Raw genomic sequence first — 57671 nt, 5'->3', positions numbered from 1 at the left:
CCGAAACGACGGCCGACGCCATAAACAACACCGCCACGACAACCGCCGGAGCGAAGCCCATCACGGCGAAGGTCGGCGCGTCCTCGATTCCCGAATCCGACCTGTCCCTGGCGGACATCGGCCGCCGCAGCTCGCATCCCGCGCGCTGGGCGGCCTACATTCTGACGGTGCTGGTCGCCATCATCGGCCCCTACTGGCTGGGCCGCACGCTCGCCGTGAACAACACCGCCTGGCTGGTGGCGCATCTGAGCGGCATCGACCCGCGCGGCATCGCCCTGGTGAGCTGGGCCGTCACCGTGGTGACCTTCGTGGGATTGGCGATGGCGGTGGTCGTCTCGCCCTCCTGGCCATGGCTGATCGTGTTCGTGGTGGGACTCGCATGCGAGCAGTTCGTGGCAGGCCTATGCATTCTCAAAACCAACTTCTGGTATTCCACCTACGTGGTCTACGGCGAGCACGCGAATATCGCGAACGCCGCCAATCTGGGCATCCTCGCCGCCGGAGTGGGGGTGGCCGTATTCGCGGTCCTATGGGTGGGCCTGCTGGTGGTGATCAAGAAGGATTCGCCGTTCAACGTGCTCACGCGCAGCTGGTCGTCGTTCATCCTCTTCTTCGTGCTGGAATTCGCGGCGTTGCTGATCGTGCTGTTCGGCGGCCTGCTCAACACGGTGTGATTGCGGTGTGAGCGCGATGCAGGCCGCGCCGCACCATCCACTCCAAGTCCCGCCCCCCGCGTATAGTCTCCCTTTGGCGTAATTTCGCCCGCGGACAGAGAGCGCTGCGAGCACCGTGCTCGGAGCACCGCGCAACGACCATAAGGAGGATGCCGTGGCACTGACGGCTGAGGAAAAGAACGAAATCATCACCAAGTACGCGACGCACGAAGGCGACACCGGCTCCCCGGAGGTCCAGGTCGCGCTGCTGTCCAAGCGAATCTCCGACCTGACCGAGCACCTGAAGGAGCACAAGCACGACCACCACTCCCGTCGTGGCATGCAGCTCATGATCGGTTCCCGCCGTCGTCTGCTCGACTACCTCAAGAAGAACGACATCGAGCGTTACCGTGCGCTCATCGAGAAGCTGGGTCTGCGCCGCTAGTAATCTTCCGCCCGAGTGCCGCGTTTGGCGCTCGGGCGTTTTACATAACTGAATCCACAACTGAAGATGACGGGACTGTGCCGGCTGTGCCGGGCGTCCCGTGAACGCACGTCAGGTGCGTGTCGCATGTGATCCGAATGAAGACAGGACGATGGCTCTGCGAGCATGAGGCGAGGGGCCGATGCCACTCGCGAGAGGAACGGCCAGAACGACGGCCGGCAGGGATCAGACAGAGGGTTTGACAGAGGAACAACGGCCAAGGGGCCGCGCAAGACATGTGACGTCCGCTGAAGAGGACATCGATAGCAAGGAATAAGAAAACAGAAGGAGGAACCCTATGGAGGGTCCCGAAATCAAGGCCGTTGAGGCCGTAATCGACAATGGATCGTTCGGCAAGCGCACGCTGCGCTTCGAAACCGGCCGTCTCGCCCAGCAGGCCGACGGCGCCGTCGCCGCCTATCTCGACGATGATTCCATGGTGCTGAGCACCACCACCGCCGGCTCCAGCCCGAAGGAGAACTACGACTTCTTCCCGCTGACCGTCGACGTGGAAGAGAAGATGTACGCCGCCGGCAAGATCCCCGGCTCGTTCTTCCGTCGCGAGGGCCGCCCCTCGTCCGAGGCCATCCTGGCCTGCCGTATCATCGACCGCCCGTTGCGCCCGCTGTTCCCGCACACGCTGCGCAACGAGGTGCAGGTCGTGGAGACCATCCTCGCCGTGAATCCCGAGGATGCCTATGATGTGATCGCCCTGAACGCCGCCTCCGCCTCCACTATGATCTCCGGTCTGCCGTTCGCGGGCCCGGTCTCCGGTGTGCGACTGGCGCTGATCGACGGCCAGTGGGTCGCCTTCCCGCGTTGGAGCGAGCGCGATCGCGCCGTGTTCGAGATCGTGGTCGCCGGCCGCGTGATCGAGAACGGTGACGTCGCCATCGCCATGATCGAAGCCGGCGCTGGCAAGAACGCCTGGCAGCTCATCTACGAAGAGGGCCAGATCAAGCCGGACGAGGAAGTCGTCGCCGGTGGTCTGGAAGCCGCCAAGCCGTTCATCAAGGTGATCTGCGAGGCTCAGGCCGAACTCAAGGCCATCGCCGCCAAGGAAACCAAGGAGTTCCCGCTCTTCCCGGAGTACACCGACGCGCTGTACGCCCGCATCGACGAGATCGCCCACGCCGACCTCGACTCCGCCCTGACCATCGCCGAGAAGCTGCCGCGTCAGGACCGCATCGCCGAGATCAAGGCGACCGTGAAGGAAACCCTCGCCGCCGAGTTCGAAGATATGGACGAGGCCGAGAAGGACAAGCAGATCGGCAACGCGTTCAAGGAACTGCAGCGTCAGATCGTCCGCCGCCGCATCCTCACCGAGGACTACCGCATCGACGGCCGTGGCCTGCGCGACATCCGCACCCTGTCGGCCGAGGTCGACATCGTGCCGCGCGTGCACGGCTCCGCTCTGTTCCAGCGCGGCGAAACCCAGATCCTGGGCGTCTCCACGCTGAACATGCTCAAGATGGAGCAGCAGATCGACGCGCTCTCCGGCCCGCAGTCCAAGCGCTACATGCACAACTACGAGATGCCGCCGTACTCCACCGGTGAGACCGGCCGCGTCGGTTCCCCGAAGCGTCGCGAGATCGGCCACGGCGCTCTCGCCGAGAAGGCCATCCTGCCGGTGCTGCCGGGCCGCGAGGAATTCCCCTACGCGATCCGCCAGGTCTCCGAGGCCCTCGGCTCCAACGGCTCCACCTCGATGGGCTCCGTGTGCGCCTCCACCCTGTCCCTTCTCGCCGCCGGCGTGCCTCTGAAGGCTCCGGTCGCGGGCATCGCCATGGGCCTGGTGTCCGGCGATGTGGACGGCCAGCACATCTTCAAGACCCTGACCGACATCCTGGGTGCCGAAGACGCGTTCGGCGATATGGACTTCAAGGTGGCCGGCACCTCCGAGTTCATCACCGCTCTGCAGCTCGACACCAAGCTCGACGGCATCCCCGCCGACATCCTGGCCGCCGCCCTGCAGCAGGCCAAGGAAGCGCGCACCACGATCCTCGAGGTCATCAACGAGTGCATCGACGGCCCGTCCGAGATGAGCGAGTACGCTCCGCGCATCATCACCACCACCGTCCCGGTGGATAAGATCGGTGAGATCATCGGCCCCAAGGGCAAGATGATCAACCAGATCCAGGAAGACACCGGCGCTGAAATCGCAATCGAGGACGACGGCACCGTCTACATCTCCTCCGAAGGTGGCGAGGCCGCCGAGAAGGCCAAGGAGATCATCGACCAGATCGCCAACCCGCACGTGCCGGAAGCCGGCGAAACCTACAACGGCAAGGTCGTCAAGACCACGTCGTTCGGCGCGTTCGTGAACCTCACCCCGGGCACTGACGGTCTGCTGCACATCTCGCAGATCCGAAACCTCGCCAACGGTGAGCGCATTGACGCCGTCGAGGACGTGCTCAAGGAAGGCGATACCGTTGAAGTGATCGTGCAGGGCGTCGACGAGCGCGGCAAGATCTCGCTCGCCATCCCCGGCTTCGAGGATCAGGAATCCGGTGCCGGCCGTGGCGGCCGCGACCGCGGTGACCGTGGTGGCCGTGATGACCGCCGTGGTGGCCGTCGCGAGCGTTCCGACCGCGACTACGACGATCGTCCGCGTCGCCGTCGTTCCGATGACCGCGATGACGACTTCGAGGATCGTCCGCGCCGCCGCCGCGCCGAGCGCGACTACGATGAGGCCGACCGCGATTTCGACGATCGTCCGCGTCGCCGTCGTTCCGACGATCGTGAGGATGATTTTGAGGATCGTCCGCGCCGCCGTCGCTCCGCCGACCGTGACGATCACGCCGATCGCCGCTCCTCCGGCCGTGGCCGTGGTTCCGACCGCAACCCGCGCTACGCCACCGACGACAACTACGACGACTACCGTTCTGAGCGCGAAGAGCGTTCCGAGCGTCCGCGTCGCCGCGTCCGTCGCGACTTCGACCCCTTCGAGGACTGATTGATCGCCGATTGATGTGATGAGAACCCGCCCCTGTGGCGGGTTTTCTCGTATATAGGGGCCTCTCGTATATAACGCCCTATGCTGTAACGACGTACGTCATAACGATCTATGCCTACAGCGCTTTAACCACTCGGCTTCCTAATGACTATTGGTCAATGAATGCCCAATAGTCAATGCCCCAATGCTGTGATGGCTGCTCATCGTGGACGTTTCGCCAGCAAGTGGCATATCATCCACGCTGGCAAGAGTAACCATCGGAAAGGAACAACGGATTTAGTGCTCCGCTCTCCATGTGTCGCCTCCCGCCCCTGCCCTCTATACCCATCTTCCGTCTTCCAGCGCTTTGATATCCGATGCATTCCCATATCCCCGTGTCCCCGTAATCCCGTAACCCCTTCAAGGTTATCCACAGTGCCAGCCCAGTCATAGCAACGAATACTGTTATCGACACGCCGTACGAAGACGGCCGGCGTGCACGCGATATTTCGATTCCGATTCAACGAAGTGCTGAACAAGTCGGCGTTTCTGGCCAAAGCGTTCGAGCATGGAGTGCCGCGCGCCGGCAACGCTCTCACCGCTGCCGGATGATTGGGCGCTGCTGTTGTGGCAAGACGATTACGGCTGAACATGATGGAATGTGCGCCGACTCGTACCTACGTGCTGGGAGAATGGGCACGAGGATCGAACTAACGAAGGAGTGTTCATGAACGCAGGAATTATTGTGGTAGTCGTTGTGGTGGCCGTCGTCTTGATTGTGCTGATTTGGGCCATGTCGGCCTATAACAATCTGGTTTCGCTGAAAAACCGCGTGAAGAACGGCTGGGCGCAGATCGACGTGCAGCTCAAGCAGCGCGCCGACCTGATTCCGAATCTTGTGGAGGCGGTGAAGGGCTATGCCGCCCACGAGTCGAGTGTGTTCACCGAAGTCACGCAGGCCCGTGCCAACGCAGTGGCCGCAGCGAACAATCCGAACGCCAGCACCGCTGAGCGCGCGCAGGCCGAGAACCAGCTCTCCCGCGCTTTGGTCAACCTGCAAGCCACGGCCGAAGCGTATCCGGCGCTGCAGGCCAACCAGAACTTCCTCGACCTGCAGGCGCAGTTGAAGGCGCTCGAAGAGAAGATCGCCTATGCCCGTCAGTTCTACAACGACGTGGTGCTCAAGCTGAACACCGCCATCGAGACGGTGCCGAGCAACATCATCGCTGGGATGTTCCACTTCGAGCAGGCGCAGTATTTCGAGGCCGACGAGGCCGCGCGTCAGGTGCCGCAGGTCAAATTCTGACGGTTGGTGACGGCAGTATGCGCGTCGGTTGTCGAAGCGGACGAACAGAGATGTTTCGACTGCGCTGCGCTCCGCTCAACATGACGGGTTGTTCGTTGCTCGATGGATGTGACATGGCGTCGCCCGACGGGTGGTGCTATGCGTCACCCAACCGAGTAGGACCTGGCCCAATCGGGTGGGGCTGACCCAGTCGATTAACCCAGCCGAGTGGGCTAGTCCAGTCGATTAGGCCTAACCCAATCGGTGCAGCCTGAGTGCGGAATCGGACCACCCAAGATAGAGGGAATGAGGGGACATGAGGAAAAAGCAGATATGGGCAGGAATCGGCGCGGCTGTGGTCGCGGTGATCGTCGCGATGCTGTCCGTGCTGTTCGTCATCGCGGATACGGACGGCGCGGACCTGAGCTACCGCACGCTCGATCTGGAGGCCGCCGTGCAGGCCAATGGCGACCTGACCGTCACACAGCATATCGATGTGAAACTGCGCGACCGGTCGGATGACGGCGACGACCGCCCCTGGAAGCAGCTCTACCAGCAGTACACGCTGAATTCCAGCAAGCTCACCGACATCTCCGATATTTCGGTCACCAACGTCACCACGGGGGAGACCTACACGCAGATCGCGCCGCAGACGCCGAGCGCCATCAGCGACGCTGACTGGAACAGGGAATACGCGAACCACTGGTATATCGCGGACGTATCCCACGGCGCAAGCAATCCGCAAGTCTACGAGCCGGGCACGGACGGACTGGTCGTGTCCGGCGGCGATTCCACCGCCTCGGTCAGCGCCAAAATCATCGAAATCGGCTGGAATATCCCCGCCACCGTCGAAGCGAACAGTCTGCGATTCGACGTGACCATGACCCTCCACGACGTCTCCACCGCGTGGGATGACATCGTCAACCTGCAATGGGAGCCGTTCGGCAAAAAGAATCAAGTGCCGATCGGCACCGTCACCGGCGTGGTGCATTTCCCCGAGGGTGTCGGCACGGACACGTCATGGGCGTGGCTGCACACGGAACGCACCAGCGAAACCAGCCGAGCCGCCAACGGCGACCTGCAATTCACCGCCTACGACGTGAAGGCCGGCGACTATCTCGATGTGGTCATCGCCTACGACCGGGATGCGGCCGATTCCTCCGCCGTCGCGCGCACGGGGAAGGGCGAGCGTCTGGACGCGCTCCAAGCCGACGAAACCCGGCAGGAACAGCAGTGGCGCGAACAGCAGCGAGCCCACGCCATCTGGATGGTCGTTTTCTGGACGGCAAGCATCGTCATCGGAGTGCTGTTGTGCGTGATCGGCCTGTTCGGCGTGCGCAAATCCGTCAAAGTCGCGCAATACCGCGGCGGAATCGAATACTGGCGCGACCCGCCCGGCATGAGCCCCGCCAGCGCGGCCACGCTGATCGATGTGGTCGATTCCTCCGCCGGCGATCGCGACTCGCGCGTGATGACCTCCACTGTGCTCGCCCTCGCCGTGAAGAAGGCCATCGCCATCTATCCGGGGCCTGCGAATATATACGCGGGCATCGATATGAGCCAGGCGAATCCGGTTGGCTTGGCAGGTCTGATCGGCTCCGATGCGAATCGCCTCGCCGCCGTGAAGCAGACCAGCACCATGGTGATTCTGCCGGCCGCATTGAACGATGAAACGCGGGATGCGATGGAGCTGAGCCAGTCCGAAAGCGCCTGCCTCGATCTGTTCATCACAATCTCGAAGCGCGTGGGCAGTCCGGTGTTCGACCTGCAGCAGATGACGAAAGCCTGCAAGAAGTGGAAGAAGGGCTACGAATCGTTAGGGGCGTTCACCACGGCCTGTGGCAACGAATACGCGCTGCTGGGCGCCACGCGCAACACCGGCGGACAGGCGGCGGTGTGCGGAATCCTGGGGGCGATTCTCGGATTCGTCATGTTGGGGTTCAATATCAGCAACGGCAACCTTGCCATGGCGCTGACCTCCGGAATTCCGGTGTTGGCAGTGTCGCTGTTCTGTCTATTCGGTGCCTCTTATACGGGCCTGACCGATTCCGGTCAGGAGCATGCCGGCCGATGCCTCGGACTGAAACGCTATATGCAGGATTTCTCCGACTTCTCCGACCGCGGTGCCGCCGACATCGCCCTGTGGGATTGGTATATGGTGTACGCCGCCGCGTTCGGCATCTCCGAGCGGGTGGGCAAGGAACTCGCCAAGGCCTATCCGCAGGTGACTGATCCCGCATGGTTGGACTCCAACGCTTCCGGCTCGCTGCTGTACTGGTCGTATCGTCCCTACGGATGGTATGGCCATAGCGTCGGCGCGGCCGCCGGGGCGGCGATGAACGGTGGTCTGGATGGCCCCGCCTTCGCGTTCGGCGGCGATTCCTTCGCGGCTGGATTCGGCGACATCGGCGCGCAGCTTAACGCCGGATTCGCCGAAGTGAGGTCCACCATCCAAGCCGCGGCGCCCTCGTCTTCCGGCGGTTCCGGCGGATCGTTCTCCGGCGGCGGCTTCGGCGGCTCCTCCGGAGGCTCGGGCGGAGGTTCCTTCGGAGGCCGATAGCGAGTTTGGTGTGCGCGAATGAGCGAATCGCGCGGAGTGTGATGTTAAGAATGGCGGAATTCCGCCATTCTTAAAACTAGCTTTCGTGTCTCTGCCATATCCGGACACACCAAACTCGAAAAGCGGTCCTCTACGCGTATCGTGGAGGGCGGAAACACCTGTTCATAGCGAGAAAAGTTGCGAAGAAATAAGGAGCGCACATGCTGTTTCGTGATCTCGGGCCATTCCACACCACCGCCATCGGCCATGGCGAAATGCCGTTGACCATCGAGAACAATCGCGGACACGCGGTCGGTCTGGAAACGCTGCACGCCTCGCTTGACGCGGGCTGCCGCCATATCGACACCGCTTGGGCCTATTACACGCCCGGCGAGGAGGAGCAGACCGGCGAGAAGCTCACCCGCGAGGCGCTGGAATCCTGGAACGGCCCGCGCGATGAGGTCACGGTGGCCACCAAGGTGGGCCTGCGCCGCGCTTGGGAAGGCGACAAGCCGGTGTGGCCGCGCGACGGCAAGCCCGAACATCTTATCGAATACGGCAAGCAGTCCGCGATGGCGCTCGGCGTTGACGCCATCGACCTGCTGTATCTGCATCGTCATGACCCCGAAGTGCCGTACAACGAATCCGTCGAAGGCATCAAGGCCCTGCTCGACCAAGGCGTGGCCAAGTGGGCGGGCGTCTCCAACGTCACCATCGAGCAGCTCGACATCGCGCGCGGGATTCTGGGCGACAAGCTCGTGGCCGTGCAGAACCAGTATTCGCCGATCCATCTGGAGACGCAGGACACGCTCGACTACTGCGCCGAACTCGGTCTGGCGTTCGTGTGCTGGAGCCCGCTCGGCGGCTACCGCCACCCGTACGACGAAAGCACATTCGACCCGTTCCGCGAGGTCGCGGCCGTGCGTGGCGTGAGCTACCAGCAGGTCGTGCTCGCATGGGAGCTCGCCAAGGGCGATCATATGTTCGTGATTCCCGGCGCGCACCGCCCCGAAACGATCCTCGACTCCCTTAAAGCCTCCGATCTGGAACTGACCGCCGAGGAGCTCGCCAAACTCGGCTGATTGCGGTTTCTCCGTCGCTCGGATGGCGGGGGAGGCGTGCTAAGGTGGCGGCATGTTCACCAGTGCAGCGTCGGCGCAGATGTTCCGCATCAATCGGGAGCTTGACTACAACGCGGTTATCGACTGCGACCACCATGAGTCATGGGGCTCGTCGTCCCTGTATCCCGCCATCGTGAGAATCCATACCGAGATGCCTGCGCAGGATGTGCCGCTGCATTGGCATCTGGGCGCCGAGCTCGTGTATGTGAGGCACGGCAGGGTGCGGTTGTTCATCGATGGAGCCGAAACCACCATCGTCGACGGGCAGGCGTGTCTGGTCAGTCCGCGCGCGTTGCATGCGATTTATCCCGAACCGGACGAGGACGGGCAGTTCGTGTTGTCGATCTCCTTTGATGGTGAATTTCTTTCGAGACTCAGTCCCGGTCTATCGAACCGTCGGCTGCTGCAGGCAGTGCCCTTCGCCGCTGAGGAGGTCCGTAATCATGAGGCGGGGGAGAAAGGTCTCGAGCGACCTTCTGTGGTGGGGAATCCCACTTTGATATCCCTTTGCGAGAATGTCATCGCATGCGTCGATGATGCCGATCCGGAGTTGAAGTTAATCAAGCTGAACGAATTGCTGTATGCCATGATGTTGCATATCTCCACCGAATGTCGGGAATGCGACTGCGGTGATGCGGAGTCGATGGCGAAAGCCCGGTCAGCAGCTGAGATCCGTGCGGTGGTCGAATATATGGAACGTCACTTCCACAGTGGCGTGACCATCGGTCAGCTGGCGGAACGGTTCGGCTATTCGCGCGAATACTTCTCCCGATTGTTCAAAAAGCACGCCGGCGTGACTCCGGAACAATATCTGATGGAGATTCGCCTGCAATCGGCGGTGGATGATCTGTTGAACGGAACCGATACCAATACGGATATCGCCAGCAATAACGGATTCGCCAACGCCAAGGCCTTCTCCCGGGCGTTCGCCAACAGATTTTCGGTGACGCCTTCGGCATTCAGAAAAATGCATCGCGAAGGATGAGTCACAAAATCGACCTTCATGGTCACATTTGAGGAAAACGGCGCTTTTGTGAGCTCTTAAACTGAGAGCAGATGTTGGAAACCACCGAAAGACGGGTGGGGCGGTGAGAATAACGCCGCCGTGAGCGTCAACATCGAGAAAGCAAAGGAGCTGATTATGAGCGAAACCATGACCACAAACGTTGGTTCGGCCATGGCGCATGACGACCCCATGGCGAAGCTTCCCCAATCTGGTGGCAAGCGTGTGATGCTGAAGGCCGCCATCCTCTCGCTGGCGCTGCTGCTGCAAAGCATCTCCGTCACCGCGGCGGTGGTCTCGAGCCTCAAGCAGGACTTTCCCAACGCGTCGGTGATGGAACTGCAGGGATTCGTGACGGTGCCGGTGCTGGGTAACATCATCGCCACGCTGGTCGGCGGCCGCATCGCCCCGATCGTCGGCAAGAAGAACCTGTGCATCATCGGTACGCTGCTGTGCTTCGTCGGCGGATTCCTGCCGATGTTCGTGCCGATTCTGAACGGACAAACCGGTCTTCGCGTGCTGGCCGGCTTCGGTCTTGGCCTGATCCAGCCGCTGTCCGCCTCGCTGATCGTGGACTGCTTCAAGGGCAAGGAAGCTGACACGCTGATGGGCTTCCAGTCCTCCGCCGTTGGCCTGGGCGCCACGATCATCTCCTCGTGCATCGCAGGCGTGATGACCTTCGACTGGCACTACTTCTACTTCGTCTACTGCCTCGCCCTGGTGGTGATGGTCGTCGTGATGCTGTTCATTCCGAACGCCGTCAACGAAATCGGCCGCGAACGCAAGAGCGAAGACAACGCGCCGAAGAAGCGCACCAAGATGCCGCTGTCCGCCTACTTCGGCATGATCCTGCAGATCGTGTTCGCCACCGGCTACGGCTTCTACAGCATCAACCTGTCGCTCGCCGCCGAGGAGACCGGCATCATCACCGCCACCGAAGCCGCCACCGTGATCACCGTCGTGTCGATGTCCTCGCTGATCGGCGGACTCTTCTTCGGTCTGGTCAAGCGTTTCGTGGGCATGTGGATCGGCCTGCTGGCCTTGGGCATGAACGCCGCCGCGCTGCTGATCTGGGCGAACACCTCCTCGATGGCGCTGTGGTGCGTGGCCGGCGTGCTGCTCGGTGTGGGCTTCTGCTGGTTCATGCCCTACGTGAACATCCTGGTCAATGAACAGACCGACCCGTCCATCTCCGCCCAGGCCACCTCCTACGCCTTCTTCGGCAACTCGGTCGGCTCGTTCATCCCGTCCTATGTGTTCGCCGCGCTGGGTGCGCTCACCGGCATGACCAGCACGTGGAAGTCGCTGAACATGGGCGCCGCGTTCCTGGTGGTGTGCATGGTGATGGTGCTCGTGCTGATGCTGTCCACGAAGACGAAGGCAAACCGCGCCGCCGCCCAGGCCGCCTGAATCCGCGGCCGCTCGACATGACACTGGTTATGGAAAGGATATGACGATGGTTGATATCGAAGCGCTGGTCGCTCCCGCCGCGGCGGAGCCCCTGACTCCCATCCCCACTCCGGTCGACAAGGTCGCCGAGTTCCCCCACTCCGACGAGGTGCCGGAAGGCTGCGTGGTGGTCGACGGCGTCGATACCGACGAGTTCTTCTACTCGGCGGATATCGAGGAGGTGCCGTACGTCACGCGCACGCTGGCCGATGGTTCGCAGTATGAGCTGAACATGATGGTGTACACGCCGTTCCACGACGATCCGAACATGCCGGGAGGCAAGCCGGAGTCCGGTTGGCCGGTGATCGTGTTCATGCGCGGCGCGGGATTCTTCAAACCGCGTAAGAACAGCTTCAACAGTCTGTACATCCGCTTGGCCGAGCGCGGCTATGTGGTTGTGGTGCCGGAATACCGCCCCGCTCCCGTGGCGCCGTTCCCCGCGCAGATGCAGGATGCGAAGACGGCGGTGCGTTTCGTGCGCGCCAATGCGCGGCGTTTCGATATCGACCCCGACCGCATCGCCCTGTTCGGTGATTCCGCCGGCGGCCACACCGCGCTGATGGCCGGATTCACCGGCGACAGCGAGCCGGACACCCCGGACTATGCGGAAACCAGCGCCGAGGTGCGGTGCATCGTGGACTGGTATGGCCCGACCGACTTCACCATGATGAACTACTATCCGAGTTCGCAGGACCACAATCCGGCGCAATGCCCGGAAGGCATGGAGATCGGTGGCGTCAATGTGCTGGAGCACCCCGAACTGAGCCGTCAGGCCTCGCCGATGACGTATCTCGCCGCCGACAGACCCACGCCTCCCACGCTGATCATGCACGGCAGCCGCGATCTGCTGGTGCCGTTCAACCAGAGCTGCCGTCTGTACGCCACCATGAAGGCGCTCGGCAAGGACGTGACGTTCTACAAGCTCAACGACGCCAGCCACGCCGCCTACGGATTCCGCAGCGGCAAGGCCATAGGCCTTGTGCTCGACTGGCTGGCCGAGCGTCTGTGATTCATACGGCATCGTAACCGGGCCGGACCTGTGACTACGTCACCGGGTCCGGCCCGGTTCGTCGTTGAAACGTTGGAAGGTCAGTCGGCGGTGGGCAGGTCGACCACCGAGCCGCGGTCCACGAGCAGCGGATCGATATAGATGTGGCGCGCCGCCGCCTGGGGGTTCTGGATGCGGTAGAGCAGCGTGTGGATCGCCGCTTCCGCCAGATCGCGATCGGAGGAGCGCAACACGGTCAGCGGACGTGAACTGGGGGTGGCGAAGCCGTCCACGGAGATCAGCGAGATGTCTTGCGGCACCTTCTTGCCGTGTCGTTCCAGCGCCTGCGCGAGGGCGATGGCCAGATAGTCGGAATGCACCAGCATGGCGGTGACGCCGGAAGAGAGCACCGTGGCGACGATATCGTCCACGCCGCGGGTGTCGTAGGGCATGATGCCGTCGATGATGAACGGGCAGTCGATGCGGTCCGTGCCGTTCACGACGCGCTTCCATCCGGTGAGAATCTGATTCGAGGTGGGGGTATCGGTGAAGGCGGCGCCCACGCGCGTGTGCCCATGCTCAAGGAAATGCGTGGCGGCCTTGCGCACGCCGTAATGATGATTGGTGCGCACGGAATCCACGAAGCTGGTCTGCAGCAGCGGTTGGCTGCGTTCCACCGCCACGGTCGGCAGCGCGGACTGCGCGATCCAGTCCCAGGTGCGCCGCCCGATTTCGGGATGCGCGTTGGGGGCGACGATCAGACCGCAGATGGTGGGGTCGCCTGCGAAGTCCTGCAGAATATTCTCTTCATGGATGTCTTCGTAGGCGGATTCGCGGGTGACCAGCCGCAGTCCCAGGCTGGCGGCGATCTGCTGCATATGGGTGATGACGCCGGGCCAGAAGAAGCTTGGTTCCGGCAGCATCACGCCGATGGCGGGCTGGTCCGAGGGGAGTTCGGTATGTCCGTCGGCGGCGCGCACGATGGGTTCCGGGGCGGTGTGTTCGGAGACCGCGCTGGAGGCGCTGGTGGGTGCGGATTTCGCGGCGGTGCGTTCGGCCGCGTCGGTGATGGACATGGCACCGCCGCGCACGCGTTTGAGCAGTCCCGCTTTGGAGAGCACGGCCAGGTCGCGGCGCACGGTGATCTCCGTGGTGTTGAGCAGTTGCGCGAGTTGCGGAACCGTGACCACGCTTTGCCTGGTGAGCAGGCTCAGGATCATATCCTGTCGTTCCGCGGGCAGATAGTCGCGTTTGGTCTCGTCGGTTGTGGCGTGGGTGGTGTCAGACATGGCTGCACTGCTTTCAAGTCTGGTGAGCGCTCGTTCGCGTCGGTTAAACATCGTTTGTGATCACTTTTGAGCATAGCATGACGCATGGGGTGAATAGGGTTGCGGGGTCGGATTGGCTGAGGAGTCTGGATTTGCTTGAATATGCTCTGTTCGAAATGTGAGTAATTATGAATAGAAGTGATTGAAACTGATTAATTGTGATATGATGAAGGCGTTCATTGCGGAATTGATGATCGCAACAGCGCGACATCGGTGAAAAAAAGAAGGAACGCCAATGTTGAAGTTCTCTCACGAGTTTTGGACCTCCACATCGGGTGACCTGTCGGTTAGGCGGGAGACGCTTACGGTTCCGCCCTTGGTCGACGATCCCGGGGACGCGGTCAAGATCGTGGTGGATACCGCTGATCGTAAGCAGCCGTGGATTGGTGCGGGCGCGGCCGTCACGGACGCGGCGGCGTCGTTGATCTGGAACAGTATGGACGCGCGGCAGCGCCATGAGTTCCTGGACGAGTGCTTCAACCCCGCCAAGGGCGGATTCTCGGTGATCCGTATTCCGCTGGGCTCTTGCGAGCCGGCGGCCCAGCCGTACTACACGTACGACGACGTGCCCTTCGGCGAGCACGACAACACGCTCTCCAAGTTCTCGCTGGGCGAGGGCGAACCCGGCGCGCCGGACGCCACCAAGGACTTCAAGTACATCATCCCGGTGGTGCTGGAGATTCTGAAGATCAATCCGGCCGTCAAGATCATCGCCTCGCCGTGGAGCGCGCCGGCGTGGATGAAGAACACCGGCCACCTGTGCCAGGGCGGCCGCCTGCGCTTCGGCGAGTGGACCGGCAACGGCTTCGACCCCATGCACGACTCCTTCGAGGGATGCTACGCGCGCTATTTCGTCAAATACGTCGAGGAGATGGCCAAGCTGGGCATCCCGATCTGGGCCGTGACCGTGCAGAACGAGCCGTCGAACGCGCCCAAATGGCCCGCCATGATGTGGACCCTCAAACAGCAGGCCGAGTTCGCCCACAACTTCCTGCGCCCGGCGATGAACGAGAAATTCCCCGAGATGCGCATCTTCATCAACGACGACTCCACCCACAACCTCATGTGGCCGGTGCGCGACATCGTCACGCCCGACGAGGCGTCCTCAATCGACGGACTGACCGTGCACACCTACGAGGGCCCGTACTCCAACTTCTTCAACGCGTCGCGCGCCTACCCGCACTGGACGCTGGGCATGACCGAACGCCGGTGCATGATCGACGAGACCCCCGAGGACGCCGCGCACATCATGTCGGGCATCATCGGCAACTGGCTCGTGCGCAACGGCGAGGGCTTCATCGCCCTGTGGAACCTCGCCCTCGACGAGCGCGGCCTGCCCAACCAGGTCGGCGCGACCGGACGGCGCGGCGTGGTGACCATCCACCACGAGACCGGCGGGGTGATCCGCAACCTCGAGTACTTCATGCTGCGCGCCTTCGGACAGGACGTCGAACCCGGCAGCGTGGTCGTGCGCTCCTCCAACCACACGCCCGACGGATGGTCCGGGAGCCTGGGATCGGTCGCGTTCCTCGCGCCCGACGGGGGCGTGGCCGCGCACGTCTACAACCCGACCGGCCAGAGCATCGAGGCGGCCGTGACCATCAACGGGATGGGCGGCGCGTGGCAGAAGGTCACCGTGCCCGCCTGGGGCACCGTCACCATGCACAAAAGCCCCAACCCAATCAACCAATCCACCGTTCCCGACGACGACCAATTCGAACTCAACCCCGAGCCCACCCATCTGCTCGGCGACGTGGCCCCCGGCAAAACCCGCGTTTGGGGCGCCGACGAGTGATTCATGGCGCGGCGCCCGCCATGTATCGGCACCGCGCCGCGCTTGTTCGTGTTTGTTAAGGAGTGACCCATGAACCCTGTTGACGCATACGCATACGAATACTGGACCCGCACGAGCGGCGACCTGGCCGATCGCCGCGCCCCCATACCCACGCCCGACGTCACCGCCGAACCCGGCGAGGCCGTCACCGTCGTGATCGACCCCACCCGCGAATACCAGATGTGGGAGGGCGTCGGCGCCGCCATCACGGATTCCTCCGCATACCTGTTCATGACCGCCATGAGCGCGGAGCAGCGCCATGCGATTCTGACCGAGATGTTCGATCCCGAACAGGGCGGCTTCTCGTCGGTGCGCATCTCGATCGGATCATGCGACTTCTCCAGCCAGCAGTACTACACCTACGACGATCTGCCCGAAGGCGTCGCGGCGGACGCCTCGCTCGCGTACTTCTCCATCGGCGAAGGGAAGCCCGGAGCCCCCGACGCCACGCGGGATATGAAATACGTCGTTCCGGTGCTTCAGGAGATCCTCGCGATCAATCCGGCCGTCAAGGTCATGGCCTCGCCGTGGAGCGCGCCGGCCTGGATGAAGACCTCCGGACGCATCGACGGCGCGGGCCGGCTGCGTCTGGGCGAGTATGTGGGCAACGGCTACCGCTATCAGGACACCATCGACTACGTGTACGCGCAGTATTTCGTCAAATTCATCGCCGCCTACGCCAAGCTCGGCATCCGCATCAGTTCGGTGACCATACAGAACGAACCGAGCAACGGCTGCCCGTGGCCCATCACCATATGGACCCCCGAGGAGCTGGCCGCATGGGGCAGCGAATATCTTCGCCCCGCGCTCGACCGCACGTTCCCCGACGTGGAGATCTACTTCGGCGACGACTCCCTTCGCTTCTGGCAGCGCCCCGCGTCCGAATACATGACCCCCGCCCAGGCCAACGCCTTCGCCGGTGCCGCCTTCCACACCTACTCCGGACTGCCCGAGTGGGTGCACAACGGCACCCGCCAGTTCCCGCACTGGAAGGCCGCCATGACCGAACGCCGCTGCATGCTCGACGAAACCGTGGCCGAAGCCAGCCATGTGATGTTCGGTGAGATCGGCACCTGGCTGGTGCGCAACGGCGTGGGCCTGATCAACCTGTGGAATATGGCGCTCGACGAGCAGGGATGGCCCAGCTGGGCCGGCACCTCCGGCCGCCGCGGCGTCATCACCATCGACTCGTCCACCGGCAAGGTCAAGCGCAACCTCGAATACTTCATGCTGCGCAACTACGGACAGGACGTTCAGGTCGGATCGCGCCGCGTCGCCTCCACCAACCGCACGCCCGACGGGCGCAACGGCGGGTTGGGCTCCGTCGCCTTCGTCTCGAAGCGCGGCGATCTATCGGCCATCCTCTACAACCCCACCGATACGCCGATCGAGGCCGCCGTCACCATCAACGGCGAAGGATCCCGTTGGCAGAAGGTCGCGGTTCCGGCCTACGGCACGGTGAGCCTGCGCAAATCCGACCGCCGGGTGAGCGTCAGCCAGGCACCCGCCGACGACGAGTTCGAGATCACCTACACGCCGCACCCTGCCGATGACCACGACGAGACATTGTTTTAGTGTGCGAACGGCTTGCGCGCGAAAGCGGCGGCCAACGCATCATCGACATGGATCAGGCGGGAGCCTCCAAACCGTCGGCGTTCGGATCGTTCCTTGCGGGCACTCGCGACTGCCGGTTGTGAATGGTGCCTCCAATCGGCGGCGCGGTTCCCATCCCCGTCCGCTGGATGAGTTGGAAAGGACGGTTTTGTGATGGAAGCGGTCCACCTCACCGTCAATGACCGTTGCGAGCCGGTTGATTTGGAACCGGGCTCGACGGCGACGCTGCGCTGGCGTCTGTCTGCGGACGGCGACGTTGCGGGAAGGCGGATTTCGGCCTGCCATGTGGTGGTGTCCCGGTATGCGCGAGCGGCCGAGGCCGGCGAGGGCGACGTGTGGGATTCCGGGATGCTGTCCACGGACGGATTGGATGGCATCGGGCTCGATGTGGATATGTCGCCCGCGCGCCGGTACTGGGCCACGGCGCGTCTGCGCGACGAACGCGGCGTTTGGTCCGCCTGGAGCCAAGCCGTGACCTTCGGCACCGGCGCGGGTGCGCATTGGAACGCGGCTCGACCCATCTGGCTTGATGGGCGAGACGATGTGGGTAGAGCGAGCGAAGACAACGCGACCGGTTGGGCGTTTCTGCGTGGGCGGTTCATACTGCCGGATAAACCGATCGCATGGGCCACGTTGAACGCGACCGGCGCCTCCACCGCTCCCGCCCGCCAATTCGTCTACCGCATGTGGATGAATGGCGCGTTCGTGGGATGCGGTCCGGTGTTTCCGGACGGCGACGATACCCGATATGACGGCTACGACGTCACCGGACTGTTATCGGCGGGGGAGAACGTCATCGGCGTTGTGGCCTATGCGATGTCCGACCGGCGTTTTTCGGCCCAGCTGGACGTGTGCTTCGAGGATTCCACGATGCTGCATGTCGGCACCGGGCCGGACTGGCGAGGCTATGACGGTTCGCTGGTGTATCCGACCAGTCCGACCATCGGCACATGGGCCTTCGACGCGCCCAGTGAGGATCTGCAGGCCGACCACTATCCCTTCGGCTTCGCCGACAGAGGATTCGACGATACCGACTGGTCGCCGGTGGCCGTCAAACGACAGTTCGCACGCTATGTGGCCACTCCTGCCGATCCGATGGGCGTGCGGTACGTCCGGGCCGAAAGTCTGCGGGCGACCGAGTCGGGCAGTGTGGTCGCCGACTTCGGGCGCGGCTGGATGGGCGGCATCCGTCTGCTGTTGGATGTCGCGGAACCGTTGGGACTCACGGTGCGGTTCGGCGAAGAGTTGGAGTCCGACGGCACGGTTCGCTACCATCTGCGCTGCTTCAACACCTATGAGGATCGGTGGAGACTGACGCCGCGGGCCAACGGAACTCCACTGGAGACATGGGGCATCCGCGTGTTTCGGTATGTCGAGCTGGTTCCGGATCGCCCCATGCCCGATCTGCTGGAGCGGTTGGAGGAATCCTCCGATGCGCTGCGCGCCGCCGCCCTGGTGCAGCCGAGGTCTGGAAGCGAGGGACGTTTCTCATCATCGGATGACACCCTCAACCGGGTGTGGGAGCTGTGCCGCCACACCATCGAGGCGTTCAACGGCAATATCTACGTCGATTCATGGACCCGCGAACGCGCACCCTACGAAGCCGACGCGTGGATCCAACAGCGTGCGCATCTGGCGCTTGACGACGCGCCAGCGCTTGGCCGTCTCACCGTGGACCATCTGATCGCGAACCGCACCTGGCCCACCGAATGGCCGTTCTACCTGATCATCGCCGTGCACGACGCCTGGATGCATACAGGCTCGCTCGATCAGGCCCGCATGCGATACGAGGCTTTGGCCGCGCTGCTGCCCGAACGCTACCGTGACGAGGCCAGCGGACTGATCGTCAAAGACCCCGGCGAATCCAGCGTGATGGACGGCGACCTGGTCGACTGGCCCCAAAGCGAGCGCGACGGATACGTGTTCGGTCGGGTCAACACGGTGATCAACGCGATCGCCAGCCGGGCATACGCCGACATGGCCGATATGGCCGCCGCCCTCGGCCGCCCCCTCGACGCCGAACGTTGGCGGCAAGCGGCCGAAGGCATCCGCTCCGCCCTGCATCGATACTGCTACGACCGGACGCTCGGCGCGTACGTCGATGGTTTGGAGGACGCGCCCGACGGCTGTTCGTGCGGGTCGTGCGATGCGTGCGATGCGTGCGGGTCGTGCGATGCGTGCGATTCGTGCGACGGCGTCAAGCCGCTGCTCCACCATTCGCTGCACGCCAGTGCTTATGCGCTGGCCTTCGCCGAGCCTCCGTCAGACAGGATCGCGCCGCTCGGCGCATATCTGCGTTCGCGAGGCATGGCGTGCAGCGTATACACCGCCGCGGTGTATCTCGACGGTTTGTTCCGGGCAGGGTTGGGTGCCGACGCGGTGGCGCTGCTGACGGGCAGCGAGGGCGTGCGCACATGGGCGCATATGCTCGACATGGATGCCGGCGCCACCATGGAGGCGTGGGATGCCGTACTGAAACCCAATACCACATATTCGCATCCGTGGGCCGCATCTCCGGCGGCGCTGCTGCCGCAGGGCCTGTTGGGCATCCGCCCCATCGAGCCGGGCTATCGGCGTTTCGCGGTGGCGGTCCAGCCGGGGGCCTTGGCTGAGGCCGAAGCGGAACTGCCGACCCACGCGGGCATAATCGGCGCGTCCTACCGTGTGTTCGGACGCTCGCCGTCCGGCCTGGATCCGCGCGTCGAAGGCATCCTCATCAAGGTGACGGTGCCGACGCGCACCGAAGCCACCGTGGTGCTGCCGCCCACCCAAGCCGTCGCGCCGGGGGATCCGGTATGCGTGCGCATCGACGACCTGGAGACGACGGTCGCCACCGAGCGTGAGGAGTTTCGCATCGCCGACGTCAGATGCGTGCCGGGATCGGCGGTGATCGGACCAATCGGCTCCGGATCACACACATTCGTCGTGAACGGGCAGAACGCCATATTCGCTGAACCCTGTATGGAAGGATAATAACTGTTATGGAATCATTCACCCAGCCTGTCACCATCGCACTCGTCGCCGACGACGTGGCCGCCGCCGCCCGCAATCGCAACGGTCTGACCTATAAGGGGTTCGGCGTGCTGTCGGGCAACGCCACATCCAGCCTGCTGATGGATTACAAAGCCGAACATCCGCAAGCCTACTGGCGGCTGCTCGAAACGCTGTTCGGCGGCGAGCGGCCGATGATGAACACCGTCAAAATCGAAATGGGCAACGACCGCAACAACTCCACCGGACCGAACCCTTGCACCATGCGCGATGCGGGCGAATATCCGGCCGTGGGCCGCGAACCGGGATTCCAACTCGCCGCCGACGCCCGGCGATACCAGCCCGGCGTACGGCTGAGCCTGCTGCGGTGGATGACGCCCACCTGGGTGCGCTCCAACGACGACATCTACCGCTGGTACAAGAACACCATCCTCGCCGCCTACCGCGAATACGGCGTGATGGCCGACTCCGTGAACCCCGACGTCAACGAACGCGCCGCCGACCTGGAATGGGTTGCGGAATTCGCCCGGCGCGTACGCAGCGATACGGAAGGATTCATCGGCGGCACCCCCGACGATCCGAACGCGGGATTCGCCTCCGATGAGGAGCGCGAACTGTTCCGACGCATTAAAGTCATCACCTCCGACGAGGAATCCACCGGCACCTTCGCCGGCGATGTGATCGCGGATCCACGCTATCTCGAAGCGATGGACGTGGCCAGCTACCACTACTCCGTCGAGGACGACCCGGACGGCAACTTCACACGCCTGGCCGAGGAATTCGACAAGGAAGTCTGGAATTCCGAGGCGCAGGCCGTGTTCTCGAACTCCGCCGACCGCCCGAACAATACCAACGGCGACGGCGTGAACGAGCCGCGCGCCTGCACAGGGCTGGGAGGCCCTGGTAGTCCGTTAGAGATGGCGAACACCCTGATCAAAGGATTCGTGGAATCCCGCCGCACGCACGCCATCTACCAGCCGGCCATCGGCGCGTGCTACGAGCATATGGAATACGCCGCCAAAGAGCTGATCTCGGCACGCGACCCGTGGAGCGGATGGATCTACTACGACGCCGGATGCGCGGTGCTGGAGCATTTCGCCCGATTCGCCAAACTCGGATGGGAAAACGCCGATCCGGGGGAACCGGCCGACTCGCATGGCATCTGGCGCGCGATTGCACAGGCCAGCGGCTGCGAGGTCGGCGGCAACAATCCCGTCAACGGGGCCCGCCACGGCGAACCCTCCTATCTGACATTGGCTGCGCCAGACGGCGGCGACTTCAGCACCATCATCGTCAACGACAGCGGCCAGGCCGCGCGCTACCACCTGAGCGTGGACGCCGCGCTCGTTGCCAGCGGCAAACCGCTGACCGTCTGGCGCACCGCCGCCTCCCGCTCGGGCGAACGGTACGACGCCGGCTGGCTCAAGCCCGTCGCCATCATCGAACCGACGCAAGGCGAAGCGGACATCGTGGTGGAACCGTGGTCGATGGTCACCGTCACCACACTCACCAGCGCCGACCGCGCGGCGGACGGCTCACTGGTTGCGTGCCCGCAGTATGCGGCGAATCTGCCGACGGTGGCCGAACATGGCCGCGCCGTGCTGGATCAGGATCCGGAACATGGCGTGCTGTATGCGGACGATTTCTCCTATGACTCCGCGCGGCTGGTCGAAACGATGAAGCATGGCGCGTTGGTCCGCGAGGACTATCTCGCATCGCGCGGTGGCGACGCGGGCGCGACCCCTCGCTACACCACCGATTCGAACGGCGCGTTCGAAATCGTGCCGGACGAGACGCGCGGCCATGCGCTGCGTCAGCAGATCGACTGGACCCGTGCGGGCAACGCATGGATCGAAGGCGACCCGCGCACCGCCATCGGCGACATGCGCTGGGCCAACTACCGGGTGTCCGTGGACGTGCGGTTCGAGGAGTATCCCGGCCGCGCGCCCTACGTGCTGCTCGGCGCGCGTGAGATGGGCGGCGACAAATTCACCACCGATATCTGCGGCTACGACTTCAAACTGCGCGCGGACGGCGTGTGGCTGCTGCGCCGCTACGGCGACGAGAAACGACGCGGCCATCTCGAAGATCTGCGCAAAGCCGCGGCCGCGGCTGGAACGCCCGCGTTCCGACCCGGCGCGGGCGAATGGTTCACGTTGGCGCTTGAAGTGGCCGGCCCCACCGTCATCGTACGGCTCAACGGCGCGCAGGTGACGGAATGGACCGACGATCGCCCGCAATCCGCGGGGCGTGTGAATCTCGGCACCAGCTTCGACCACGTGCGGTTCTCCAACCTGCGCGTGGAGCGGCTCGACGGATGGTCGCCGTACTATACGCGGCTGATCGACGACATGCATCTGGTGAGTTGGGACGACGGCGCTACGCCGGTGCTGGAATACGACGGCGATTGGACGCATGAGAACGGGCAGGGCATGTTCACCTACATGCGTACCATCTCCCGCACTTCGACTGTGGGCGACTCGCTGTCCCACACGTTCGACGGCACTGGGCTGGATGTGTTCGGACCGGCCGACGGCGGCGCGGCGATTGATGTGATCGTTGACGGAACGCTGGTCGCCCCGCAGGTCCGCACCATGGCCACATCGGGCGCGCTGCGTACCCAACTGCGCGTCGAGGGCCTGGAACGCGGCCGTCATACCGTGACGCTGCGCCTCGCGAATCAAGCCCTCTGGCAGGTCGACGCCATCGGCGTGCTCCTCTGAACGCACCGTTTCAAGAGGTTGCCTTGGGTTGTTCCAATGGGGAAGGTACAGCCCAAGCGCACCTTTTCCGTCGATTTAACCTACGACAGGCCGGGAATCAGGCCTCCGGGCGGGTCTAGGGTGAGGTATTGCTCGGCCAGGTCGATGTCGGGGACGATCGCTCCCACGAACGGCACAAGAGCGGTTTTCTCCACCACGTCCTCGCCGCTGGAGTTCGTGCCGGTCACCACCGGCTCGGGCAGGCGGATCTTGAGCAGCGACTGGGCCGGCCCATCGATCACATCCACAACCTTGCCGACCACCTGGCCTGCGGGCAAGCCCAGACCGTTGTCGGCCGCCAAACGAGCCTCAAGTCCGATCAGGTCTTTGGAATACCATTCGTCGGCTTCGAGCATCTCGTCCGGATCGTCGGCCTCGCCGTAGAGTTCCACGCCGTTGATCGCCTCGGAGGCGTCACGGTCGTCCACGTCGAAGAATTTGATGATCCAACGGTCCTTGAACGTGCGGGACCATTCGACCACATATTCCTCCTCGCCGTCCTTCGTGTACAGCACGGAGTCGGGGGAGAAGCGGTATTCGGGATCGTCTGTGAACAGCCGTACGGTGACTTCGCCCTTGAGTCCCTGCGCGCGGCCGATACGACAGACCCTCAACAGCTCGCGCTGCTGAGGGTCGTCGGACATGTTCTGTTGCACCATGCCTAGAAACCTATTCCGTTCGTTTCGATCAACGACGCACGTCCATGATGTCGACGCGCACCTTGTGGTCGGCAAGAGCCTGAATCACGGTGCGAATCGCATTGGCGGTGCGTCCGTTGCGGCCGATCACACGGCCGATATCCTCCGGGTTCACGCGCACGCGAAGCAGTTCGCCGCGCGCGTTCTCATGGGACTTGACGGAGACATCGTCGGGAAAATCAACGATGTTCTTGATGAGGTGTTCCACAGCTTGGGCAAGCATGATCAATGCCTTTCACTCACTCGGCGTCAGCCGGAGCTTCTTCAGCGGCTTCCTCAGCCTCAGCCGGAGCTTCGGCCTCAGCGGCGGCGGCAGCCTCGGCATCAGCCTTGGCCTTCGCGGCGGCTTCGGACTTGGCGGCCTTCAGCTTCTGAGCCTGGGACTCGACGGCCTCCACGCGGGCGGCCGCATCCGGGCCGGCCTCAACGGTCTTCAGCGTGCCTTCGGCACCCTCAAGGCCCTTGAACTTCTGCCAGTCGCCGGTGATCTTGAGCAGGGCGAGCACGGGCTCGGACGGCTGAGCGCCGACGCCAAGCCAGTACTGAGCGCGCTCGGAGTCGATCTTGATGGTCGAGGGCTGGGTGTTCGGGTTGTAGGTACCGATCTCCTCGATGACCTTGCCGTCACGCTTGACGTGAGAATCGGCCACGACCACGCGGTAGAACGCGTAGAACTTCTTGCCCTGTCGCTTCAGACGAATCTTGGTTGCCAAAATGGCTCTCCTTATAGTGTTGGTTTGTGCGTTATGGCTGCTGTGTGGGGCACGGCAAACCGATAACCCACGCGTTCCTCGCAAGCCGGGGTGTAGAGGGCGCCACGGATTGCGAATAACTGGGACATTATAACTCCACGCCCCGGACGCGCAAAACGCGGGGGACCGGCGCTACCACACGTAGGCCGGCTCCTCATTGGTGACGATCGCACGCATCATGGTCGCCGCGTCGACGATCTTCAATCCTCCATATGTCGCATCCTGTACGGAACGCATGGAATCGATGAACCGGTAGTGGGTGATGGCGCCGTTCGCATCCGTGTCGTAACCGGTGACGACGATCATATGGTTGCCGTGCCCGAATCCGTCGTACATGGCTGCCACATCGATGGCCACGAACACCGGATCGTTGGAGGCCATATCGGTTTTGACGCGTTGCTCGAACAGCTGCGCGGTCTGCACGCTGGTGTCTCCGAAGGCGATGGTCTGCACATGATAGCCAGCTCCGCTCGGATTCGCGTCCGCGACACCGAACAGGTATGCGTTGGCGACCCGAGCCAGGTCCACGTATTCGGTGCCCGTCACGGGTTTGGTGTTGAGCTCCGCGGCGAGGGTTGATTGGGAGACGTCGATGCCCTTGTATCGCAGCACGCTTTGCAATGCCGCCGGTCCGCACCAATCGTTGGAGTCCTGCAGCATGGTCGGCACGCTCAACCGGACTGATTGCGTCTGATCGCCGCCGTTGGGCTGTGCGTCGGATGAGCCGTCATTCGTGCCATTGTTACCGTCGGTATCGTTGCCGTCAGTGTCGCCGCCTGCGGTGTCTCCATCCGCGGAGCCGTTCCCATCGGCGTCATGCGATGAGGACGAATCGTCGGCGCCGTCGTCGGGTTTCGCCGAATGCGAGGAATCCTGCCGAGGGTCCACGGCCTGTTCCATATCCCGCACATACCGGATCTCGCTGTTGCGGTCGGTATACACCTCACCTTTGGCGATGCTCGCGTCCGGCTGCTTGTAGCGCACCCACGCCAGCGAATCGGGCGACAGATAGATGCCGCCGTTATCCTGCGACAGCACCGTCATCGTCTCCAAGTCCAGCAGCACGGTCTGCAGACGGTTCCGTCCTTCGACCAGCGGCGTGCCGGTCCATGCGAGGAAGCGTTCGTTGGCCTGCAGATCATCCTCCATAACATCGAGGGACAGCAGCGGAGTGATCGTGCGGTCGGCGACCGCGACGCGCCAGATCTGAACCCCACCGTTCGCAATCAGCGGTACGAACAGGGAATCCCCACCCATGGCCGGCTGCCCCAGCCGGTCACCATCCGCCGTGGAGGCCAGCACGGTTTTCGTATGATTCCGCACATTCAGCTCCACCAGCCGACTCTCGCCCGTCGCAGTATCCGACAGGACGTAGTACCACAGTTCGCCGAGCTTGACGGCCTTCGAACAGTTGCCGCGTTCGACGGGAGTCACACCGCCTTGGAAATCGTGGTATTCGAGGATGTAATGCTCCGCTTCCGGATCGAAACGGTTGAGCATCACGCCATCGGCGTCGAAGAAGGCGGCGGTGGTATGCAGATTGGGCATCAGCGTGCTGGACAGCAGCTCGCGTGAGGTTCCTTCATCGAGGTCGTACAGGGTATACGTGCTGGTCTGATTGTGCTGATCGCTCAGTTCGACCAGCGCATGCCCCTCGCTGGCGGCCGCGATTCGATACGTCTCATACGTGGAGGCATCGGTTTTCTCCGCAAGCATAGAGAACGACTGTTGCGCGAGATCGTAGGCACCCAGCGACAACCTGTTCGTCTGCGTTGCGGTATCGGCTTGCGCATCGTCTGACGGCTTCGCCTCGCCGTATAAGACGCCTCTCTCATCGAGCCGCAGCGGCGTGAAATACGTGCCGTCCGGATACTCGAACACGGCGGCGGACGGGAACATGCTGTCCATCGTGCTTTGGGATAGATCGTCAAGCGCGGGAACAGTACCGTCGCTGATGGAATAATACCGTTGCGGATCGTCGTCCAATGCGATGGTTGTGTAATCGAAGTCCGTGGACATCGTGCCATCCGCGAACGTTGTGGAGTTGCGGGTTTGCATGCGGTGCAGCAGCCCGGCGCCGGTGACGGCCAACGCGGCGACCAGCACCAGCGCCACGCATATGAGGGGCCAGTGGCGTTGCAGCATGTTCTGTGACGGCGTCCGCGGCGCGGATGGCGTATTGGACTCAGCCTTGGGTCGCTGCGCGGTGGGGATGTAGTCGTCCATCATGACCTCCTTGCATGCGACCGTGCGACCTTGCGACTCTGCGGCCGGTGATGGTTACGCATCGCCTATGATGCGAATGCCGCCGATACGCCAACGGTAGCCCGCGGTGGCGCTGCGGTGCAAGTCTTGTCACGCGCGCACGTGACAGAACTGGCGTCGCGGCCGTGGAATCCCTACCATGGCTTCTACAATGGGCGATATGAGATCCAACGCGCGCGATACGCCGATTTCGGTGGGCATACTGGACAACGACGTGCTCGCCCTCGAAGCTTTGCGCGTGGTGGTGTCGCGGTTGCATCCGCCCGGCATATCGACCTGCACGGTGGTCTGGCAGACCACATCGGTCGCTTTGGCGCTGCACCGGTGCGCATCAGGCGAAGGTGCGCCGGACGTACTGTTGTTGGATATGGCGTTGGGAGGTATCTCCGGCGGCGAGGTCGCCGCCAGAATTCGCAAACGCAATGCGCGCACCGCCATCATCGGCATCACCGCCTACAATCCGGCCGATTATCTGGCCGACGCCGCAGATAGCGGCATGCAGGCGCTGCTCGCCAAGGATGCGCTGATGCGGGAATTGGCGCCGGCGATGGCCGCCATCGTTCAAGGCGGTGTATGGCCGGTGCGATCGGCCAACGGTGGAGCCGCCGTCGCCGCCATATTCGCCACCGTGGAGGAATCCCACCGCAGACTGGCCGAGACACCTGGTGCGGGAGGAGACATGGATTCGCTTTCCTCGCGCGAACGCGAGATTCTGCGTCGGTTCGCCGAAGGTGAGGACGCCGACGGCATCGCCGCCTCGCTGGGCATCAGCCGCAACAGTGTGTTCACCTACACGCGACGGGCATGCGCCAAATTGGGTGTGGGCACGCGGGCGGAGGCGGTGCGGCGGATACGTTCGCCGTGGTTGGCGCGGTGATGACGCCGGGCGTGCCGGGTGTGGTGGCCGCGACCGATCGCGAAAAGGACGCTCGACCCACTGAGAGCGATGCTCGCGATCGGTGCGGTGGCCGAGCGATATGTTGATTGGTGGAGGTTCGAGGATGAACACTGCTGCAAAGATGCTGCCTACACGTGGTCTTGCAATGTGCGGCACCATCGCGTTGGCCGCGGCCATCACGATGGGCGAAGCCGCTGTGGCGTATGCCTACGGTTTCGATTGGCACCATCTGGCGTATGCGCTGGTGATGGTTGCGGCGGTGTTGGCCATGCCCCGCTGGCCCATGGGCGCCGCGATACTTGTGCTGCTCGCGGACATGGCTGCACCGGTGCTGCCGTTCCATACATCCGGCATGCTGACTCTGGCCGTCATCGTGGCGCTGGCGGCGATCGGCTATCGACATACCGTCGCCGGACTATGCGCGGCGGTACTGGCCGGCTGCGCGGAAAGCTGGTCGTTCGTAACCATGTTCGGTCTGCCTGCGATCCGGATACTGGCGCCGAACCAACTGATGAACCTGGTGTATTACGCGGGATTCGCCGTGCTGGGTGTGCTCATGCGGCAAGCCATCCATGCCGAACGTCTGCGTCACGAGCTGCGTCTGTCGCGTTGGCGCGAAGCCACCGCCGCCCGGCTGCATGACCGGATATGCAACGACCTGTCCTGTCTGGTGCTGCGCGTCGACCAAATCAGCAACGGAGAAGACCAAAGCATTACCGACATACGTCAAGGGCTTGCTGACACATTGGATGATGTGCGGGAGGTCGTATCTGCCTTGGATTCGCCGCGCGCACGAGATATGGCTGTACCGTACGGCGACGATGAGTTGCGGTCGCGGCTGCAAGGGCATGTGGACCGATTGTCCGACTTGGGTATCCAAGGTGAGGTGTTATGCGCGGACGGCATAGAGGAGGGGCTGGATGAACAGGGGCGCAATCTGGCTTTGTCCGCGGTGGATGAGTTGTTCGGCAATATCGCCAAGTATGCGAATCCAGAGGCCGACTATACGTTCGTCATCCAACGTGATGCCGCAGCGTTGACAATCAGCGTGGCCGATACGCCGAATCACAACAAGGCGCCAGATGGAGGCAGCGGCGGTGGCAGCGGCATGGCGCGATTGCGCCGATCCGCAGAGGACCTCGGCGGAAGCTGCACAGTCGAGATCTCTCCGGAAACATGGTCCTGCCAACTTCGCATACCGTACGCATAAGCGCGCGGATATCACCGCACGATCAGTGTGGACATCACGGCGAGATGGTCGGTGGTGGTGATCGCGAAGGATTCGACGTGCGCGACGTTGATGCCGCGCGTGAGCAGTGGTGGCTGTAAGAATGTGAACAAAGTTCCGTAAAGGATTTATATTTTGTGAATGATAAGCCTCAAATGTTATGATATTTTGTTAATAATTCTAGAAAATAATTGTATATTTTTGTCAAATCCTAGTGATTCCAATACTTGAGGCGGTGGTGTGATTGTTGCGAAGAAGTGCCTATCGTCAGCTGGTGGACTGGAAGCGATTGAAAACCCAGCAGGGACTTTTGATCATGGGTGCTCGTCAGGTGGGGAAGACCACATTGGTGCGGGAATTCGCAGCCAATGAGTACCAACGTCTGGCGGAAGTGAATTTCATCGAATCACCTCAAGCTGTGGATACGGTGAGCAAAGCGTCCGATGCGAAAGATCTGCTGCTCAGACTGTCGATATTGGCAGGAACTGAAATCGTTCCCGGTGAGACGCTGCTGTTCCTCGATGAGATTCAGGCTTGTCAGGATGTACTGACCTGGGTGAAATTCCTGGTTGAAATGCGTGATCTGGACATCGTGCTGTCTGGTTCCATGCTTGGCGTGGATCTGTTCAATGTGCGTTCGCTGCCGGTTGGGTTTTTGCAGACCATGGTGATGAAGCCCCTTGATTTCTTTGAGTTCTGCGACGCATGCGGTCTGCCCAGTTCGGCTCTGTCTGCTGTGCGGGAATGTTTCTTCGCCCACCGCGAGGTTCCTGACTACCTACACGAGAAGTTGACGGATCTATGGTACAAATACCTACTGGTCGGCGGTATGCCTGATGCGGTGCAGGCTTTTGTGGATTCGTCTGATCTCAACAGGGTGCGCAATGTGCAGAAAGGCATTGTTGATCTCTATGAACTCGATATCACCAAATATGTTCCTGATTTGGTGGAGCGTCGGCATATCAAGACCATCTACGAGTCCATCGTGAATCAGCTCAACGCGCCGAATAAACGGTTCAAATTCACCAAGCTGGGAAACGGCAGTCGGTTCGTTCATATGCGAACGGCTTTTGACTGGCTGGCAAATGCGGGCATCGCACTGCCGACGCTGAAGGTTCAGGAGCCTCGTTATCCCATGGGAGACCATGCGAGTGAGAATTCGTTCAAACTGTATTTGAACGATGTGGGGCTGTTGACTTCGCAATTGATGCGCGAAACGGATCTGGAGATACTCAATCGACGCTCCAGTATGAACTACGGCTCAATTTTTGAGAATGCGGCGGCCCAAGAGCTTTTCGCTAAGGGATACGAGTTGTTCTACTACAACCAAGGCAATATAGGTGAAGTGGATTTCCTCTTGCAGGATGCAGAGGGAAATGTTTCCCTATGCGAGATCAAATCGGGAAAGGAGTACACCCGGCATCGTGCCATGAATAATCTTCTGGACACGCACAATTATGAGTTCGCGCACGCTTGGGTATTCCATGACGGGAATGTCGAGCGCAAGGGTGTTGTGGACTATCTACCCATTTACATGTTGGCATGCCTCGATCCCACGATGAGGGTGTCAACAAGCGCCAATGCCGCTAGCTGATGGCAGAACATCGACATCGATATTGACGCGACTGTCATCGGACCGCTGAGTCATTGGGAACATCGGCACAACGCGAACCCCCGAAATGTGGCCGTGCCTCTGCATGGTAGGTGAATCACATTCGGAATATCACCGCACAATCAGTGTGGCCGTCACGGCGAGATGGTCGGTGGTGGTGATCGCGAAGGATTCGACGTGCGCGACGTTGAGGCCGCGCGTGAGCAACACATGGTCGAGTTCGATGCGCGGCCACGGCAGCCATGAGGGGAAGGTGAGATTGGAGCCGTGCGCGTAGGTGAGGCTTGCGTCCGTGAATCCGGATTTAAGCAGCGCGCGGAAACTCGGATGGTCGGTGCCGGAATTGAGGTCGCCCATCACCACAGCGATATCGTCCCCGACCGCCGCCGTGCTGGCCAGCGCGCCCAATCCGCGGATGCCGGCGCTCCACTGGGGGCAACCGCGCATCGGGGATTTCGGATGCGCCGACGCGAAGGTGATGTATCGGTGGGCAGGCGTGACGTTCGGCTCGGTTCCGTCCGTCGTTCCGCTTGTCTCTTCGACGGCGTCTGATTCGCCATGCGGCAGCGCAATGGTGACGGCGGGAACATCCGCCGCGGGGATGTCGACCGCGTTGGGCGTGGCATCGGCTGGCTCGTATGCGGTCCAGATTCCGTTGAAACCGCCGTTGTCGGTGTCGCGCTCCTCACCCAGCTGACGATAGGGAAGCAGCTCGGCGAGCCCTTGGGCGTCGAGCGCAGCGACGAGTTCGCCGGTGAGCTCCTGCAAGGCGAGTACGGTGATATTCCGTTCGCGCACCTCGCGCACGATATGTGCGGCATCGGCCCGGCCGAACCGGCAGTTCAGCGTCATCACCGCGAACGGTTCGTTGGGCGTGAGCGATGCCGGAGATGTTTCACGACCTGTTTCACAGACGTTGAAAAGTGTTTCACGAGATGTTTCACGAGCTGCAGCGGTAGCCAGGCTGGCATTGCGCCCCATGGATCGCGCGGCGGAAGGGGCCATATCGAATCCGGCACCCCGATACTGCAACCGGCGTGATGAAGCGGCCAGAGCCAACACCAGCATGGCGCCCATAATGCCCCATTCATGCAGAACGGCCGCCCACACGGCCAGCGCGACCAGTGGAACCCACAGGAACGGAACCAGCGCGATGAGATACGGCATCGGCATATGCCCTTCCCAGCCCGCGGGCAGCGCGGTCAGCGCGATCCACAGCGCGGCGATGATCCATAGCACGAAGAACAGAACGGTCATAGGGGCTCCTTTTGGGTCGCGGAAGCTGTCGTTCCGACGGCCCATTGTATGCGCGCCGCCTGTCCGACGCCATCGGCGAGGGCGGTTTTCAGAAAACATCCAAGATTGTGTTACCGATTTTGCAGACGCTCGACATGTTGCGTGTCGATTGGCGAGCTACGGTCAAAACCGTTCCAACGCCACCAGTCGCCGGCCGAGCCGCATCCTCGGCATGGTGCCGCGCAGTCAGGAGTTCATCATCGTGAATATGCCGACCATCCCGCACAGCTACACGGACAAGCAGCGCGTGTATCGCCGCCGCAGAGTGACGGTCATGATGATGGTTGTGGTGGCGGCCTGCGTGACGGGTATGGGCGCAATGATTCACGCCCAACTAGCGGGAGATGAGGCGCAGGCAGCGGCGGATGACGCGGCGTCTTCGGCCGAAGTGTCGAATGTGTCGGATTCCTCCGCTGAGGCCGAGGCTCTCGCGGCCGCGCAGGCCGAAGCCGCCGCCATCTCCGCCGAAATGGAGGTTCAATTGGACGCGGTGTTCGCAGGTGCCGAATACGCCGTCGAGGTTGTGAATCTCGCCGACGGCACAACCCCGGTCGCCATCGACGAGGATGAGGTGTTCGTCTCCGCCAGCACCTACAAGCTGTACGTCGCCTATTCCATGCTGAGCGCGGTGGACAGCGGCACGATGACTTGGGAATCGGAACTCAACGGCACCACGCTGGGCGAATGCTTCGCCCAGATGATCGAAATCTCCGACAACGCCTGCCCGGAAGCGTGGCTATACGATGTGAGTTCTCGGGACGAGGTGACCGCGCAGGCGAATGCCATCGGTGCCACCAGCACCGCGTTTGTCGACGGGCAAGCGGCCACCACCACCGCCTCCGATTTGGCGACCATACTGACCGGCGTGTATGAGGGCACGCTGCTGTCCGAGTCGTCGAATGAGACGCTGATCGAGGAGATGATGGCGCAGGTGTATCGCGAGGGCATACCGGCCGGCATCGGGGATTCGGGAGTCGTGGCCGACAAGGTCGGGTTTCTGTACGGCTATCTCAACGATGCGGGCATTGTCTACAGTGACAAGGGCGATTATGTGTTCGTGATTTTGACGAATAATTCCTCGTGGGCGGCGATCGCCGAGGCCACCGCCATCATTTACGACGCGCTCCCGGAGGCGTAATCAGAGGGCCTTGTCATTGTCCTCGTCATCCTGAGCGGAACACGGCTTGTTTTTCGTCGTCCTGATTCCGTCATCCTGAGCGGAGGCCGTTAGGCCGAAGTCGAAGGATCTCTGACAGGCCGGGCGGGAGGCGATGAGATTCTTCGACTCCGCTACGCTCCGCTCAGAATGACGGGGAGCGTTGCGCTCCAGACAAAATGACGAGGGGCGACGGTCCGCTTGGAATGACGGGAAGGATGGGGACGCAGCGTTTCGGTCAGAATGACAGAAACGCCGTGTCCGCTCAGAATGATGGGACACGGCGTTCGCTTGGAATGATGGAGACCTAGGGTCTCTGGTATCAGCGGCCGAACAGTCCGCCGAGGCCACCGCCGAGGTTCGGCGGCAGATCGGGAGCGCCGTTGCCGGCCGCGTCTCCCATCAGCTCATCCAGACCTGCGGGAAGAGTTGGATTCTGCGGCTTCTTGGCGAATGCGGAGCCGCCGGACGCGCCGTCGGAGGGCTTGCCTGCCAAACGGTCGCGCAACGCTTTCTCCTCGGCTTCGCGCTTCATCGGATTGCCGGACTTCGAACCCTTCTTCTTGTTCTTGCCCTTGCCCTTCTTGCCGCCCATCGCCGGGCCGCCGAAGCCGGGGATGCCTCCACCCATGCCGGCCTTGTTGCTCATGCGCTTCATCATCTTCGCGGCCTGCTCGAAACGCTGCAGCAGCGCGTTCACCTGCGAGACGGTCACGCCGGAGCCGTAGGCGATGCGGGCGCGACGCGAGCCGTCGATGATCTTCGGGTCACGGCGTTCGGCCGGGGTCATCGAGCGGATGATGGCTTCGGTACGGTCGATCTCACGCTCGTCGAACTGCTCCAGCTCCTTGCGGTGCTGCGCCATACCCGGCATCATGCCCAGCAGGCTTTTCATCGAACCGAGCTTGCGCACCTGCTGCAGCTGGTCGAGGAAGTCGTCGAGACCGAAGGATCCCTCGGAGATCTTCGCGGCGGCCTTCTTGGCCTCCTCCTCGTCGAACTGGCGCTGCGCCTGCTCGATCAGGGTCATGATGTCGCCCATATCGAGGATGCGCGAGGCCATACGGTCCGGATGGAACACCTCGAAGTCCTTCAGGCCTTCGCCGGTGGATGAGAACAGGATCGGCTTGCCGGTCACGCTCGCCACCGACAGGGCCGCGCCGCCGCGGGCGTCGCCGTCGAGCTTGGAGAGCACCACGCCGGTGAAATCCACGCCCTCGTCGAAGGCCTTCGCGGTCTGCACCGCGTCCTGGCCGATCATCGCGTCGATCACGAACAGAATCTCATCGGGCTGCACGGCGTCGCGGATGTCGCGAGCCTGCTTCATCAGCTCCTCGTCCACACCCAAACGACCGGCGGTATCGATGATCACCGTGTCATACAGCTTCTGCTTGGCCAGCGCGACCGCGTCGCGCGCCACCTTCACCGGATCGCCCGTGGTCTGGCCAGGGGCGGCCACGGCTTCGCCGCCGTCGGACTGCACGCCCTTCTCCGGCGCGTACACCGGCACTCCGGCGCGCTCGCCCACCACCTGCAGCTGCGTCACCGCGTTCGGACGCTGCAAATCGGCCGCCACCAGCAACGGCGTGTGGCCGCTGTCCTTGAGCCAGTAGCCCAGCTTGCCGGCGAGCGTCGTCTTACCGGCACCCTGCAGACCGGCGAGCATGATGACGGTCGGCGGGTTCTTCGCGAAGTTCAGCGGACGGTCCACGCCGGCGCCGAGCACTTCGGTGAGCTCCTCGTCAACGATTTTGACGACCTGCTGCGCCGGATTGAGCGCCTGCGACACCTCGGTGCCCAGCGCGCGTTCGCGGATGCGCGCGGTGAAGGAACGCACCACGTCGAGCGCCACATCGGCGTCGAGCAGTGCGCGGCGGATCTCGCGGATCGTGCCGTCGATATCCGCCTCGGAAAGCTTGCCCTTGCTCTTGAGATGCTTGAACGCATTCGAGAGCCTATCAGTCAAAGAACTAAATGCTGCCATAATGCGCTCCAGTCTAGCCGTGACGCGGGAAAAGCCACTATGGATGCGCGGCTTCGCTGGGGGAGTGCATGCGGCCTCGGCTTCGGTTTGAAAGGCGACACGCCTGACTCTTGTCGTGATGGACAACGTTAGCCATTGAGGTGTACAGTGTCGATAGAACCGGTTCGAGAATGTTTGGTGATGTCGCATCGGTTTGTTTATAAGCAAGGAAGCTATATGCGTATCGTTATCGCAAGGAGGATGCAGTGCGCAAACTTACTCCATTAATGGCTATCGTTAGCCTTCTGGGATTGATATTGCCGTTATCGGCATGCGGCAGCTCGACCGCCGCGGATAACGGTCTGCTCTACGTGTTCAACACCAAAAGCGAGATCAAAGACGGTCTGGAACGGATCGTCAAGGAATACGGCGCCGAAAACGGCATCGAAGTCAAGGTGTTCTCTCCCGGCTCCGGTTCGGACGTCACCGAAACCACAAACACCGAAATGACCTCCAGCACCCCGCCGGCCATTTTCGCTACCAACGGACTGGTGACATGGGGCCCCGGGGACGGCGACTTCATGCTCGACCTCAACGAAAGCGACAACGAGCAGCTCAAAGCCCTCGCGCAGGCGGTGCCCGACGAACTGCGGTTCACCAGCGAAGGCGACGAAAACCTCGGCCTTCCCTACACGTTGGAGGGATACGGCTACATCGTGGATACCGATGTGCTGAACGACCTGTTCGCGCTCGACGATGCCAGCCAGCTGGTGGACGACCTCAAGACGTGCGATTACGACGAATTCCGCGCGTTCACCGACGCCGTCGACCAGTACATCAATAACCCCCAATCCATCACCGTAACCGTCAACGGCCACACATACACCACACCCGCGCAGAAAGTCGGCCTCGCCAACGAACTGACCGGGCTGTTCGTCGAATCCGGCGCCGAGAAATGGACCTACGCCGACCATATGGTCAACATTCCGCTCAACGCGGTGTTCGAGAACTACGGCGACGCCTACAGCGCCGACCTGGACGCGATCGACGCGCTTAAGGATCCGCTGATCAAGGAGATGGAGGTGCTGGAATACAACACCGCGCACGCCGCCGGCGAGGACGGCTCGAACACGCGCGGTCCGTCATTCGTCAACTCCACCACCGGATCCTACGACTACGCCCTGCAACTGTTCTGCGACCACCGGGGACTGTTCTTCAAACAAGGCAGCTGGATTTATCCGAACCTGAAAACCGCGCTTGCGGACACGCAGGACGGCGGCGAGGAAATGCTCGCCAATCTGGAGATCCTGCCCATCAAGATGCCCTTCACCCAGTCCGACATCTCGGTGGAGGGACGCACTCCCGAAACCTTCAACACCTCCATCCCCACCATGGTGCCGAACTATTGGATCATCAACAAGAAAGCCACCAAAGCCCAGCAGGAGAATGCCGCTGACTTCCTGGTCTGGCTGTTCACCTCGGAAAAGGGGCGCTCCTTCCTGACCGAGGAATGCGGATTCATCCTCTACGACGAACTCGACGAAACCGACAGCACGAACACGCTCAACAACGCGCTGCTGCGCTACGCGAGCGAGGGCAAAACCATCTCCAATCCGTTCAACGCGGCGCCGGGCAACTGGTTGGAATTCGTCGGCAACCAACTCAAGCAGGACTACATGACCAAATCCCAGTGGGACGAGTCGACCTACTCGGACTATGCCGACACGGTGATCGCCCGTTGGAAGAACCTCAAGGACATCCAGTCCAGCTGAGCCAAGCCACCATCCACGAGAGAAAGACAATGTCATGTACAAGAAATGGTTCCTACCGTTCATAGCCCCGGCGGTCATCCTGTTCACTTTGGTCGTCGGCATCCCCTTCGTCATCGGCGTGCTGTATTCGTTCTCGGCATGGCGCGGCGTGTACTTCAAAGGCGGGGACAACCTCTTCGAGGCATGGGTCGGCCTCGACAACTATGCGAAAGTGTTCCGCAATCCCGACTTCCTTAACGCGCTCGGCTACACCGTGACGTTCACCATCATGGCGGTCGTCGCCATCAACGTGTTCGCCCTCGCCCAGGCGTTGCTGGTTAACGCGCTCGGCCGGGCGGTTGGATTCTTCCGCGCCACGTTCTTCCTGCCCAATCTGCTCGGCGGCCTCGCCCTAGGCTACATCTGGCTGTTCATCTACGAGAACATCTTCTCCACCACGCTGTTCGGCCCGGACGGCATTCTGCCGATTGATCTGCTGACCAACATGACGCAGGACCACAACAAGAACCTGCTGGCCATGCTCATCATGTTCGTCTGGCAGCAGTCCGGTTACATGATGATCATCTACACCACCGGTTTGGCCAACATCTCGCAGGATTTCTACGAGGCCGCGTCCATCGACGGCGCCAACGCCGTGCAGCGCTTCTTCCACGTCACCATACCGATGCTTATGCCCAGCATCACCATCGTGCTGTTCATGACGCTCGCCAACAGCTTCAAACTGCTGGACCCGAACGTCGCGCTCACCAACGGCGAGTACGACACCCGCATGCTGGCGCTGCAGATCCTGCGTGTACCGAAAGACACCAGCAACAACTACGGCGTCGCCCAGGCGGAGGCGGTGCTCTTCTTCCTGATCGTCGCCGCCATCTCCATCACCCAGGTCATCATCACCAAGCGCAAGGAGGTAGAAGCCTGATGAACAAGAAAACCGTCTCCCGCGTCATCATCGCCATTGTGTTGGTCGTGATGGCGGCGTTCACCCTGTTCCCTCTGTGGTTCCTGCTTATCAACTCGTTCAAATCGCAGTCCCAGATCGTCAAATCGCCGCTCGCGTTGCCGTCCGGACTGGATTTCTCCTACATCGCCAACGCGATCGAGCAGATCGACCTTATTCCCTCGTTCCTGCTCACCGCGTTGATCGCCGTGGTCGGTGTGGTGTTCATCATCCTCGTCTCGTCGTCCGTCGCATGGATGATGGTGCGGTTCAAGAGCAAGGTCGCCAACGCGCTGCTGCTGGTGTTCACGGCCTCCATGCTGGTGCCGTTCCAGGCGATCATGTATCCGCTGATCGACGAGTTCGACGATTTGGGGCTCAAGAACACCCCCGGACTGATTCTGATGTATGGCGGCTTCGGTCTGGCCATGAGCGTGTTCCTGTACCACGGTTTCATCAAAAGCATTCCGGTCTCGCTTGAGGAGGCCGCGTTCATGGACGGCGCGAACGTGTTCCAGGTCTACTGGAAGATCGTGATGCCGCTGATGCGCCCGACCACCGCCACGGTCGCCATCCTCAACGGCATGTGGATCTGGAACGACTATCTGCTGCCGTTCCTGGTGATCGGCAACGGCGAGCACAAGACGCTCACGCTGTCCGTGTACTTCGCGAAAATCGAATCCGGCGCCTACGGCAACGCGTGGGATCTGATCTTCCCCGCCGTGCTCATCACCATCATCCCCATCGTCATCATCTTCCTGTTCCTGCAAAAGCAGATCATCAAGGGTATGACCGCGGGCAGTGTGAAGCAGTGAGCGCGCGGATAAGGAGCATGATGACACAGCGCGACTGGAAAAAGGAAACGACCGTCTATCAGGTCTATCCGAAAAGCTTCTACGACGCCAACGGCGACGGCATCGGCGACATCGCCGGCATCACCGCCAAGCTCGACTATCTCGCATGGCTGGGCATAACGACGATCTGGATTTCGCCGTTCTTCAAATCCCCGATGGTCGACAACGGCTACGACATCGCCGACTACTACACCGTCGATCCGATGTTCGGCACCAACGCGGATCTGGAAGAGCTCATCGTCGAGGCCCGCAGCCGTGGCATGCGTGTGCTGTTCGATTTGGTGGTCAACCACTGTTCCGACCAGCATGAGTGGTTCCGCAAGGCCTGCGCCGATCCGCAAGCGCCGGAACGGGATTATTTCGTGATTCGACGCAAGGACGAGCTCACCAACTGGCGTTCCGTGTTCGGCGGTTCGGTGTGGTCGCCCCTGCCCGGCAGCGAGGACGAGTACTACATGCATGTCTTCGCCAAGGAGCAGCCGGACCTCAATTGGGAGAATCCGGCGCTCAGACGCGAGATCTACCGGATGATGAACCACTGGCTCGACAAGGGCATCGGCGGCTTCCGCGTGGACGCCATCACCTATATCAAAAAGAACCAGGATTTCCCGGACTTTCCCGCGGACGGTCCGGACGGGCTGGCATCGGTGGACCGCGGCAGCAACAACCAGCCCGGCATCGAGGAGTTCCTCAGCGAGATGCGACGGGAGACCTTCGACCGGTATGACTGCATGACCGTGGCGGAGGCGTCGGAGGTGCCGTTCTCGCAGCTGCCGACGTATTCGGGCGATGACGGGTTCTTCTCGATGATCTTCGAATTCTCCTATCAGGACCCCTACGTCGACAAAACGCATCCGGAATGGTGCCGCCCGAAGGAATGGATGGTGGAGGAATACAAAAACCTCATCTTCACCGCCCAAGAGCAGCAGCAGCGGCTTGGCGTGTGGTCTCCCACCCATGTGGAGTGCCACGACAGCCCCCGCGCGCTGACGCGGCTGATGCGCAACGCGGACGTGGCGGGCGTGAGCGACGATCCGGCCGAGCGGCGCATGCAGGCCACCATGCTGGGCGCGATGTACTACTTCCTGCGCGGCACGCCGTTCATCTATCAAGGGCAGGAGCTGGGGGCGCGCAACGCGACGATGACCTCCATCGACCAATTCGACGACATCTTCACGCGTGATCAATACCAGGTGGCGTTGCGTGCGGGGTTTGGCGAACGTGAGGCGTTCGACGCGGTTGCTTTCCGCAGTCGGGACAACGCGCGAACCCCGATGCCGTGGAGCGATGCCGACCGCGCCGGCTTCAGCGCGGGGTGCGACGGCGACGCCGCGCCATGGCTACCGGTCAACGACGATTACCGCGAGGTGAACGTGGCGGCGGAACGTGCCGACGCGGATTCGGTGTTGGCGTTCTACCATGCGATGGTGGCGTTGCGGTCGTCCGGTCGGTACCGCGACGTGCTGGTCTACGGCGATTGCGTGCCGGCATATCGCGGGGTGCGCAATGTGATCGCCTACGACCGACGGGTCGACGCGGCCGCGCGTGATACCGCCGCGTCGGCCGATTCGCGTGGTGCCGCCGCGCACACGATCCGCGTGGTCTGTAACTTCCAGGAGACGCCCTGCGAAATCGACTTGGACGAATCGATGAAAGACGCGCAGGTGCTGCTCGCCAACAGCGGGCGGCAGCGTGTGGACGATGGCGGGGTCTTGCGTTTGCGTCCGTTCGAGGCGGTGGTGGTCGCGCTGCGTTGACGGGCCACTGGGCGGCCTGTGGTTGCGGTGATCACGCGGCCGTCAGCGGTGATCACACAGCCGTTTAGCGGCGTGGGGCGGCGTCCGCTCGGCGGGGAACCAGCTGGATGGACGCTGTTTCATGCGTTTTGGGGAGCGATCGTCCCTCGATGAGGATCAAAGCCTTGCTCGCGGCCGCCGCTCCCATATCGAACGGATGCTGGCGGATTGTGGTCAATCCGAATTCGGCGGCGAGATCCGTGTCGTCGAAGCCGATGACCGAGCAGTCGGCGGGCACGGTTTTGCCGTACTGGTGCAGGCGATTCAACAGCGGCATCGCCAATCCATCGGACTGACAGCAGATGCCGGTGGGGAAGCGGTCCAGCGCGAACAGCTGCGCGATGGCGGATTCGATGGCCTGTTCGGGGTTGCGGGGCAGGGAGATCACCTGCGCGTGTATCGGCGTGCTGGCCGCCTGGCAGGCGTCTTCAAACCCGAACAGTCGCGTGTCGGTGCTGTAGGTGAGCGTCAGCGTATCGTTCATTTCGGAGCAGAGATACGCCAAATCACGATGCCCCAGATGGATGAGGTGCTGCGCGGCCAGTCGCATGCCCTCGCGGTCGTCGATGCTGATGGACGCGTCGAAACCGTCGGTCGAGGGAACGCTGATGCCGATGATGGGCACGTGCAGCGTCTGCAGCTGCTCCACCTCGTGCGGATCGATGGCGAATGAGGCCACCACCACGGCGTCCGCGTTGCGTCGGACCGGCAGCGCGTTGAAAAAACGGTGGCGCGTATCGGCGTCGTCGATGCGCTCGTAGAACGAGATGTCGTATCCTTCCGACTGCAGCACTGAATTCATACCCGACAGCACCGAAGCGTTGAACCAGCTGCTCAGCCGCTCGTTCATCAGCAGCGCGACGCGTCGGGACTGCCCGGATTTAAGCGCGGACGCGGAACGTGAGACCTGATATCCCATGTCGGCCGCCACGGCAAGCACATGCTCGCGCGTCTTCGCGGACACACGGTTGGGATTGGTGAACGCGCGGCCAACGGTAGACACCGACACTCCAGCCTTTGCCGCCACTTCATGAATCGAAACCGCCAACGTTCGCCTCCTTGTCGTACGGACCATCCTACGGGAATGCGCTCTTGGCTGAGCGAGGGCACGCCGTACGCCTCGGCCCGATACCATGGAAAGAGTAAACCTCAGTGGTAGTGCGAATTGTTGATTGAACTTCGATTTTCGGTTCCGTACATATCGCTGGACACCCCTTATCGCAGACATGCCGTGCGCCGGCGCACCCGCCCACGATGTGATGGGTCGCGCTGCTGCAATGCAGACTGCCATGCAATATGGAGGCCCACCGATGCAACATAAGCAAATAGAACGCAAAGCCCTGACCGTGGGGCTGGTCGTCAACATCCTGATGGTCGCCGCCGGCGTCATCGTCTTCTTCATCACCGGCCTGAAGGCCATGTTCCTCGACACCGCCTACACCACCATCTCCGTGTTCTCCGGACTGGTGGCGATCGCGCTGTCCTCGCACACCGTGCGCACCACCGAACGCTACCCCAACGGGCGGTTCGCGTTGGAGCCGATCTACGCAATCTGCAAGGCGGTATTCACCCTCACCCTGCTGCTGTTCACCCTGATCGACACCGCGCAGATGTCGTACGACTACTTCGCCTACGGCATCGGAGAGCGCACCGCCTTCGGCCCGGTGGTGGTGTATGAGGCCATCACCGTGCTCTCCTGCCTGGGATTGTGGCTGTACTACCGCCGCGAGAACCATTCGATCCGTGGAGCGAGCACCATGCTGGTCGCCGAGGAGAAAAGCACGTTCATCGACGGCGCGATTTCGCTGGGTATCGGTGCGGCCGCGGTGATCCTCGTGTTCCTGCCGGAGGGCACCCCGTTCGACTTCCTGCATTACACGGGCGACTTCTTCATCACCCTGCTGATCGTGCTCGCCGTGATCAAGGAGCCTTTCGAGGTGCTGTATGGCGCGTTCGTCGAGCTGATCGGCGGCGTGCATGAGGATGACGAGACGTACGCCTTCGTCGAGGCCGCGGCGCAGAACCATCTGCCGGACGGTACGGAGTACGAGCGCACGCTGATCTTCAAAACCGGCATGAACTACACCATCGACGTGTATCTCGCCGGCACCGGCGAAACCATCGACGTCGACAATCTGGTGGCCTGCAAGCGCGCTCTCGAACGCGAGCTCACCCGCCGCCTGCACATCGTCGACGTCGATTTCGTCTTCGACTAAAGGCTACTTGAACCTACTTGAGGCTCCAGGTGGAACCTTGCGGGCCGTCTTCGATGGCGATGCCGGCGGCGCCCAGCGCGTCGCGGATCGCGTCAGCCGTGGCGAAGTCGCGGGCCTTGCGGGCCTCGGCGCGGGCGGTCAGCTGGCTGGCGACCAGCGCGTCCAGCGCGTCGTGCTCGGCGTTGCCGTCGCCCGCGGCACCTGCTCCGGCGCCCGCTCCGGCCGCGCCGGCCCACGGTTCGGCCAGCGGGTCCAATCCCAGCGTGTCCAGCATCGCGCGCACGGCGAGCAGTGTATCGCGCAACTCGGCCTTGGCCGCGCCATCGGCACCGTCGCCCGCGCCCGCATCCGCGGCAATCTGCGCGAGCAGGGTGTTGCCGGCGCGCACGGCGGAGAAAATCGCGGCGGTCGCACCGGAGACATTGAAATCGTCGTTCATGGCGGCGGTGAACTCGGACGGCAGCTGGTCGGCCATCATCGCGCACACCTCATCGCATGAGGGCTGCCCGCCCAACGCGACGCCCGCACGTTCGATGAAATTGCCCACGCGATCGTAGGCGGCCTGCGCTTCGGCCAGCGTCTGATCGGACCATTCCAGCATCGAACGGTACTGCACGCCGCCCAGCGCGTAGCGAACCACCCACGCGGGATTCTGCGCCAGCACGGCCGGCACGCTCAGGCCGTTGCCCAACGACTTCGACATCTTCTCGCCCTTGGCGGTCACCCACGCCGAATGCATCCAATGCACGGCGGAATCCCAGCCGGCGGCGCGCGTCTGCGCCATCTCGTTCTCATGGTGGGGGAATCGCAGGTCGAGTCCGCCGCCATGGATGTCGAAACCGTCCTTAAGATACCGGCGGCTCATGGCCGAGCATTCGATATGCCAACCGGGGCGGCCCATGCCGAACGGCGTGGACCAGCGGGCATCCTCGGGATCGGTGTCCTTCGGCGCCTTCCACAGCGCGAAGTCGCGCGGATCGTGCTTGTCGGGCGAAAGATCGGCCGGGTCGACCGGATTGTATTTGTCGTCGCCGGCCGCGTCCACGCTGGGGCCCATACGGTCGGCCACCGCGGCCGCCTCATCGGCGGACACCGCCCCTGCGGTCTGCTTCTGATGCGTCAGCTCGCCGTAATGCGGCCAGCTCGCCACATCGAAATACACATTGCCGGTGGGGCGGCCCTCGTCGTCCGTCACCACATAGCCGTGGCCGTTGTCGATGATGCGCTGGATGAGCTCGACCATATCCAGCATATGGCCCGTGGCGCGAGGCTCGTAGGTGGGCGGCAGCACGCCCAACGTGTCGTAGGCCTGCGTGAACTCGCGTTCGTAGATATACGCGCGCTCCCACCACTGCTGGCCGGCGGCCGCGGCCTTGTCGAGGATCTTGTCGTCGATGTCGGTCACGTTGCGTACGAACGTGACGCGGTAGCCCAGTTTCATGAACCAGCGACGCACCACGTCGAAGGCCACCGCGGCGCGGATATGGCCGATATGCGGCGAGGACTGCACGGTCGCGCCGCACACGTAGATGCCCACCTGGCCGGGTTTGATCGGCGTGAAGGCCGACACGGCATGCGTGGCGGTGTCATACACGTGCAGGCCGGCTGCTGCGGACTGCACGTCAACGGCGGAATTCTGCGGTTCTTGAGCTTTTTCCATAAGCGTCAAGGCTATTCGCGCAACCCGACAAACCGGCCGGATTCGCGGGGCGTCGGCGTGCGAGCCCCGCGGTGAGAGGAACGCGCGGCGAGGCTCGTGTCTTGGGGCGTGCCACAATAGAGGTCATGGTCACACCACAAGTGCTCATCATGCAACACGTCCCATGGGAGAAACCGGGGCGCATTCTGGCGAACCTCGAAGACCTCGGTCTTGGCACGCAGACGCTGAACGTGGCATCGGTCAAGAAGCCGGATCTGCCGGACTTCGACGAGGTGGCCGGCGTGGTGATTATGGGCGGTCCTATGGGGGCGACCGACTACGACAAATATCCCGGACTCAAAGCCGAGGCGAAGCTCGCGCGCGCCTGCGTGGCCGTGGGCAAGCCGGTGTTGGGCGTGTGCCTGGGGCATCAAATCATCGCCACGGCGTTGGGGGCGAAGCTCTCCCGCGGCGAGGCGCCGGAGATCGGGTTCGCGCCGATCAAGCGCGTGGACAAGCACGACTATTTCTCGATGTGGGACAAGCAGATCGACGTGCTGCATTGGCATAACGACGTGGTGGGACTGCCTCCGGAGGCGCAATTGCTGGCGCGCTCCGCATCCACGAAGGTGCAGGCGTACCGCATCGGCTCGGCCTTGGGATTGCAGTTCCATCTCGAGGTGACCGGCGCGCTGCTTGAGGAATGGCTTGACGAGCCGAGCATGGTCAAGGAACTGAAAAAGGCCGGCGGCTCCAAATCGCAGCTGCGCGAACAGTTCGCCCAATGCGACTCCACGCTGCAGCCGCTCGCCGAATCGGTGTTCTCCGGATTCGCGGTCCGCTGCAACGCCTACGCCAAAACCCTGCAGGCCGCGTAGCGCGTAGCCCGCGGCGCGGCTATTCGAGCTGTTCGGAAAGCTCCATCCACTCCATTTCGAGGGTTTCGGATTCCTCGGCGATGGCCTGCAGCTGCTGGTTGAGCTCGTTGAGACCGGCGTAGTCGCTGGGGTCGTGTTCGGCCATGCGCTGTTCCAGCTGCGTTTTGCTCTCCTCGAGTTTGGCGAGCTTGCGTTCGATGGCGCTTACGCGCTTCGAGGCCTGATGGAACTCCTTGCCGCTCAGTTTCGGCTTGGCGTCGCCGTTCGATGATTCGGTGCCGTCTGACTCGACTGCGGAAGCGTTGGAGATGCCTCGACTGCGCTCGGCATGACGAGAATCATCGCCCGCTCCCGCGCCGCCGAAATCGCCCTTTTCGATCATCGTCAGATAGTCGGCCACACCTCCGGGCAGGTGCCGCACCTTGCCGCCGATCAGCGCGAACTGCTGGTCGGTCACACGCTCGAGCAGGTAGCGGTCATGGCTCACCACGATCAGCGTGCCGGGCCAGGTGTCGAGCAGATCCTCCATTACGGCGAGCATATCGGTGTCCAGATCGTTGCCGGGCTCGTCCATAATGAGCACGTTCGGCTCGTCCAGCAGGATGAGCAGCAGTTGCATGCGGCGCTTCTGTCCGCCGGAGAGATCCTTGATCGGCGTCATCAGCTGGGCGGATTCGAAGCCGAGACGCTCCATAAGCTGGCCGGGCGTCACCTCCTTGCCATCCACGATATAGCTCGGCTTGTAGCGGCTGAGCACTTCCTTGATCTTGTATTTGCCGAGCTTCTCCAGCTCGTCGAGCCGCTGGGAAAGCACCGCGAACTTCACGGTTTTGCCGATGTTCACATGACCGGCGGTCGGGGTGAGCGTGCCGTCGAGAATCTTGAGCAGCGTGGATTTGCCGGCACCGTTCGCGCCGACGATGCCGAAGCGATCGCCCGGGCCAATCAGCCAGGTCACGTCGTCGAGGATTTTGCGTCCAGAGATCGTGACCTTCTGCGCCGCCGAAGTGATCGCCGGAATGGTTTCGTCATCCGTCTGCGCGCCCGGCTCGGCACCGTCGCCGGCGAGATCGCCCACACCAGCGGCCGCGTCTGCGCCCACGCCGGCATCCACCAGACGCGGGTCGTTCCAGTCGTCCACCGCGACTTCGAGGGAGCCGTGCACCTGCGGTTCGTCATGCATGGCCGGCACCACATCCACGCGCGAGGCGGAATCGTTCATCGCCGCCACATCAGGGTCGATATCGGCCAAACGGTCGCGTCCCAGCGCCAAATCATGACCGGTGGGCAGCGCCACCCCTGCGGCGGTCACCGCCTGGGCCGCGAAAATCTGCGTCACATCGATCAGATCCACCACCTGCTTGCCCAAGCGCGAGGTGGCCATCTGCTTCAATTCGACGCTGTTGCGCACCGGCGGCACATCGGCGATGAGCTCGCGCGCGGCCTTGACGTGGAACTTCTGCTTGGTGGAGCGGGCGCGCGCGCCGCGGGTCAGCCAGGCGAGCTCCTTGCGCGCGAGATTGCGTCGCTTGGTCTCGCGCACGTCAGCCTGACGGTCGCGCTCCACACGCTGCAGCATATACGCGGAATAACCGCCCTCGAAGGGATCGATCACCCCGTCGTGCACCTCCCACATCGACTCGCACACCTCGTCGAGGAACCAACGGTCGTGCGTGACGAGCAGCAGCGCGCCGGAGCCGGCGGACCAACGGTTCTTCAGATGTTCGGCAAGCCAGTGGATCGTCACCACATCCAAATGATTGGTGGGCTCGTCAAGCGCGAGGATGTCCCAATCCTTGAGCAGCAGCCGGGCCAGGTCGGCGCGTCGGCGCTGGCCGCCGGAGAGGGAGCCGACCTTCGCGTCGAGACTGATGCCGCCGAGCAGCGCCTGCACGATCTCGCGCGAGGCGGTGTCGGACGCCCACTCGTAGTCCTCGCGGTTCTCCAACGCGGCCTCGCGCACCGTGGCGTCGTCGTCGAGCGGATCGCGCTGGTCGAGCATGCCGAAGGTGAGGCCGCCACGTTTGGTCACGCGGCCGGAATCCGGCTCCTGCGTGCCGTTGAACAGGTGCAGCAGCGTGGATTTGCCGTCGCCGTTGCGGCCCACGATGCCGATGCGGTCGCCTTCGAACACGCCCTGCGTCACATCGGTGAAGATGGTTTTGGTGGCGAAGGCGAGCGAAACGTGTTCCAATCCAATATCGTAAGTCGGCATAAGGCACCAATCTAGCGCCTGCGCCCTACCGGCCGCCGTTGGGGTTGCGGCTCGGGACCAAGGGTCGCGCCCGTGGTTCTGTACTGTGGCGCGGGGTTGTGTTCGGGGGTGCGGTTCGGGGCATCGCGCGCCTGTTGTGACCCGATTGAGGTACAACGTTTGCCTAAATCGTGAAAAAAGCCGGGGAATCCATGTGCCGACATATGCCGCCGCATCGGCGTATTCAAGCCGAACACGCCGTGAAATCAAGGGCTTGCGATTGGTTGGCGTGCGCATAAAATAAACCGCGTTTACTAGGCAAAAAGCCTTAAGAGAACAACGATAAGTTCATACGCGGGAGTTACCGAGGCGCGCTGAGGCGGCACGGTCGCGAACCCGCGGGGAACAGGGGTGATGCTGGCGTACGCGCCTCGAGCGAAGACGAGCCGACTCGCGTGAACGCGCGGCGTCTCCACCAACGGTCCATCATGCCGCAACAGATCGGCCGCCGATAGCGTCGGCAGCCATCGCCAGACCATCGATTCCCAACACCACCCAAACCATAACCGCCCATACAGAGAGACACGAGGGGTTGCCCTTTCATGTACGTCGATCCGAACCGTAACCAAAACGCCAGCAACATCCGCTGGATTCTGCCGTATTGCAAGCCCGACTGGCCGCGCGTGGCGGGCTCCGTCGTACTGTTCGCGGTGAACAACGCCATGGCGTTGACCATTCCGCTGCTGTCAGGCCTTATCGTCGACCGTGTGATCACCCAAGGCCACGTGGATGAGCTCACGCGCCTGTGCACGCTGATGATCGTGATGACCCTGGTGCGTGTCGCCTCGCGCTACGGCTACCAGATGTGGATGGAGCGCTTCGGGCAGAACTCCGTATACCGTCTCGTCTCCGACGAGTACGAGAAGCTGCACGAGCTCGATTTCACCTACTTCAACCACACGCGCACCGGCGACATCATGAGCCGCATGACCTCCGACACCGACGCGATCCGCCACGCCCTGAGCTGGGTGACCTACCAGGTGGCCGACTGCGTGGTCATGTTCATCGGCGCGCTCGCCGTCATGTTCGCCATCGACTGGAGGCTCGCGCTCGCGCTCGCCTGCATCACGCCGTTCCTGTTCGTGCTCACACGCGGCCTGTCGAGCCACGCGCGGCCGCTGTTCCTCGCCATCCGCAACTCGTTGGCCGAGCTCAACTCCATGGTCGAGGAGAACATCGAAGGCAACCGCGTGGTCAAGGCCTTCGTGCGTGAGGACCACGAAACCGAGAAATTCGACGCGCACAACGACGACTATATGCAGCGCAATATGGCGCAGGCCTACAACACGCGCCGCTACATGCCCTGGCTCGACGGCCTCGGCTTCTCGCTGCAGCTCATCACCCTGGGATTCGGCGGCTTCCTTGTGATCCGCGGCCATATGACGCTGGGCAACCTCGTGAGCTTCAACTCCTTCCTGTGGATGATCGACGGCCCGGTGCGCCAATCCGGCTGGCTGATCAACGATTGGCAGCGCTTCAACGCCTCCTGCGTGAAGATCCGCAAGCTGCTCACCGCCAAGTCGCGCATCGTGGAGAAGGAGGATGCCGAAGACACGGTCAAGCAGGCCGTGGCCATCGCCGAACAGGTCGGCGCGGCCCATCCGCCGGCGCCCGACCGCATCAGCGGCGAAATCCGATTCGACCATGTGAGCTTCGCCTTCCCCGACGATCCCAAGACGCCGATTCTCAAAGACATCGACTTCTTCATCCCCGCGGGCGGCAAGCTCGGCATCCTCGGCGAAACCGGATCCGGCAAATCCACGCTGGTCAACCTCATCTCGCGTTTCTACGATCCGACCGTCGGCCACGTGGAGATCGACGGCATCGACGCGCGCGACTGGCCGCTGACCACCCTGCGCTCGCAGGTGTGCATCGTGGCGCAGGATACGTTCCTGTTCTCCGACACCATCGGCGGCAACATCGCGTTCGGCGCGGGCGGCGACCGCGACGAGTGCTTCATCCGACGCATGGCGCAGATCGCCGGTGCCGACCAGTTCATCAGCTCGATGCCCGAAGGCTACGACACCGTGGTGGGCGAGCGTGGCGTGGGTCTGTCCGGCGGGCAGAAGCAGCGCCTGTCGCTTGCCCGCGCCCTGGCGGACGATCCGGCGATCCTCATCATGGACGACACCACGTCGGCCGTCGATATGGAAACCGAGGCGGAGATCCAGCGCCGCTTGCAGGAGATGGACGAACGCAAGACGATCATCACCATCGCGCACCGCATCTCCTCGGTAAAGGACGCCGACCTCATCCTTGTGCTCGAGCGCGGCCAGGTGGTCGAACGCGGCACGCACGAGGAGCTGGTCAAGGCGCACGGCCGCTACTGGGACATCTATCACAAACAGCTCGGACTGCAGTCCGGCTGCTCGCAAGGCTACGGCGAGTAAGAAAGGAGGACGCACTACCATGGCGCAACGCAACACATTCCGTGAGGACGAGGAACTGCAGGAGCAGATCAACCTGCGCGACATCCTGCGCGTCGGCGGATATCTCAAACCGTATCTCGCCCGCGTGGTCCGCATTCTCATCGTCGTCGTGTCGATGAGCGGCATTCTGGTCACCGTGCCCTATCTGACCAAAATCATGATCGACGAGGCGATTCCGAACAAGGATCTGGGTCTGCTGGGAGTGCTGGCGGCCCTGCTCGCCGCGCTGATCGTGGTCTACGAACTGTGCCTGCGCTACCGTACGGTGGCGATCACGCGCGTGGGCCAGATGATGCTCAAGGACATGCGCCGCGACATCTTCACCCACATCCAGACGCTGCCGTTCAGCTATTTCGACTCGCGACCGCACGGCAAGATTCTCATCCGCGTGGTCAACTATGTGAACACGCTGTCCGACACGCTCTCGTCAGGCCTGATCAACGTGATCGCCGACGTGTTCACCTTCCTGCTCACGCTGGTGATCATGTTCGCGGTCGACTGGAGACTCGCCCTGTGGAGTCTGGTGCTGTTCCCCGTGCTCATCATCTGGGTGCGCGTGCTGCAGTATTTCCAGCGCCGCGCCTACCAGCGGCTGTCGAACAAGCAGTCGAACCTCAACGCGTACATCCACGAGTCGATCGCCGGCGTGAAGACCACGCAGACTTTCGCCCAGGAGCGCGCGCAGTTCGAAACCTTCCAGCAGCAGCAGGACGAGGTGCGCTCCGCCTGGATGAGGGCCGTGCACATCCAGTTCCTCATGTGGCCGGGCGTGCAGACCATCTCCGTGATGACCATCTCGTTCATCTATTTCGTGGGCATCATGGGCTTCGCGGGCGTGGACGTGACCACGGGCGTGCTCATCGCCTTCGTCGGCTATGCGAACAACTTCTGGAATCCGGTCATCAACATCGGCAACTTCTACAACCAGCTCATCACCTGCTCCGCCTATCTGGAGCGCATCTTCGAGACGCTGGATGTGGTGCCGGAGATCGAGAACAAGCCGGATGCCGCCGACCTGCCGCAGATCCGCGGTTCGGTCGACTTCAACGACGTGGTGTTCCGTTACGAAGAGGGTGGGCGCAACATCCTCAATCTGGTGGACTTCCATGTGGAGCCGGGGCGTTCGGTCGCGCTGGTCGGCCCGACGGGCGCGGGCAAGACGACGATCATCTCGCTGCTGTCGCGCTTCTACGACGTGTCGGAGGGGTCGGTGACGATCGACGGCTACGACGTGCGCGACGTGACGCTCGAATCGCTGCGTCGGCAGATGGGCGTGATGCTGCAGGACACCTTCATCTTCTCGGGCGACGTGCGTGAGAACATCCGCTACGGCAAGCTCGACGCCACCGACGAGGAGATCGAGGCGGCCGCCCGGGCCGTGCATGCGCACGAGTTCATCATGGAGCTGCCCGACGGCTACGACACGAAGGTGGAGGAACGCGGCTCGACGCTGTCGGCCGGGCAGCGCCAGCTCATCGCCTTCGCGCGCGTGCTGCTCGCCGACCCGCGCATCCTGATCCTCGACGAGGCGACGTCGAATATCGATACCCGCACCGAGGAGGCGCTGCAGGCGGGTCTCGCCGAGCTGCTCAAGGGACGCACGAGCTTCATCATCGCGCACCGACTGTCGACCATCGAGAACGCGGATGAGATCTTCTACATCGACCACGGGCAGATCGTCGAGCACGGCGCGCACAACGCGCTGCTCGACGAGCGCGGCGCGTACTGGCGTCTCTATGAGTCGCAGTACGCGATGATCAAGGCCGGCGTCGGGGCGTAAGTCCTGGCGTGGCCGCCAGATAGGGCTGGATGGGTGTGAGACCGCTGGTCGGCCGCCGACTGGGGTCGTCGGGAGCGGTGCCTCCGCACGGCCCCCGACCCAGCCCCGTCCTGTGCGACTTTTCCTCACACGAACCGCACAGGTCGTGTGCGTCACGTCCGCCCTCCGATACACCATGCCCATTCACGGGCAAAGAAAGGCGTTTTACCTATGACTATCGCCCTTGAACCTTCCGTCGTGCGCGTCGCGGAACGTGAGCTGCTTCCGCACCGCGTGAATGATGCGACGCTGCCGACCAATCCGCTGCGTCGCTACTGCGCGGATCCGAATCTCGCGATTTTCGACGGACGGTACTTCCTCTACAGCACCGACGATGGCGTGGACGATTGGGGTGGCACCGTATTCAGCGTGTACGTCTCCGACGACCTCGCCACATGGGAGCGCTATCCGGCGCTCGACTTGCGCGACGTGCCATGGTGGGATGGGGAGAACGGCGCGTGGGCGCCGTCCATCGTGAAATCTTCCCAAGGGGAATATGTGTTCCTGTTCGTCGCCGGCGGTCAGATCGGCGCGGCCGTGGCGAGCACGCCGTACGGTCCGTTCATCCCTCAGCCGCAGCCGCTGGTTCGCAAAGGCACGTTCGACTGCCACACCATCGACCCCGGCGTGTTCGTCGATGACGATGGCAGCCAGTACTTCCTCTGGGGGAACGGCCGGGCGTGGATCGCACCATTCTCCGACGACTGCCTGTCGTTCGACGAGTCGCGGGCTTGGTCATGGATTCCCGGCGACTTCCGCGAGGCCATCTGGATCCACCGCCGCGGCGGCGCATACTACGCCTCGTGGAGCGAGAACGACACGCGAAGCCCGGAATACTGCGTCAAATACGCGATGTCGGATTCCCTGTATGGGCCGTGGAGCGAGCCGCGCACGCTGCTGGAGCAGGATCCCGAACATCACCTGTACGGCCCCGGGCACCACAACATCGTGAACATTCCCGGCACCGACGAATGGATCATCGCCTATCATCGGTTCGCCTACCATCCTGATGGGCGTTGGGAGGGCGGCGACGGCTGCCATCGCGAGGTGGTATTCGCCCCCTTGACCCATAACGCCGACGGTACGCTGGAGCAGGTGCGTCCGGCTGTGGGCTCGTATGTGCGGTCGTTGACCTTCTGAGGTCTTCGCGCACGGACGCGCATGGCAAAGGCGCCCGTGCGACCTACGTGATGCGCGGACCGGCCGATCAGCGGGAGCGTGTGGTGAATCCGGTGGTCGCGGTGCGGCCCATGGTGGACTCGCGCTTCATCAGCTGGTAGCCGACGATGACCCGTCGGGGCATCGTTTGGTTCTCCGCGTCGCTTTCGCGCAATGAGATTTGGTTCTGCATCATGGTCAGCGCGGTCTGCGCCATGCCGGCGAAATCGATGGCGATGGTCGACAGGGTCGGTGTGGTATACGTTCCGGGATTGATGCCGTCGAATCCGATGACCGCCACATCGTCGGGAACGTTGACGCCGCATTCCGCAAAGCCTCGGATCACGCCGAGCGCGGTTTCGTCGTTCATGCAGTAGAGCGCATCGAAGGGGATTCCGCGCTCCACGAGGTCATAGGCCGCTTGTTTGCCAGCCTCGATGCTCCAGTCGGAGGTGATAAGCACGTCTTGCGTGGGTCTGCCATACTCCCTGAGCGCCTGTAGGGCGAAATGATGCCTGTTCTGCCGTAGCGTAGCGCCCAAAGACGGCGCCGTGTCAAGCTCGTGCGGAGTCGCGCCGACGATGGCGATCCGCTCCCTTCCGCAGTCGATGAGATGGCGAATGGCGGTGAATGATCCGGTCTGGCTGGGGGTTTCGATGGAATCGAAACACTGTTCCGAAGGGCCGCTCATATCGTCGAACAGCAGGACGGGGATGTTCCCGGCCACTTTGGCGATGTCCTTGCCGGTGCTGGCGACGCTGCATACGAACAGGCCGTCGCAATTGGCGGCGTTGAGCTGGCGGATCTGTTCCAGCTCCCGTTCCTTTATGTACCGGGATAATTGGACGACGAGACGAAGTCCGTGATTGCTCAGTTCCGAAGCCATTGAGTTGGCGAGGCGGGCGTAGTAGTTGGTTTCGAGGTCGGGCACGATAAGGGAGAAGGTGTCGCTTCGCCCGGAACGCAGGGAACGCGCGGCCAGGTTGATTTGATAGTTGAGTTTTTCCGCCGTCTTGAGGACGCGCTGGGAGGTTTCTGGTTTGACGATATCCAGCCCGCGCAATGCCGCGGATGCCGTGGAGGGGGACACTCCTGCCTTGAGCGCCACGTCTTTGAGCGTTACCATGCGAAACCTTCTTTGGTGGAATGGAGTCGATTGTCTCAGTGTACAGAACCCAATCATATGCGGCTCGCCACAATAATCAAAACGATGCGATTCTTTTCGAAGTCTTTTTGATGAGTTGAGGGCGGAAAAAGGCTGGAAATTCCGCCAATGGTCTTCAGGGAGAGCGCAAAATCAACGATTTGACAGACGGAAATAATCGATGCATAATCAAATCGTTGCGATTTCTCCGTTGAAACCGCAAGCCAATATCACATACGAACAAGGGTGTATTGCGGCATCTGATGTTAACGCAAACATAGTTGTGTGGCGTTGACGCATCGAATGGGCAATATTGGCAGAACCCGAGAAAGGAACTGGAATGACACGCAGGAGTGTTGCACTGAAGGCGACCGCCGCCGTCTCGGCCGTCGCGTTGCTGGGAGGGGTTGCCGCTTGCGGCAGCAGCGATTCCGCCACGGATGAGAACGGCAAGCCGATCGTCACGGTTCTGGTGGTGAAGAACTCCAACCAGACCTCCATGTCGGAGATGACGTGGGCTCAGGAGCTGGAAGCGGACTGCGACTGCTCCATAGAGTGGAAGGAAGTGTCCGACGATCAGTGGAGCCAGCAGAAGAACGCCTCGCTGGCCGCCGGTGAGATCGCCGACCTCAACATCCGCGCCTTCAATCCGGACGACGCGTCCCGTAACCCCACCGCCTTCGAAACCCTGGGCGACGATCTCGACAGCCTGCCCAACGTCAAGGAGTTCTTCGAGGAGCAGCCCACCGCCGAGAAATTCGTGACCGTCGATGGCAAGGTCACCGTGCTTCCCTCCAGCCGTACCAGCGGCTTCCTGGCATCGGGTCAGCACTTCCTCATCAACAAGACCTGGCTCGACAATCTCGGCCTTGAGGCGCCGACGACCTGGGACGAGATGCGCACCGTGATGGAGGCGTTCAAGACGCAGGATCCGAACGGCAACGGCGAAGCCGATGAGATCGCCTTCAACCCGCGCGAGCTGGTCACCTCCAAGATCGGCGACTGGTGGAGCCCGTTCCTGATGATGAACGCCACCGGCATCGCCACGCACTTCAACTCCGGTCCGTCCCAGCAGGGCATCTACGTTGATGACGGCACGGTCGGCAACTGGATGCAGACCGACGAATTCCGCCAGGTCATCGAATTCTATTACGAGATGGTCCAGAACGGTTGGGCGCCCTCCGACTGGGTGACCGTCAAGGACGACAAGTACAACGCGCGCAACCAGTCCGACGGCAAGACCGCGCAGGTCGGCATGGTGTTCGGCTGGGATGAATCCGCGTTCGGATCCTACGGCTCCGAGCTGGCCAGCCAGTACATCTCCATCCCCATCCCGTCCGCCGACGGCGTCTCCGCCTCCGAAACCGTGTGGGACGGCTCTCGTGATGCGAACCGTTACGAGGACTACCACATGTCGATGTCCTCCTCCGCCAAGAACAAGGAGGCCGCTCTGAAGGTGATCGACCTGCTGTACTCCGAGAAGTACTCGATCCAGCAGCTGTACGGCTCCATCACCGACGGCTATGTGGAGCAGACCGGCGAGCATTCCTACAAGGTCACCGACAAGTTCCACGAGGCGCAGGACGAATCCAAGGTCCCCGCGCTGGAAGACCGCCTCGCCGGCTGGGTGTCCGATGAGGTCACCGTCGAGGGCGACCGTGGTATGGACCATGTGGCCACCGCGGACGAGCCCTACGAGGAGCAGTACGCCAACTACGACCACGAGAAGGACCTCATGCCGATCTACGTGCGCGTCAGCGAGGCGGACCAGAACACCATCGCCAACAACAACACCGCGTTGTTCAACTACGCGATCCCCGTGGTCTCCAAGTGGCTCGCCCAGGGAGGTGCCGAGGACGACGCCCAGTGGAACGAGTTCCAGGAGAACCTGAAGAAGTACAACATCGACCAGAACACCGAACTCTGGCAGAAGGCCTACGACAGCTACGTCGACTGAGTTCGTTCGCCCGCGCGTGGCCGCCTCCCAGACATGGTGGGCGGCGGCCACCCGGGTGGTCGTCAAGTAGGGAACAACACAAGGAGATAACGTGGTGTCACGGGGAAAGCAAGCTGTGGTGGATGAACACGGCGTAGTCGACAACAATGCGGTCCGCCGCTCATGGCCTCTGCCGAAGCGCTTGGGCTGGCATATGAGCCGCTACTGGCAGTATTGGCTGATGGCATTGCCGGCCATGGCCTTCATCGCGGTGTTCGCCTACATCCCGATGTACGGCGTGCAGCTCGCATTCCGAGAGTTCGTGCCGGCGAAGGGACTCACCGGCGGCGACTGGGCGGGATTCAAGTACTTCGTCCAGTTCTTCACCTCGCCGATGTTCGCGTCTACCATGATCAACACGTTCAAGATCAGCTTCGGAACCCTGGTCCTGGGCTTTCTGGCTCCGATCGTGCTGGCTCTGCTCATCAACCAGATCGCCGGCCAGCGCATCAAGGGCTTCGTGCAGACGATCACCTACATGCCGCACTTCATCTCGACGGTGGTGATCGTGGCCATGCTCAATATCTTCCTGACCTCTGAAACGGGTCTGCTGGGACGTTTCTTCGGCGCGCAGAGCGTGCTGGACAATGCCGACGCCATCGCTCCTGTGTACTGGATCTCCGAGGTCTGGCAGCATTGCGGCTGGAACGCCATCATCTACCTCGCCGCCCTGTCGTCCGTGGACCTGAGCCTGTATGAGGCCGCGAAAATGGACGGCGCCGGACGTCTGCAGCTTATTCGCCACATCGATCTGCCGACCATCATGCCGACCTGCGTGATTCTGCTCATCATGAACATGGGCTCGGTGCTCAACGTCGGTTTCGAAAAGGTGTGGCTGATGCAGAACGCCATGAACATGCCCGGTTCCGAGGTCATCTCGACCTACACCTACAAAATCGGCATTCAGTCGTTCCAGTTCAGCTACGGCACCGCCATCGGCCTGTTCAACACGGTGATCAACTTCGCGTTCCTCATCGCGGCGAACTGGATCTCGAAGCGTGTGTCCGACACCAGCATCTTCTAGTTGTGGGAATCGTTGTCAGGAGGAATGAAAAATGAGTGATGTCGCTGGTGCCGCCACGTCGGTGGCCCCGAAATTGGATGCCTCGCAGATTCCGTGGAATCGTCACACCCGCCAGCATAAAAGCGTGGGCGACTGGATCGTGGATGTCGTGCTCTATCTGCTGATGGCGGCGATTGTGGCCGTGGTGATCTATCCGCTGTGGTTCATCATCGTGGCCTCGTTCTCCGACCAGACGCAGGTCTCCGCGGGCAATGTGACGATCTGGCCCAAGGGATTCACCCTCGCCGGATACATCCGCGTGTTCCAGGACTCGCGCATCTGGACCGGCTACGCGAATACGATTCTGTACTCCGTGGTCGGCACCGCGCTGAACCTGGTCGTGACCCTGCCCGCCGCGTTCGCGCTCTCGCGCATCGAGTTCAAGCCGAGGCGCGTGATCCTGTTCCTGTTCACGTTCACCATGTACTTCGCGGGCGGCCTGGTGCCGAACTACCTGCTCTACAAGTCGCTCGGCCTGCTCGACAACTGGATGGTGTTCATTCTGCCGGGAGCGGTGAGCGTGTGGAACCTGATTATCGCGCGCTCGTTCTTCGAGACCTCGATTCCCGAAGACCTGCATGACGCCGCGCAGATCGACGGTCTGAGCCTCTTCGGCTACTTCATGAAGGTTGTGGTCCCGCTGTCGAGCGCCATCATCGCGGTGATCGGCCTGTACTACTTCGTCGGACACTGGAACGACTACTTCACCGGCTTGATCTACATCCGCGAAAGCGGTCTGCAGCCGCTGCAGAACGTGTTGCGCGACATCCTTCTCGCCAACCAGACCAGCCAGCTCGGCTCCGGCTCCGGCGGCCAGAACGTGATGCAACAGCAGCAGCTCGCCGACCAGATCAAGTACGGC

39 protein-coding genes and 2 pseudogenes (2 of these 41 cut by a window edge) are annotated in these 57671 nt (G+C 62.4%); 29 read left to right on the top strand and 12 right to left on the bottom strand.

Features of this window, described 5'->3' with window-relative positions; translation table 11 throughout:
- The 9 genes from AC1AV0_RS09755 to AC1AV0_RS09715 all read left to right on the top strand — a co-directional run.
- On the top strand, positions 1–674 hold the 3' portion of the coding sequence (locus AC1AV0_RS09755; protein ID WP_476573504.1) for a hypothetical protein. Its footprint begins 52 nt before the window's first position; only the last 674 of its 726 coding nucleotides appear in the window; its start codon lies beyond the left edge, outside the window; it ends in the stop codon at positions 672–674.
- Positions 675–828: 154 nt separating this feature from the next.
- On the top strand, positions 829–1098 hold the full coding sequence (gene rpsO / locus AC1AV0_RS09750) for a 30S ribosomal protein S15 (protein WP_072723388.1): 270 nt from the start codon (positions 829–831) through the stop codon (positions 1096–1098).
- Between the two features lie 337 nt (positions 1099–1435).
- Positions 1436–4093, top strand: coding sequence for a polyribonucleotide nucleotidyltransferase (locus AC1AV0_RS09745; RefSeq protein WP_476573501.1), 2658 nt, complete (start codon positions 1436–1438; stop codon positions 4091–4093).
- A 706-nt stretch (positions 4094–4799) separates the two neighbouring features.
- Positions 4800–5378, top strand: coding sequence for a LemA family protein (locus tag AC1AV0_RS09740; RefSeq protein ID WP_476573499.1), 579 nt, complete (start codon positions 4800–4802; stop codon positions 5376–5378).
- A gap of 295 nt (positions 5379–5673) precedes the next feature.
- Positions 5674–7917, top strand: a complete 2244-nt coding sequence (locus tag AC1AV0_RS09735; protein WP_476573497.1) for a DUF2207 domain-containing protein — start codon at positions 5674–5676, stop codon at positions 7915–7917.
- A 200-nt stretch (positions 7918–8117) separates the two neighbouring features.
- Positions 8118–8978: an aldo/keto reductase gene (locus AC1AV0_RS09730; RefSeq protein WP_476573495.1), complete on the top strand. Its 861-nt coding sequence runs from the start codon at positions 8118–8120 to the stop codon at positions 8976–8978.
- A gap of 79 nt (positions 8979–9057) precedes the next feature.
- Positions 9058–10002 carry an AraC family transcriptional regulator gene (locus AC1AV0_RS09725; RefSeq protein WP_476573493.1) on the top strand — a complete coding sequence of 315 codons (945 nt, stop codon included), beginning with the start codon at positions 9058–9060 and terminating at the stop codon, positions 10000–10002.
- A 156-nt stretch (positions 10003–10158) separates the two neighbouring features.
- Complete coding sequence (locus tag AC1AV0_RS09720; RefSeq protein WP_476573491.1) at positions 10159–11430, top strand: MFS transporter; 1272 nt, start codon at positions 10159–10161, stop codon at positions 11428–11430.
- Between the two features lie 46 nt (positions 11431–11476).
- Positions 11477–12478: an alpha/beta hydrolase fold domain-containing protein gene (locus tag AC1AV0_RS09715; protein ID WP_476573489.1), complete on the top strand. Its 1002-nt coding sequence runs from the start codon at positions 11477–11479 to the stop codon at positions 12476–12478.
- A gap of 80 nt (positions 12479–12558) precedes the next feature.
- Here the strand turns inward: AC1AV0_RS09715 and AC1AV0_RS09710 are convergent, their stop codons facing one another.
- Positions 12559–13746 (bottom strand): LacI family DNA-binding transcriptional regulator, encoded by a 1188-nt coding sequence (locus AC1AV0_RS09710; RefSeq protein ID WP_476573487.1) that lies wholly within the window; start codon positions 13744–13746, stop codon positions 12559–12561.
- A 274-nt stretch (positions 13747–14020) separates the two neighbouring features.
- Between AC1AV0_RS09710 and AC1AV0_RS09705 the strand changes: the two genes are divergently transcribed.
- From AC1AV0_RS09705 to AC1AV0_RS09690, 4 genes are all read left to right on the top strand, one after another.
- Complete coding sequence (locus tag AC1AV0_RS09705) at positions 14021–15580, top strand: glycoside hydrolase family 30 protein (RefSeq protein ID WP_476573485.1); 1560 nt, start codon at positions 14021–14023, stop codon at positions 15578–15580.
- 69 nt (positions 15581–15649) lie between these two features.
- Positions 15650–17194 carry a glycoside hydrolase family 30 protein gene (locus AC1AV0_RS09700; protein ID WP_476573483.1) on the top strand — a complete coding sequence of 515 codons (1545 nt, stop codon included), beginning with the start codon at positions 15650–15652 and terminating at the stop codon, positions 17192–17194.
- Between the two features lie 192 nt (positions 17195–17386).
- On the top strand, positions 17387–20206 hold the full coding sequence (locus tag AC1AV0_RS09695) for an alpha-L-rhamnosidase-related protein (RefSeq protein ID WP_476573540.1): 2820 nt from the start codon (positions 17387–17389) through the stop codon (positions 20204–20206).
- A gap of 8 nt (positions 20207–20214) precedes the next feature.
- Positions 20215–22947, top strand: a complete 2733-nt coding sequence (locus tag AC1AV0_RS09690; RefSeq protein WP_476573481.1) for a 3-keto-alpha-glucoside-1,2-lyase-like domain-containing protein — start codon at positions 20215–20217, stop codon at positions 22945–22947.
- An 80-nt stretch (positions 22948–23027) separates the two neighbouring features.
- Here AC1AV0_RS09690 and rimM read toward each other — a convergent pair whose 3' ends face one another.
- The 4 genes from rimM to AC1AV0_RS09670 all read right to left on the bottom strand — a co-directional run bounded on the left by rimM (position 23028) and on the right by AC1AV0_RS09670 (position 26665).
- Positions 23028–23645, bottom strand: coding sequence for a ribosome maturation factor RimM (gene rimM, locus AC1AV0_RS09685; protein WP_476573478.1), 618 nt, complete (start codon positions 23643–23645; stop codon positions 23028–23030).
- Between the two features lie 28 nt (positions 23646–23673).
- A complete protein-coding gene (locus tag AC1AV0_RS09680; protein WP_476573476.1) occupies positions 23674–23907 on the bottom strand; it encodes an RNA-binding protein in 234 nt (77 codons plus the stop codon).
- A 16-nt stretch (positions 23908–23923) separates the two neighbouring features.
- On the bottom strand, positions 23924–24397 hold the full coding sequence (gene rpsP / locus AC1AV0_RS09675) for a 30S ribosomal protein S16 (RefSeq protein WP_476573474.1): 474 nt from the start codon (positions 24395–24397) through the stop codon (positions 23924–23926).
- Positions 24398–24568: 171 nt separating this feature from the next.
- On the bottom strand, positions 24569–26665 hold the full coding sequence (locus AC1AV0_RS09670) for a C39 family peptidase (protein WP_094637221.1): 2097 nt from the start codon (positions 26663–26665) through the stop codon (positions 24569–24571).
- Between the two features lie 175 nt (positions 26666–26840).
- Between AC1AV0_RS09670 and AC1AV0_RS09665 the strand changes: the two genes are divergently transcribed.
- The 3 genes from AC1AV0_RS09665 (at position 26841) to AC1AV0_RS09655 (ending at position 30421) form a co-directional block, all read left to right on the top strand.
- Positions 26841–27578 carry a response regulator transcription factor gene (locus tag AC1AV0_RS09665; protein ID WP_094637222.1) on the top strand — a complete coding sequence of 246 codons (738 nt, stop codon included), beginning with the start codon at positions 26841–26843 and terminating at the stop codon, positions 27576–27578.
- 166 nt (positions 27579–27744) lie between these two features.
- A complete protein-coding gene (locus AC1AV0_RS09660) occupies positions 27745–28809 on the top strand; it encodes a sensor histidine kinase (protein ID WP_476573468.1) in 1065 nt (354 codons plus the stop codon).
- Between the two features lie 307 nt (positions 28810–29116).
- The gene (locus tag AC1AV0_RS09655; RefSeq protein WP_476573466.1) at positions 29117–30421 is read left to right on the top strand and encodes an ATP-binding protein; all 1305 of its coding nucleotides are present in this window, start codon (positions 29117–29119) and stop codon (positions 30419–30421) included.
- Positions 30422–30550: 129 nt separating this feature from the next.
- On the opposite strand, the gene AC1AV0_RS09650 is transcribed toward AC1AV0_RS09655, so the two are convergent.
- Positions 30551–31696, bottom strand: a complete 1146-nt coding sequence (locus AC1AV0_RS09650) for an endonuclease/exonuclease/phosphatase family protein (RefSeq protein WP_476573464.1) — start codon at positions 31694–31696, stop codon at positions 30551–30553.
- A gap of 148 nt (positions 31697–31844) precedes the next feature.
- Between AC1AV0_RS09650 and AC1AV0_RS09645 the strand changes: the two genes are divergently transcribed.
- Positions 31845–32873, top strand: a complete 1029-nt coding sequence (locus tag AC1AV0_RS09645; RefSeq protein ID WP_476573462.1) for a serine hydrolase — start codon at positions 31845–31847, stop codon at positions 32871–32873.
- A 340-nt stretch (positions 32874–33213) separates the two neighbouring features.
- On the opposite strand, the gene ffh is transcribed toward AC1AV0_RS09645, so the two are convergent.
- Entirely contained in the window at positions 33214–34875 is a 1662-nt protein-coding gene (gene ffh, locus AC1AV0_RS09640) for a signal recognition particle protein (RefSeq protein ID WP_476573459.1), read from the bottom strand.
- A gap of 266 nt (positions 34876–35141) precedes the next feature.
- Between ffh and AC1AV0_RS09635 the strand changes: the two genes are divergently transcribed.
- From AC1AV0_RS09635 to AC1AV0_RS09620, 4 genes are read left to right on the top strand one after another with little or no spacing between them, the layout of a single operon-like run.
- Positions 35142–36626, top strand: a complete 1485-nt coding sequence (locus AC1AV0_RS09635; RefSeq protein ID WP_476573457.1) for an extracellular solute-binding protein — start codon at positions 35142–35144, stop codon at positions 36624–36626.
- 34 nt (positions 36627–36660) lie between these two features.
- Entirely contained in the window at positions 36661–37545 is an 885-nt protein-coding gene (locus AC1AV0_RS09630; protein ID WP_476573454.1) for a carbohydrate ABC transporter permease, read from the top strand.
- Positions 37545–38378, top strand: coding sequence for a carbohydrate ABC transporter permease (locus AC1AV0_RS09625; RefSeq protein ID WP_476573450.1), 834 nt, complete (start codon positions 37545–37547; stop codon positions 38376–38378). Before AC1AV0_RS09630 ends, AC1AV0_RS09625 begins: the two co-directional genes overlap by 1 nt.
- Positions 38379–38395: 17 nt before the next feature.
- A complete protein-coding gene (locus AC1AV0_RS09620) occupies positions 38396–40174 on the top strand; it encodes an alpha-glucosidase (protein ID WP_476573448.1) in 1779 nt (592 codons plus the stop codon).
- Between the two features lie 64 nt (positions 40175–40238).
- Here AC1AV0_RS09620 and AC1AV0_RS09615 read toward each other — a convergent pair whose 3' ends face one another.
- Positions 40239–41288 (bottom strand): LacI family DNA-binding transcriptional regulator, encoded by a 1050-nt coding sequence (locus AC1AV0_RS09615; RefSeq protein ID WP_476573446.1) that lies wholly within the window; start codon positions 41286–41288, stop codon positions 40239–40241.
- Positions 41289–41523: 235 nt separating this feature from the next.
- Here AC1AV0_RS09615 and AC1AV0_RS09610 point away from each other — a divergent pair, with 235 nt between their 5' ends.
- Entirely contained in the window at positions 41524–42429 is a 906-nt protein-coding gene (locus tag AC1AV0_RS09610) for a cation efflux transmembrane domain-containing protein (protein WP_476573443.1), read from the top strand.
- A gap of 13 nt (positions 42430–42442) precedes the next feature.
- Here the strand turns inward: AC1AV0_RS09610 and cysS are convergent, their stop codons facing one another.
- On the bottom strand, positions 42443–44089 hold the full coding sequence (gene cysS / locus AC1AV0_RS09605) for a cysteine--tRNA ligase (RefSeq protein ID WP_476573441.1): 1647 nt from the start codon (positions 44087–44089) through the stop codon (positions 42443–42445).
- A 125-nt stretch (positions 44090–44214) separates the two neighbouring features.
- On the opposite strand from cysS, the gene AC1AV0_RS09600 reads away from it, so the two are divergent.
- On the top strand, positions 44215–44946 hold the full coding sequence (locus tag AC1AV0_RS09600) for a type 1 glutamine amidotransferase (RefSeq protein WP_476573439.1): 732 nt from the start codon (positions 44215–44217) through the stop codon (positions 44944–44946).
- A gap of 19 nt (positions 44947–44965) precedes the next feature.
- Here AC1AV0_RS09600 and AC1AV0_RS09595 read toward each other — a convergent pair.
- Both AC1AV0_RS09595 and AC1AV0_RS09590 read right to left on the bottom strand, forming a co-directional pair.
- A pseudogene (locus AC1AV0_RS09595) lies at positions 44966–45205 on the bottom strand (ABC transporter C-terminal domain-containing protein); the annotation flags it as partial.
- Positions 45206–45312: 107 nt separating this feature from the next.
- Positions 45313–47161, bottom strand: a pseudogene (locus AC1AV0_RS09590) (ABC-F family ATP-binding cassette domain-containing protein); the annotation flags it as partial.
- 581 nt (positions 47162–47742) lie between these two features.
- On the opposite strand from AC1AV0_RS09590, the gene AC1AV0_RS09585 reads away from it, so the two are divergent.
- The 3 genes from AC1AV0_RS09585 to AC1AV0_RS09575 all read left to right on the top strand — a co-directional run bounded on the left by AC1AV0_RS09585 (position 47743) and on the right by AC1AV0_RS09575 (position 52588).
- The gene (locus tag AC1AV0_RS09585; protein WP_476573437.1) at positions 47743–49590 is read left to right on the top strand and encodes an ABC transporter ATP-binding protein; all 1848 of its coding nucleotides are present in this window, start codon (positions 47743–47745) and stop codon (positions 49588–49590) included.
- Between the two features lie 19 nt (positions 49591–49609).
- Positions 49610–51409, top strand: a complete 1800-nt coding sequence (locus tag AC1AV0_RS09580) for an ABC transporter ATP-binding protein (RefSeq protein ID WP_476573435.1) — start codon at positions 49610–49612, stop codon at positions 51407–51409.
- A gap of 210 nt (positions 51410–51619) precedes the next feature.
- Positions 51620–52588 carry a family 43 glycosylhydrolase gene (locus AC1AV0_RS09575; protein ID WP_476573433.1) on the top strand — a complete coding sequence of 323 codons (969 nt, stop codon included), beginning with the start codon at positions 51620–51622 and terminating at the stop codon, positions 52586–52588.
- 67 nt (positions 52589–52655) lie between these two features.
- Here the strand turns inward: AC1AV0_RS09575 and AC1AV0_RS09570 are convergent, their stop codons facing one another.
- A complete protein-coding gene (locus AC1AV0_RS09570; protein ID WP_476573431.1) occupies positions 52656–53732 on the bottom strand; it encodes a LacI family DNA-binding transcriptional regulator in 1077 nt (358 codons plus the stop codon).
- 358 nt (positions 53733–54090) lie between these two features.
- On the opposite strand from AC1AV0_RS09570, the gene AC1AV0_RS09565 reads away from it, so the two are divergent.
- The 3 genes from AC1AV0_RS09565 to AC1AV0_RS09555 form a co-directional block, all read left to right on the top strand.
- Positions 54091–55707 (top strand): substrate-binding domain-containing protein, encoded by a 1617-nt coding sequence (locus AC1AV0_RS09565; RefSeq protein WP_476573429.1) that lies wholly within the window; start codon positions 54091–54093, stop codon positions 55705–55707.
- Positions 55708–55900: 193 nt separating this feature from the next.
- Entirely contained in the window at positions 55901–56770 is an 870-nt protein-coding gene (locus tag AC1AV0_RS09560; RefSeq protein WP_476573538.1) for an ABC transporter permease, read from the top strand.
- Between the two features lie 31 nt (positions 56771–56801).
- Positions 56802–57671 carry the 5' portion of a carbohydrate ABC transporter permease gene (locus AC1AV0_RS09555; protein ID WP_476573427.1) on the top strand. Its footprint extends 96 nt past the window's final position, so the window shows 870 of its 966 coding nt (coding positions 1–870); it begins with the start codon at positions 56802–56804; the stop codon falls past the right edge of the window.

This window comes from Bifidobacterium sp. LH_558 (assembly GCF_056356295.1).
This window is presented reverse-complemented; position numbering and strand designations above follow the sequence as displayed.

Coding starts and splice junctions, on each gene's coding strand:
- AC1AV0_RS09570 (WP_476573431.1), bottom strand. CDS start 53,732: ATGGTAACGCTCAAAGACGTGGCGCTCAAGGCAGGAGTGTCCCCCTCC.
- AC1AV0_RS09690 (WP_476573481.1), top strand. CDS start 20,215: ATGGAATCATTCACCCAGCCTGTCACCATCGCACTCGTCGCCGACGAC.
- ffh (WP_476573459.1), bottom strand. CDS start 34,875: ATGGCAGCATTTAGTTCTTTGACTGATAGGCTCTCGAATGCGTTCAAG.
- AC1AV0_RS09710 (WP_476573487.1), bottom strand. CDS start 13,746: ATGTCTGACACCACCCACGCCACAACCGACGAGACCAAACGCGACTAT.
- AC1AV0_RS09705 (WP_476573485.1), top strand. CDS start 14,021: ATGTTGAAGTTCTCTCACGAGTTTTGGACCTCCACATCGGGTGACCTG.
- AC1AV0_RS09620 (WP_476573448.1), top strand. CDS start 38,396: ATGATGACACAGCGCGACTGGAAAAAGGAAACGACCGTCTATCAGGTC.
- AC1AV0_RS09560 (WP_476573538.1), top strand. CDS start 55,901: ATGAGCCGCTACTGGCAGTATTGGCTGATGGCATTGCCGGCCATGGCC.
- AC1AV0_RS09585 (WP_476573437.1), top strand. CDS start 47,743: ATGTACGTCGATCCGAACCGTAACCAAAACGCCAGCAACATCCGCTGG.
- AC1AV0_RS09615 (WP_476573446.1), bottom strand. CDS start 41,288: ATGGTCCGTACGACAAGGAGGCGAACGTTGGCGGTTTCGATTCATGAA.
- AC1AV0_RS09565 (WP_476573429.1), top strand. CDS start 54,091: ATGACACGCAGGAGTGTTGCACTGAAGGCGACCGCCGCCGTCTCGGCC.
- AC1AV0_RS09740 (WP_476573499.1), top strand. CDS start 4,800: ATGAACGCAGGAATTATTGTGGTAGTCGTTGTGGTGGCCGTCGTCTTG.
- AC1AV0_RS09695 (WP_476573540.1), top strand. CDS start 17,387: ATGGAAGCGGTCCACCTCACCGTCAATGACCGTTGCGAGCCGGTTGAT.
- AC1AV0_RS09660 (WP_476573468.1), top strand. CDS start 27,745: ATGTGCGGCACCATCGCGTTGGCCGCGGCCATCACGATGGGCGAAGCC.
- AC1AV0_RS09715 (WP_476573489.1), top strand. CDS start 11,477: ATGGTTGATATCGAAGCGCTGGTCGCTCCCGCCGCGGCGGAGCCCCTG.
- AC1AV0_RS09635 (WP_476573457.1), top strand. CDS start 35,142: ATGGCTATCGTTAGCCTTCTGGGATTGATATTGCCGTTATCGGCATGC.
- AC1AV0_RS09735 (WP_476573497.1), top strand. CDS start 5,674: ATGAGGAAAAAGCAGATATGGGCAGGAATCGGCGCGGCTGTGGTCGCG.
- AC1AV0_RS09745 (WP_476573501.1), top strand. CDS start 1,436: ATGGAGGGTCCCGAAATCAAGGCCGTTGAGGCCGTAATCGACAATGGA.
- AC1AV0_RS09680 (WP_476573476.1), bottom strand. CDS start 23,907: ATGCTTGCCCAAGCTGTGGAACACCTCATCAAGAACATCGTTGATTTT.
- AC1AV0_RS09670 (WP_094637221.1), bottom strand. CDS start 26,665: ATGATGGACGACTACATCCCCACCGCGCAGCGACCCAAGGCTGAGTCC.
- AC1AV0_RS09610 (WP_476573443.1), top strand. CDS start 41,524: ATGCAACATAAGCAAATAGAACGCAAAGCCCTGACCGTGGGGCTGGTC.
- AC1AV0_RS09725 (WP_476573493.1), top strand. CDS start 9,058: ATGTTCCGCATCAATCGGGAGCTTGACTACAACGCGGTTATCGACTGC.
- AC1AV0_RS09665 (WP_094637222.1), top strand. CDS start 26,841: ATGGCTTCTACAATGGGCGATATGAGATCCAACGCGCGCGATACGCCG.
- AC1AV0_RS09650 (WP_476573464.1), bottom strand. CDS start 31,696: ATGACCGTTCTGTTCTTCGTGCTATGGATCATCGCCGCGCTGTGGATC.
- AC1AV0_RS09730 (WP_476573495.1), top strand. CDS start 8,118: ATGCTGTTTCGTGATCTCGGGCCATTCCACACCACCGCCATCGGCCAT.
- AC1AV0_RS09625 (WP_476573450.1), top strand. CDS start 37,545: ATGAACAAGAAAACCGTCTCCCGCGTCATCATCGCCATTGTGTTGGTC.
- AC1AV0_RS09720 (WP_476573491.1), top strand. CDS start 10,159: ATGAGCGAAACCATGACCACAAACGTTGGTTCGGCCATGGCGCATGAC.
- cysS (WP_476573441.1), bottom strand. CDS start 44,089: ATGGAAAAAGCTCAAGAACCGCAGAATTCCGCCGTTGACGTGCAGTCC.
- AC1AV0_RS09575 (WP_476573433.1), top strand. CDS start 51,620: ATGACTATCGCCCTTGAACCTTCCGTCGTGCGCGTCGCGGAACGTGAG.
- AC1AV0_RS09630 (WP_476573454.1), top strand. CDS start 36,661: ATGTACAAGAAATGGTTCCTACCGTTCATAGCCCCGGCGGTCATCCTG.
- AC1AV0_RS09580 (WP_476573435.1), top strand. CDS start 49,610: ATGGCGCAACGCAACACATTCCGTGAGGACGAGGAACTGCAGGAGCAG.
- AC1AV0_RS09600 (WP_476573439.1), top strand. CDS start 44,215: ATGGTCACACCACAAGTGCTCATCATGCAACACGTCCCATGGGAGAAA.
- rimM (WP_476573478.1), bottom strand. CDS start 23,645: ATGGTGCAACAGAACATGTCCGACGACCCTCAGCAGCGCGAGCTGTTG.
- AC1AV0_RS09700 (WP_476573483.1), top strand. CDS start 15,650: ATGAACCCTGTTGACGCATACGCATACGAATACTGGACCCGCACGAGC.